Source organism: Parafrankia irregularis, assembly GCF_001536285.1.
Lineage (GTDB): Bacteria > Actinomycetota > Actinomycetes > Frankiales > Frankiaceae > Parafrankia > Parafrankia irregularis.
Genome location: NZ_FAOZ01000020.1, coordinates 1 through 57,671, shown reverse-complemented (window position 1 = coordinate 57,671; position 57,671 = coordinate 1). Strand labels below are relative to the sequence as shown.

Genomic DNA, 57,671 nt, shown 5'->3' with positions numbered 1-57,671 from the left:
GACCGCGGCGGGCGGTGGTGCCCTCGGCGCGTTGGCCGGAGGAGTGCTGACCGAGATCGCGGACTGGCGCTGGGTCTTCTTCGTCAACGTCCCGATCGGGGTGGCGCTGGTCGTCGGGGCGCGGGTGGCGCTCACCGAGTCCCGTGGCCAGGCCCGCGGGGCGAAGGATCTCGACATTCCCGGCACCGTCACCGTCACCGCGGGTCTGGTGGCGTTGGTCTACGGCATCGTGCGCACCGAGTCCAGCAGCTGGGGTTCGCCGGTCACCATCGGCTGCCTGGTCGCCGCCGCGGCCCTGCTCGCCGTCTTCGTGGCCATCGAGGCGCGGACGGCGAACCCACTGGTTCCGCTGGGGGTCTTCCGCCGGCGGGCCCTGCGCTACGCAAACCTGATCATTATGGTCATCGGGACCGTCATGTTCGGGCTGTTCTTCTTCCTCACCCTGTATCTGCAGCGGATCCAGAGTATGGGCCCGCTGGAGGCCGGCCTGGCGATGTTGCCGATGCCGATTATGATCATCTGTGGTTCGCAGCTCAGCTCACGGATCATCGGGCGGTTCGGCCCGCGGCCGCTGATCATTGCGGGTTCGGCGATCGGGGCGCTGAGCATGGGTTGGCTCGGCGGCCTGTCCGCCGGCGGCTCCTACTGGGCGGAGGTCTTCGGGCCACTCGTGCTGATCGGCCTCGGCATGGGCGTGAACATGGTCGCGGTGACCACCGCGGCGACGTCCGGCGTGCCGCCGCAGATCGCCGGCCTGGCCTCGGGGCTACTCAACACCGGCAGGCAGATCGGTGCGGCGGTCGGCCTGGCGGCGCTGACGACCATCGCCGACCATCGCACCGACGGCCGCCTTGCCGCTGGTGTGACGCCGGCCGAGGCGCTGACCTCGGGGTATGCGCTTGGTTTCTGGATCGCTGCCGGACTGCTGATCCTCGCCTGCCTGATCGCGGTGCTTCTACCGAACCACCAGGTGGCGGCCGTCCTGGCCGTCTCCGAGCAGCGCCGCGCCGAGCCCGAGCGGATGGAGGTCGCCGCCGAGGCGTGAGCCGTGCGGCCCGGCCAGGCGCTGTGCGGCCAGGTGCTGTGAGCTCGGTAATCGGGTGAGACGTGCCCGGGTAGGACTTACTGGGTCGCCTCGTCGCGCGCGAGCTTCAGCGAGACCTCCATGATTCCGTGGTCCTCGGTCGAGATGCCCGGGACGCTCGGGTTCGGGATGTCCCAGTCCGCGAAGGTCACCGGGATCTGGCCGACGATCTGGATCTGCTCGCCGGAGCGCTGGGCCTGCAGGTCCATGGTCACCTCGCGCGGCTTGCCGCGCAGCGTCAGGGTTCCGGTGGCCTTGTATGTGCGCTTCTCGCCCGCGGCCGGCAGCGAGCCGAGATCGACCGGGCTGGTCAGGGTGAACTCCGAGGTCGGGTAGGCGTCGACATCCATGATCCGGTTGCGGAACTGGTTGTCGCGGCGGTCCTCGTCGCTGCGCACCGTGGCCATCTTGACCTCGAACGCCGCCTTGGTGAGCTCGTCGTCGGCGATGGTCATCGTTCCGGAGACGTCCGAGGTGCGGCCCGCAGCCGTGGTCTTCTGGCCGAAGAGGACCTCCTCGACGCGGTAGCCGGCCTCGGATCCGTCGGTTACCTTCCAGGTGCCGTCGGCGGCGCCGGGTGCGGTCGAGACGGAGGTGCCGCCCCCGGTGGACGCCGAGCCGCTGCCGGTCGAGGTGCCGGCGGACTGGTCGTCGAGCGAGAACTCCTCCGGCGCGTCCTCCTTGATGACGTTGATGTAGAACGCGGTGCCACCAACGACCAGAACGGCCACGGCCACCACCGCGCCGACGATGAGAAGCGGCCAGCGCCGCTTTCTGTGGGGCGTACTGTCTGCCACCGAGCACCCGCCTTGTCAGGTCCGACTGTCGCTGGCGGCAATGTTGCACATACAACCTGAGTAAAACCTGATGGCGCCGCGTCGGGGGCGTGTCGGGGGTGCGGCGGTACGGGATCGGCCTACCTGCGCGCGGAGCCCGGATCTGGCCCGCCGTCCGGGATGTCCATGTTCGCGTCGGATGTCGTTTCGGTCGTGGTCGTGGTCGTGGTCGTGGCCGCTGCCGTGGAGGCGGCCTCAGCGCCCTCGGTGCGGCCGGGTGCGGTGGCGAGCACGGCGGGTTCCGTCGCCGAGAAGCGGGTGAGCATGGTCGCCGTCGCGCCGCTCGCACCCGCGAACCGGACGGTGATCCCGCGGTCGCCGAACTTCTGTCGGACGTCGTCCAGCGCGGCGACGCCGGCGGAGTCCAGGATCTGCACCTCGGACAGGTCGATGGCGACCCGCGCCGGGTCGTGGGCGTAGTCGAAGGCCGTCACCAGGTCGTTCGAGGACGCGAAGAACAGCGGGCCGCTGACGGCGTAGATCCGTTCGCCGCCCTCCGGGTCCAGGACGCTCGTGACCTTGGTGAGGTGGGCGACCCGGCGGGTGAACAACAACGCCGACAGCACCACCCCGACCAGCACGCCGTAGGCGAGGTTGTGGGTCGGTACGACCACCGCCACGGTCGCCACCATCACCAGGGTCTCGGAGCGTGGCATCCGCCGCAGGGTGGCCGGGGCCACGCTGCGCCATTCGAAGGTCATCACCGAGACCAGGATCATGACCGCGACGAGAGCCGACATCGGGATCACACCGACGATCGCCCGCAGCGGGACCACCAGCAGGAGCAGGAACGCACCGGCGGAGAACGTGGAAAGCCTGGTCCGTCCGCCGGAGGAGACGTTGACCATCGTCTGGCCGATCATGGCGCAGCCGGCCATGCCCCCGAAGAACCCGTTGACGATGTTGGCGATCCCGAGGCCCCAGGACTCCCGGTTCGCGTCGTGGGTGCTGTCGGTCATCCGGTCGACGATCTGCGCCGTGAGCAGGGTCTCCAGCAGGCCGACGGCGGTGAGCGTGACGACATACGGGCCGATGATCCGCAGCGTCTCCCAGGTCATCGGCACCGACGGGAGCCCTGGGACGGGCAGCGAGCTGGGCAGGCTGCCCTCGTCCCCGACCGTGGGCACCGAGAGGTCGAAGGCGACCGTGGCCAGCGTCAGCAGCGCCACCGCCACCAGCGGAGGCGGGACGGCGCGGGTCAGGCGGGGAACGACGAGCAGGATGGCCAGGCCCGCGGCCACCAGCGCGTACACCGCGGGGGACTCGCCGAGCACATGAGGCATCTGCGCGGTGAAGATCAGGATCGCGAGCGCGTTGACGAATCCGATCATCACGGTGCGGGGCACGAAGCGCATCAGCCGCGCGACGCCCAGGCGGCCGAGGACGAACATCGTCACACCGACACAGATCGTGGTCGCCAGCAGGTAGTCCAGGCCGTGGTCGCGCACCAGCGGCGCCGCGACCAGCGCCATCGACCCGGCCGCCGCCGAGATCATCGCGGGCCGCCCGCCGGTCACCGCGATGACCACCGAGATCGTGAAGGAGGCGAACAGGCCGACCTTGGGGTCCACCCCGGCGACGACCGAGAACGAGATCGTCTCGGGGATGAGCGCCAGCGCTGTGACCAGGCCGGCGAGCAGCTCGATCCGGATCACGCGCGGCCTGGGCCAGGCAAGCCCGGAGAACCGTGTCCGCGTGCGTGACCCTGCCCGCGACCGTGCCCGCGCGAGAAGCGGGAGACGGGTCGCCGGCGAGGGCTGGCCCAGGGACATGTCAGGCACGCTGAGGTCTCACACCGTTGGGGAGGAGGGACCGGTCGCCGGGCGTCGGTCCGTGCGGCGGCGCGCCCGGATCGGAAGCGGGTGCCCAACTCTTCCGGTAGGTCAGATATGACGATACAAAGTGCCCGCAAAACGGGTGGACGGGCCCTCCGCTCAGGCCGCTCAGGCCCGGGGCGCGCCGAGACGCTCGAGGTCAGCCTGCATCTGCGTGATCTCCCTGTCCTGGTTGCCGACCATCACCCGAGCCAGTGTGCGCACCTTGTCGCTGTCGGCGTGCAACCAGGCGTACTGGGCCATCGCGATGCCACCGCGGTGGTGGCGGATCATGAGGGTCAGGAACTGGATGTCGAGATCCCGGCCGCTCGCGCCCGCCAGCCGGGCGAGCTCGGCCTCGCTTGCCATCCCCGGCATCCGGACCGACGTGTCCGCGGAGCCGGCGTCAGCCTCGGCGCCGGCGCCCATGCCCATGCCCTCGTGCGCGCTGTGGCGGCCGTCGCCGGTGGCGCCGCTGTCACCGGCCATCCAGGCCATGGGCTCGCGGGCGGAGGTCTCGGTACGGCCCCAGCCTGACAGCCAGGTGGCCATGATGCCGATCTCCCGCTGCTGGCCCAGGGCGATGTCCTGCGCCACGCTGCGGATCGCGGCGTCGCCGCCGTGGCTGAACTCGACCATCGCCATCTGCACGGCCTGCGAGTGGTGCTCGGACATGTCCCGGGCGAAGCCGACGTCAACCGAGCTGTCGGCCGGCGGCCGGTCGATCAGCGCGCGGATGCCGGCACCGGCGGCGAGCAGACCGACGACCGCGAAGAGGACGAGCGGAGTCCACCAAAGCCGAACCCAGACGGGTGCGCGGTAGTCGGCGACCGCGGAACCAGTCGCGGTGCCGGCCGCGGGATCGGCCGGCAGGTCAGCCGCCGGCCCTTCGGCATCGGTGACCTCGGAACCCTCGGTCACTCCGTCGGTGGTGTTGCTCGCTGGTGGCATGGCGGACGCGCCTCGGTCCTCGTCGGCTCGGTTCATCGCCATCCAGTGTGACCCATGGGCGGGCATGGGTGACGGGCGAAGCGCCAGGAGCGCGGCAGGTCACCCGGCCCGTGGCGGGTGGGCCGACGACCTGCCTGCCATGGGCCGGACGGCCCTCAGATCTGCCCTCAGATCTGAATGTGCGAGTTGAAGACGAACGTCCGCTTGCCGACCTGCACCCGGGTGCCGGGCACGAGGGGCGCGGGCTGGTGCGGGCTCAGCGGAGTCCACACCGTCGCCTCCGGCGGGGCGATGTAGGTCCCGTTCGCCGATCCGCGGTCGGTGATCACGGCGTCCCACCCGTTCAGCGTGATGACGGCGTGCACCCGGGAGACCGCGCTCTCACCGTCCTCCACGGGCAGCGGCCGGGCGTTGCCCGCGCGCACCGCCTCGTCCCGGTCTGGCTGGCGCCCGATGACCAGGTCCATGTCGACGTTGACGGTCTGCCCGTCGTCGAACACCAGGACGCCGACCGGCGGGCGCGGGCCGAGGACCGTCCGGTTCGTCTGCTGGGCCAGGGAGATGCCGCATTCGGCGCAGTACGGCGCGAGCGGGTGGTTGAAATGACCGTGGGCGCACAGGATGCCCTCGACCTGCGGCTGTGCCGCGTCGGGCAGCATCGTCGCGGCGTCGTCGTCCTCGATCAGATCCGACACCGTGAAGCTCTGGTCGCCGGGCAGCTGGGTGACGGCGTCCTGGTCGTCGTCCAGGTCGTCGGTGAGATCGTCGTGCCGCTGCCGGCGCGCGAGCAGTTCGTGTTCCGCGAGCGCGGTCGGGGGATCCTCGTCGAGCTCGTCGAAGTCCGCCGCCTGCGTCGGCTCGGCCGCCGCGACGAGCCTGCGGTGGACCTCGTCGTCCTGACTGCGCAGCGGGATCAGCGGGGGCGGTGCGGTCGACAGTGGGTCGGGCAGCCGAGTGCCCGGAGTGGGAATGGGGGCGGCCCCCGTCATCGGCTCGCGCGGTGAGTCGAACCCGGCGAGGAACCCGTCGGCGCCCGCGCCCGCGGCGGCGGAGGACGCGGCCAGCGGGCTGGCATCGGCCGAGATCAGGCTCACCCCGATGCCGGGCACCGCGCCGATCCGCAGATCCAGCGGGAAGCCGAGGTCGTCGAGACCGGTGAAGCCGGAGCGGGGCGCGCCATGCAGCGTGTCGGTGGGACCGATGTCCACCCGGGAGATCTCGGCTGGCAGCAGGCGGTCGACCCAGATCGCGGAGTCCATGCCGGAGAGGGCGACCGGTGTGGGGCCGGTGGCGACGACGTCCATGGCTCCGTGGATGAGCACGAGGATGCGGTTGTTGGACGTCGTGAGCAGGCCGAAGGCGGGCACCCGCTCGGCTTCGGTGTTGAACAGCAGCGCGCCGGCCTGGCGGACGAGCGCGGTACCCGTCGCGCTGACCTCACCGGCGGCGTCCGCGCACAGGGCGAGCAGCCGCTTGGTCGTCTCGATGGTCTCGGGCCGGGCCACGGAGGCGACGACAAGCACACCGGGCAGCCTTACGACCACGCCCGGCTGCCCACTGTTGCCTGCCCCGACCACGACCCGGAAACGGTCTAGTCCCGCCATTGCCTCGCCCTTCGCCGCTTACCCGCGTGGTGCAAACGGTACCGATCTTCAGACTAGCGGCACCCGCGCGCGTCGTACGGTACTTATCCTGCCGCGTTGACCGCCGCAGGAACCCGATATGTCTCTTCTGCACGCTCGGTCGGGCCGTCTGTGCGGCCCGGTGGGCCGTCGTGGTAGCACGACCTGGCCGGGCGCGACGTAATCGCCAGAGCACCTGAAGGGCCACATTTGTGGATGTCGATGGGACGGCGGTCAGAGCAGGCGCCCGCCGTGGAAGCGCCACCGCAGGAACGGGACGCGCATCGGGCCGTTCGCACAGAGCCACACGCCGACCCAGACGACCCCGAAATGGATCACGAAGGCGCTGCCCGACAGCCCGGCCGCGCCCGGTACCGCGTCCGCCCGCACCGCCAGCCAGACCAGCAGACCCTCGTTCAGGGCTGTGAGCAGGCCGAACATCGTCGGCCAGTCCTTCTCCCACCGGAACTGCTGCAGGCCGTGGTAGGCGAGCTCCCAGCCCATCCCGAGCAGGGCGACGGCGAACAGCACACCGAAACTCGCCCGGTAGGCGGTGCCGAGCGGTGCGTCGACGGGCAGCAAAGGAGTGACCAGGACTGTCAGAACAACACCGACAGTGGCGAGCAGGAACAGCCGGGTCTGAAGTCGTCCGGCCAGTGTCGGCACCATGGTTCGATTTCTCCGATCGGGTACGACGTCAGACCGGCTGGTTGCGCATCCAGCGCGCCCATTGGGACACCGAACGTGCTACCCCCAGGTGGGGTACGAATCCCTGCGAAGCCAGGTCGTCACAGATTTCCTGGGCGGCGATCTGCAGTCCCAGGAAGGTGTCCACGCCCGGGAAGTAGCCGCCGAGGGTCGCCGCTCCCGACGCGTAGAGCCGGCCCGGGCCGCTGCGTGTGCCGCGGACCTCGAAGGTCCGTTCCACATCGAGGCGCCCGAGCGGATTGTGGCCGGCGCCCGAGTGGTCAAGCAGGTCCGCCAGGACCCGGTGCTCCCGGATGTCCGCGACGAGGCCGGTGGCGTCGATGACGTAGGCCGCCGGGATCTCCAGCATCCCGTCGGCGGTGCGGACGCGGGTGACGACCGTCCCGTCCGTTCCGGGGGCGAGCCGTTCCACCTCGCCGACCCTGGTGACGTACCAGCCCTCGTGCCGGCCGCGGGCGAGGTCTGCCTGCCAGCGGCGCCGCCGGGGGGTGTTCGTTCCGCCGATCGTGTCGTAGAGCGCCTTGCGCTCGTCGCCTTCGAGTGTTCTCATGCGGGCCTTGAGCTGGCCGCCCCAGACCGACTTGGGATAGTTGAAGCCCTGGTAGGCCCACCCGTCGCCACCGCGGCGGCGCATGAACACGCTCGGGCCGTGGGAGCCCCGGACATAGGTCCGGAACAGATGCACGATGTGCGTCCCGGCCTGGTGTCGGTCGCGGTCGGTGATCAGCCGGTCCAGAATGCGTGAGGCGACGATGCCGGCTCCGCGGACGACCACCGTCGCCGGCCGTCGGATGAGCTCGTCGTAGACATGCTCGTGGGGCTCATAGGCGTTGACGACCCGCCGGACGTCCCCGTAGCGGGACCGGTACTCCTGCAGGTCCGGAAGGAACTTCAGGCCCGGGTAGCCGACGCCCAGATGGACGTGCTGGCTGCGGAACGCCACCCGGCGGGTCGGGGCGTGGCCCTTGGGCGGTGTGATGATCGTCAGGTAGCCGCCACCGGCACGGCGGCGCACCATGCGCACCTGACCGGAGACCAGCATCTCCCGGTAGGAGATCCGGTCCGCCTCCCGCGCCATGCTTTCGAAGACCGCGCCGATTCTCGGGGTGAAGTAGTCCGAGAACACCGGCTCGGTGGCCACCTGCCACAGCGGCGCGAGAAAGCCCCGCAGGCCGCGGGCGGCGAACGCCTCGCGCACGGCGTAGGACGGGAAGGCCCAGATGTTGTCCGGGGTCGACCCCGAATCCGAACGAATCCGCTCGTGGTCGGGGATCTGGGACACCCGGGTCAGGTAACGGTAGGTCTGCCACGGGTGGTCGATGTTGGATAGCACCCGGATCGCCGAGGTCGGAGCCCCCGCGATACGCAGATAGTCCACGAGTACGAACGAGCCGATCCCGCCACCGACCGTGACCAGTGACGTGTCGTGGACGGGGATGCCCGCCTCGGCCAGCATGCGGTCCGTCCACACCGACGTCTCGAGCAGCTGGGGAGTGAGGTCACCGCGGACGGGCGGCTCGCCGACCCGCGCCGGCGCGGGCGCGGCGGGTGCCGGCGGCGCGGCCGGGCGAGGCGGCGGCGGTCCTGGCCGAGCCGGAGCCGGTGGCGGCCCGGGCCGGGCTGGGCGGGCTGAGGGTCGTGCGGCCCGGCCGGGCGGCTGGGCGGGGCGGGCATGGTCCGGCGGAGCCCCGGGCGTCGCCGAGCCGCCGAGCACGGTCGTGGGCCCGTCGACAGCTTCGTCGGAACCACCGTGGGAACCATCGGCCGGACCGCTGCCGACACCGCTGCCGCTGCCGAAACCGCCGTGGCGCGGATCCCGGTCGCCGGGAAAGTGCGCGCGGTTCACCCTTGGGCCTCCTCGGTCCGACGCATCCAGCCGGCGGACCGGCGCCTGCCGGGCATGAGCGCACTGCCCGATCGGGATGTCACGATAGGTGACCTCACCGCGGAATCCGGCGAGATGTCCGTGGCAAGACAACACGCGGGCCCAGTCACGCACGCAGGCGGCGCGGTTGAGATCGCCGCCTCCTGAAGATCATGGGATTTTCGTCGTCCTGACGGCCAGGATCCTCAGGTCTTGTCTGGTCGCAACGACTGCCCGCGGCGCGGCCCGAGGCGCGGCACCGGGGCGCGGCGCCGGGGCCGCTACCGAGGCGCAGGACCCTGGCTAGGGGAGTGCGCGGTCCAGATGGATCGCCGCGCTGATCAGCGCCAGGTGGGTGAACGCCTGCGGGAAGTTGCCCAGGGCCTCGCCGGACGGGCCGATCTCCTCGGCGTAGAGGCCCACATGGTTGGCGTAGGTGAGCATCTTCTCGAAGACCATGCGGGCCTCGGTGATGCGCCCGGCCCTGGTCAGCGCCTCCACATACCAGAACGAGCACAGGTTGAACGTGCCCTCGTCACCGGTGATGCCGTCGCTGCCGTCCGCGGCGTAGCGCCGGACCAGGCTGTCGCTGACGAGCTCGGTGCCGACCCGGTCCAGCGTCGAGAGGAACCGGGGGTCGGTGGGGCCGGAGAACTTCACCAGCGGCATGCACAGCAGCGAGGCGTCCAGCCGTGGTGAGCCCGGGAACTCCATGTAGGCGCCGTTGCGCGGGTCCCAGGCCTCGTTCTGGACGAAGCGGTAGGCCCGGCCGGCGTGCTCCTTCCAGTCGTTGGTGGGGCCGGGCAGGCCGCGCTGCCGGGAGATCCGGCATGCCCGCTCGAACGCCACCCAGGTCATGACGGCGGAGTAGGTGAACCGTTGCCGCCCGCCTCGGGTCTCCCAGATCCCCTCGTCGGGCTGCTCCCAGTGCCGGCCGAGCCAGTCGAGCTGGCGCCCGAGCGCCTCCCAGAGCTGGAAGGAGATCGGGACCCGCTTGTTGTACAGGTAGACCGAGTCCATCAGCTCGCCGTAGATGTCCAGCTGGAGCTGGTCGGCGGCGCCGTTGCCGATCCGGACCGGCTTGGAGCCGCGGTAGCCCGCGAGGTGGTCGAGCACGATCTCGTCCAGGTCGGCGTTGCCGTCGACGCTGTAGAGCACGCGCAGCCCGCGGCCCGGCGGTGCCTCCTTGCAGCGTTGTTCCAGCCAGTCCATGAAGGCCGCGGCCTCGTCGGTGAAACCGAGGGCCATCAGCGCGTAGGTCGTGAACGCGGCGTCGCGGATCCAGGTGTAGCGGTAGTCCCAGTTGCGCACCCCGCCGAGCTCCTCCGGCAGGGAGGTGGTCGGGGCCGCGATGAGTGCCCCGGTCGGGCGGTACACGAGCAGCTTCAGGACCAGGGCGGACCGCAGCACCATCTCCCGCCAGCGGCCCTGGTAGCGGCCCCTGCGCAGCCAGGTCTGCCAGTACGACAGCGTCCGGGCGAACATCTCGTCCGCCTCGCCGGGCGCGAGCGGCCGGATCCGCGAGTTCCACTCCAGCACGATTTCGGACGTCTCACCCATGGCCAGCTCGAACGCGCAGGTGACCGCGGTGCCCTCCACCCGCAGCGGCAGAGCCGTGCGCAGGACGAGGGTGCCGGCGGCCGACTCGAAGACCGCCCCGGCCCCGGGAACCAGGGTCACCGTGTGCGACGCCCGTCCATAGTCGAAACGGGGGTCGCAACGCAGGTTGAACCCGGCGGTGCCGCGCACGGCGCGTGCCTGCCGGACGATCACGTGTGGCGTCTCGGTGAGGTCGTTGTCGACCGGGACCATGAAGTCCACCACCTCGCCCACCGAATGGGGGGTGAGGAAGCGGGTCATCAGGATGTTGGAGTCGGGCAGGTAGAGCTGCTTGGCCTTGGACCGGGAGCAGTGGATGCGGAAGGATCCGCCGCGGTCGGCGTCGAGCAGGCTCGCGAAGACGGAGGCACCGTCGAAACGCTGCGGGCAGTACCAGTCGATCGTGCCGTCCGTGGCGACGAGGGCCACGGTGCGCAGGTCGCCGATGACCGCGTGTTCCTCGATCGGTGGGTAGCTGCTCGGTGGATGGTCGGATCCGGGCATGCAGTTCTCCGCGCGTGGGAGGTCCGGGCGTGGCCGGAGCGGCGGGCGGGTGCGGGGGGTCCTCGGTCCACATCGGCGGGGTCAGCCGAAGGTACCTCGCCCGGGCGGCCGAACCACCCCGCATGCCGGGACGGATGGGGGCGCCGAAGGTGCCGCCGACTACCCGATGGGGTTGTCGGTCGTGCCGGCCCGCGGCCGGATCGCGCAACGGCGCGGAATCACCTGAAATACCTGTTCTGACAGTGAAGTCGCCCTTGGTCGATCTTGGTGCGGTGTGGTGTCACGCCGGCGTGGCGGCGTTGCCCGGGGTCTCGGGTATCCAGGCTCGGAGCGCGCGCCCTACGATCGCCGCATGACCAAGCAGTGGCCGACCATCGAGGACGGTCGAGCCGGCCTTGTCATGTTCGCTCGCGGCGACCGGGTCTTCCCGGTGGATGACCTTGGCGGTGGAGTGTGGTCCCGGCGTGGGACCGTGCTGTCGGTTCATCCGGTGCAGTGGCAGGAGGCGCCGGCGGCCCAGGACGGCGTTCGTGTCGACGCCATGCCGGTGGCCACGTCGCCGTGTGCCCGCGCGACCGTGCTGTGGGACGACGGGTCCGCGGAGGTGCTGGCGGAGGACAAGCTCTGCCTGGTCTATGACCAGGAGGCGCCGATGGGCCTGCGTGTCGTCACGATGCAGATGAGCCAGCCCTGCGACGTCGTCGATCACGGCGGGCAGGTGGTGCTGGTGCTGCGGGAGGGGCTGCTCGCCCCCGAGGCGCTGGGGGCGCTGCGCAGCGCGCTCAGCAGGGTGCGGGCCGCTCTCACGCCAGGCCACTCCGACGCGGCCTCGCTGGCCGAGCTGCGCCGCCGAGATCTCCAGCTGCTCAACGCGCTGATCGCGGAGCTCACCGGGCCCGACCATGCGAAGGCATCGCCGTCTGCGCAGCCCGGGCCGTCGGCGCAGCCCGGCCAGACCCAGCCCGGCCAGACCCAGCCCGGCCAGGTACAGCCAGGCCAGGTGAGGCCGAATCAGAGTTCGCCGATCCAGAGCCCGCCTGTACCGGCCCGCCCCGGCCGACCGGCCGGCGCACCGGCGGCCGGAAACGGGATAGCGGTCGTCGGCTCCGACTTCACGGTCGGGTCAGCGGCCCGGCACACGATGCCGGGCCCGCCAGGCTCCGACGTCGTCGTCGTGGCGTCGGCGGGCGGGCCAGGTGTGCCGGAGCATCGCCCGGAGCTGCGACCGGACGCGGTTTTCGGGCGCCCCGACGGCGCCAGGAGAAATCAGGACGTCGAGTACGGCCCCGGGCGCACTCCCGGGCCGTAGGCGTTGCCGTTCATGCCCGCGCGCGGCTGCTCGGTCATGGCCTGGCTGACCTTCGACGCGATGGCTTCGGTGAGCCGGATCGCCTGGGTGAGCGAGAGGTTCAGGACGATCTCGCTGTCATCGGTCATTGCGAAGCGTACCGACACATCCGCCATGGTCTTTCCTCCCAGTTCGGGTCCCCCGGACACCCGTGGCCGGTGGCCGATCGTGCCGCGGGGACCCGTCTGGGCATCCCCGTCCTTGCGGCCAAGGGACGTGGTGACCGATCCACGATCCCTGATCGGGTTGTCGGCTCGTTCGTGACCCCCCTCTTTCTCGGGTGAGGCGATGCTGCTAGTCGCGGACGGCATGGACTTTCGGTGACTTCCCATGGTTGAAAGCGTCTCCCCCGTGTCGACCCGATTCAGCCGGTGTCATCTCTGGGTGATGCTCCCACTTCGGGGCGTTGTCAGCACGGCGGCGAGTTTTCGGTAAAGGTGACATGGGACACGGCTGTGGTCTGTTCCGGTCGATCTGGCGCGTAATGCGGCCGGGCGACGCCGCCCCTGCGGGGGCGTCCGGGGCGCTGCGTGCCGGCCCTGGAACGCAACGCTGCCGAAACCGGGTCAGATCCACCCCGGGAACCACATGCGCATTCGCCAGGATGAATAAGGAATCACCTCTGCCGCCAGGATCGGGTAGAAGTAGGCGAACAACAGGACCACGATCACCGTGTACACGCCGACCGAGAGCGCGCCGCCGAGCCGCCTGGCCTCGGAGGCGTCCCGCGGCCCGAGGGCCAGGCCTGCCATCGCGGTGAGCCCCAGCACCAGGAACGGAAGGCTCGGCAGCGCGTAGAAGAAGAACATCGTCCGGCTGGGGAGCAGCAGCCAGGGCAGGAAGGCCGAACCGAAGCCGACGAGCACCAGCGCCGCCCGCCAGTCGCGGCGACGCACCCACAGCGCCAGCGAGCCGACCAGGGCCGCGGTGCCGCCCCACCAGATCGCCGGGTTCCCCAGGGCGATGACCTCACGCGAGCAGCCGCCGGGCGCTGTGCAGCCCTCGGCCCCGAACGCGGGGGAGCTGTAGAAGTAGGCGATCGGGCGGCCGAGCACGAGCCAGCTCATCGGCGTCGAGCGGAACGGGTGGCTGTCCGACAGCCCCTCGTGGAACCTGAGCACCTCCCGCTGGTAGTCCCACCAGCTCCACCAGGCGTTGACGAAGCCGTCACCGTGCTCGTGGCGGTTCCAGCCGCCGTCGGTGACGAACCAGCCCGTCCAGGTTGCCAGGAAGGTCACTATCGGCAGGATCACGAAGCCCACCAGCCAGCCGGGCAGGTCGCGGCGCAGCGCGCCCAGAACGGGTGAGCGCACCCCGGCCGTGCGTCGGGCACCGATGTCCCACGCCAGGGCGAGCGCGGCGAAACCGATCACGGTGTAGAGGGCACTCCACTTGACCCCGAGCGAGGCCCCGAGTGCCACCCCCATGGCCACTCGCCAGGGGCGCAGGCCGAGTCTGGGCCCGTACCGGGCATCGGCCGCCGAGCCCGTGCCGGCCGCGCCGGCCGCCACCCGGTCGAGCCGGTCGGCCAGCCGCCGGCGGCCGTGGTCGCGATCGAGGACCAGACACGCCAGGGCCACGACGATGCCCGTCATCAGGAAGATGTCGAGGATGCCGATGCGGCTCTGGACGAACTCGAGCCCGTCCAGCGCCAGCAGCAGTCCCGCGAAGCACCCGAGCACCGTCGAGCGGAACATCCGGCGGGCGGTGCGGGCGAGCACCAGGACGGCCAGCGTCCCGGCGAGCGCGGACGAGAAGCGCCAGCCCAGCTCGGGGCTGCCGTGCGCGGCGCCGCCGCAGTCGACGTAGCCGAACAGCCACTGCGACGCGGCCATCAGCCACTTGCCGAACGGTGGATGGACGACGTACGCGGGCCCGTTGCAGGTGTTTGAGTCGATCTCGTAGCCGGCGGTCATGAGACCCCAGGCGTCCTTGACGTAGTAGATCTCGTCGAAGTACATCCCGCGGGGCTCGGTAAGGCGCCAGAAGCGCAGGACGCCGGCGGCCACCGCGAGCAGCACCGGCGCGAGCCAGCCGACGAACCGGTCGGTCGGCATCGGTCGGTACAGCCGCTCGCGCGCGGTGACGGGCGTCGCGGAGCCATCCGGTGTGACCCGCGCGCGCCCGGCCGGTCCCGCCGGGCCGGGCGACCCGGACGGCCCGGTCTCGGGTCGGGGAAGCTGCGCCGTCGTCGCCGTCACGCGATCAGCCTAGGTCCTGGGCCCTGGCAGACTGGTCGGGTGTCCGGGACCCTGGTGCTGTGCGGTGCCCCGATCGGCGACCCTCGGGATGCCAGTCCGCGCCTCGGCGAGGTGCTCGCGAGCGCGGACATCGTCGCCGCCGAGGACACGCGGCGGCTGCGCCGCCTCGCGCACGCGCTCGGGATCACCATCGGGGGGCGGGTGGTCTCCTGCTATGACGCGGTCGAGGGCGCACGCGCCGAGATGCTCACCGAGCAACTGCTCGCCGGCCGCACCGTCGCGCTGATCACCGACGCGGGCATGCCGGGTGTCTCGGACCCCGGGTACCGCCTGGTGGCCGCGGCGGCGCGGGCCGGGGTCGCGGTCACGGTCGTCGCCGGCCCGTCCGCGGTGACGGCGGCGCTGGCGGTCAGCGGGCTGCCCTCGGACCGGTGGACGTTCGAGGGATTCCTGCCCCGCAAGGCCGGTGAGCGCCGTGCCCGGCTGCGTGGACTGGCCGCGGAACCCCGGACGATGGTCTTCCTCGAGTCCCCGCACCGCCTGCTGGCGGCGCTGCGCGACCTTGCGGACGTCCTCGGTAGTGGCCGGCGTGCGGCGCTGTGCCGGGAGCTGACCAAGACCTGGGAGGAGATCGTCCGGACCGATCTGGCCGGCCTGGTGGAGTGGGCGACCGACGGCCGGGTGATCCGCGGTGAGTTCACTCTGGTGATCGCAGGTGCCGGCGCAGGCGGCAGTGGCGGTGGACGTGGCGCCGGCGGAGCGGCCGCGGGTGCGGTGGAGGAAGGCGCGGCCGGGGGTGCGGTGGGGCCCGCGGCCCTGGCCGCCGCCGTCGCGCGTCTCATCGCCGGTGGCATGGCGCCGAAGGAGGCGCGCAAGGCCGTCGCCGCCGAGAACGGCGTCACACCCCGCCACGTCTACGACGCGGTCATCGCGACGCGTGACTCCGAGGCCGATGCCGAGGCGGCTGTCGAGAGCTGAGCGGTAACCGGTGGCCAGACGCGCCAGGGCGAAACGCCCGGCGGCGGCGGCCCCGCACGGGACACTGGAGCGGTGGGCACCGAGGTCCGTCCCACCAGGCTCGGTCCCATCAGGTACGTCCGAACAAAGGAGCGGTCCCGGAAGAACCGATGGTCCCACCGGTGCGTCGTCCCGCCGGCATCCGGCTGGCGAGCCGGTTTATGATTCGCCAGGCAAGCGTCAGGGGGACGGTTCGCACGCGGAGAGTCTCGGCCAGGCAGGCTGCTCTCGTGGTGCGACCGACGACGCGAGGGGGAGTTTCGCATGGCCGTGGCAACAACCGAGTTCACCGCCCGGGAGACGGAGATTCCGGGGCTGCTCGTCTTCGATATCACGAGCATCGGTGACGAGCGTGGCTGGTTTCAGGAGAAGTTCCATCGGGCCAAACTCGTCGCCGCCGGGCTGCCGGAATCCTTCGAGGTGGTCCAGACCAGCGTCTCGTACAACCGGCAGGCCGGGGTTACCCGAGGCTTTCACGCCGAGCCGTGGGACAAATATATCTCGGTGGTCGCCGGCCAGGTCTTCTGCGCCTTTCTCGACCTGCGGAGGGGCGAGAACTTCGGGCGGGTCGTCACGGTGGAGATCGATAACGGCCGTGCGGTCTTCCTGCCGCGGGGGGTGGCCAACTCGTTCCAGACACTGGTCGACGACACCTACTACCTCTACAGTGTGAACCGCCACTGGAGTGCCGATCAGTACGACGAGTACGTGTTTGTCAACCTGGCGGACCCGGAGGTTGGCGTGCACTGGCCGATCCCGCTGGACAAGGCCGTGATCTCGGAGCGGGACCGCGGGCACGTGCCGCTGGCGGACGCCCGTCCGTTCGAGGCGTCGGCGTGACGGTGCGGGTAATGCGCGTAGGACCTCGCGCCGATCAGTGGGGATCGGCGCCGAAAGGCGGGCGGCGGCTGGTATGAAGGGAATAATTCTCGCGGGCGGCACCGGATCCCGGCTGTATCCCATCACCCACGCGGTCAGCAAGCAGCTCATGCCGGTGTACGACAAGCCCATGATCTACTATCCGCTCTCGACCCTGATGGCCGCGGGGATCCGTGAGATCCTCGTCATAACCACTCCGCAGGACCAGGCTCAGTTCCAGCGCCTGCTCGGCGACGGATCGAGGATCGGCTGCCAGTTCGAGTACGCGATCCAGGACGAACCGAGAGGCCTGGCCGAGGCCTTCATTATCGGTGCGGATTTCGTGGGCCGCGACAAGGTCGCCCTCGTTCTCGGCGACAACATCTTCTACGGGGTCGGCCTCGGTGACCAGCTGAAGCGCTACACCGATCCGGACGGCGGCGTGGTCTTCGCGTATCACGTCTCGGATCCAGAGCGTTATGGCGTCGTCGAGTTCGATGGCCGGCGGCGTGCGATCTCCATCGAGGAGAAGCCGGTGGCACCGAAGTCCAGGTACGCCGTCACCGGTCTCTATTTCTATGACAACTCGGTGCTGGAGATCGCCGAGGAGACGAAGCCGAGCGAGCGGGGCGAGCTGGAGATCACCGCGGTCAACCAGGAGTACCTGCGCCGCGGCAAGCTCAACGTGCACCTGCTCGACCGGGGTACCGCCTGGCTCGACACCGGCACGTTCAACTCCCTGATGCAGGCCGCCCAGTTCGTCCAGGTCATCGAGGAACGGCAGGGGCTGAAGATCGGCTGCGTCGAGGAGGTCGCCTGGCGTGAGGGGTTCATCACCGACGAGGAGCTGCGGGCGCTGACGGCGCCGCTGGCGAAGAGCGGCTACGGCGTCTATCTGCAGGGCCTGCTGGAGGGCTAGGAGGGGCTGGTCGCCGAGGGCTGGTCGCCCGGGAGCGCCGCCCGCCGCAGGAAGCGGGCCGGATTCCCCACCCAGACCTCGCCATCCGGAACATCCCGCAGGGCGACGGCGCCCATGCCCAGCGTCGACCAGGCCCCGATGGCGACGCCCTCCCGTACCAGCGCCCCGGCCCCGACATAGGCGCCTGATCCCACTCGCGCCGACCCGGCCAGCGAGACCGAGGCGCACAGCGTGGCGTAGTCGTCGACGACGTCGTCGTGGGTGAGAACGGTGTTCGGCATGATCACCACGTGCCGGCCCAGCCGCACGGACGCCGTCAGCACGACCCCGGCGAGCAGGACACATCCGGGGCTGATCTCCGAGGATCTCGCCACGGCCGCCGTCGGATGGATGATCGTCGCGTAGCGCTCCTCGGGGACGCCCGCCGCGGCGAGCCGGTGCGCCAGCCGCCGGCGAGCCCACCCGGGCCCGGGGCAGAGCACTATTCGGGCCGACGACCGCGCCGAGATGGCCTCCAGGCCGCCGAGCACCGGCAGCCCGTCGACCTCGGTGCCCCACCGCTGCGGATTGTCGTCGACGAACCCGGCGAGCTCGTAGCCGCCCGCCGCGTGGACGGCCTCGGCGGTCTCCCTGGCCAGCCCGGAGGCCGCGACCAGAATGACTGATTCCCTGCCGCTGGTCATCTGGCGATCAACCAGTCTGGACGTGTTTGTCGAGATAGCTCTCGATGGCGCGGGCGCGACCGTCGGGTGCCGCGCTCACCTGCTGCTGAAGCTCCAGCAGGTTCGCGGTGGTGAGGGTCTGGGTGACCTGGTACAGCAGGCCCTGGAGCTCGAGGTTGGCGACGTCCATGCGCACCAGCGGCAGCAGGTTGTTGGCGGGGAGCAGGTGCCGGTCGTCCTGCAGCAGGACCAGCTTGTTCGCGGCGACCGCGGGATCCGAGCCGTAGACGAGTGCCACCTGCACGGTTCCGTCCAGCAGGGCGCGGATCGTGCCGGGCCCACCGTCGTCAAGCTCCTTCGCCTGCCCGAAGCCGACGCCGTAGGAGTCCCGCAGCGCCGGCAGGCATCCCGCCCAGGTCTGGCAGGCTGCCGGCGCGCCGAGGGTCAGCCCGCTCGCCACGCCCGGTGCGGCCAGGTCCGACAGGGTGCTCAGGTGGGCCTGCTCGGCGGTCGCCGCGGTTACCGCGAACGCCGGCGTACGCCCGCCGGGGGCGGTGGGGTAGGCGATCAGCTTCCGCTGGGTCAGGGCCTGCATCAGGCCGGTGACCTCGGCGACGTTCGAGCCGAGGGCGGGGGTCGTCTGCACCCCGCTGCCGGCCTGTTCGGCGAGGCTGTCGCGCAGCTCGTCGAGGTAGGTCGGCGCGAGGTCGACGGTGCCCTCCTCCAAGGCCCACATCAGCTGGTCACGGCTCTCGAAGGTGCGGACGACCGCGTTGTGCCCGTGGTCGCTGAGCTCCCGCGCGTACAGGTCGGCGACCAGCGCGTCGTCGGGCGCGCCGGTCGAGCCGACCACCAGCTGTGGTCGGCTCGAGGCGCCCTCGCCGCTGTCATCGCCCGTTCCGACGCCCGCGAGACGCGCGCCGACCAGGACACCCACGAGCACGACGCAGAGCACGGCGCCGATGGCGGCACCACGCCGAGCTCGCCCTTCCGGCAGTCTCACCGCGCTGGGCCTCCACCAGGATCTGCCGTCGGGAGTGCGGCGCTGAAGGCCCCGGAGACCTCCGGGCGGACCGCGATGATCGATTTCGTGAGTGGCCCCGTCCGCTCCTCGACGATGTCGGAGTCGGGGAAGTACGCCTTCAGCTCGGTCCGGCCGATCAGCTCGGTCGACATGGTCGCGCGCAGCGCGTCCTGCCTGGTCGCCGACTTCGTGTGCGCGAGCGGCCAGTGCTGCGCGACAGAGGCCCGCGCCGCCACGGGCAGGAACTGGAAGCCCGGGAAGAGCCAGTGCGGCTCAAGCGGGAAGTAGCGGTTCGGTGTCTGCACCCAGTGCAGCGGCGCGACCCGCCGAGCCACCTCCGCGAAGGCGAGCCGGTTGGCATGCCCGCCCACGTGCTCGATCACCGAGTTCGAGAAGACCAGGTCGAAGTCCCCGACGAGGGCTTCCGGCGGCGGGTTGCACGCGTCGCCGACGATCACCGTGATGTCGGGCGGCGCGGGCTCGGCGGGCTTGTCGAGGTTGATCACCACGACGTGCGCCGGCCGGCGGTCGAGCCGCAGCCAGAAGTCGACGGTCCCACCGAGATCGATGACCCGCATGTCATCGATGCTCGGGAAGAACTCACGCACTCGCTCCCAGCGGCGGCCGCGACTGCGCGCGCCGAGCGAGTTCGGCGACTCCACCATGAGACGGCGGACGTTCCTCGCCATGCTCATGGGCGCAGCGCCTGCCCGGCGGAGCTTCCGGCCGCCTCGACCTCGGAGCCCTTCGACGCGAGGGCCGGGGTGGGAACCCGCACGGACGGCGCCGGCGCGGCGGACGTCCCGTCGGAGCGGGTGATGCCGTGCAGCCGGTCGTACACGCTGACGTAGGCCCGGGCCTGGGCGGCCCAGTCCAGCACTTCGACTGCCCGGCGGCGGCCGCGTTCGCCCAGCTCGCTGCGCCGGTCCGCGTCGTCGAGGAGCTCACAGACGGCGGTGGCGAACGCGGTGATGTCACCCGGTTCGACGTACACGGCGGAGTCCGCCGCGGAGACCCGGGTCTCCGCGAGATCAAAGGTCACGACCGGGAGCTGGTGCGCCATGTATTCCATGGTCTTGTTCATCGTGGAAATGTCGTTCAGCTCGTTGTATGGATCAGGGCTGAGGCCGACCGCGGCGGTGGACAGATAGTCCCGAATCATGTTTGCGTCAGCCCTGCCGGTGAACGTGACGTAGTCGTCGAGATCGAGCTCGGTGCACAACCTGCGCAGCTCCTCAAGACAGTCGCCGAAGCCGAGCAGGGCGGCACTCACGTCCTTGCGGCCGAATTTGTGAACGATGACGTCCATCGCCCGTAGAACGATGTCCACGCCGTCCTGAGGGCCCATGATGCCCAGATAGCAGACGAGGTGTTCCCGACCCAGGCGGAGCTCGGGCTGCGCCGGCCCGGGCTTCATCCTGGTCGTGTCGGGACCACTGCGCACGACGGTGGTGTTCTCGAGGGTGCGGTGGCCGCGCCGCATCGCGATCGCGCGATAGGACTCGTTTGTGGAGATCACATGGTCCGCGACCCGGTAGGTCGCGCGCTCCAGGCCGAGCAGCGCCTTGAAGATTTTCTTGGACGGCTTCTCGAAGCGGGCCAGGTAGATCTCCGGGCAGAGGTCGTGCTGGTCGTAGACGAACCGGACCCCGAGAAGCCTGGCGATCAGCCCCAGCGGGGCATAGGTGTCCGGCGGGTTGCAGGCCTGCACCACGGAGAACGGGCGGGTGAGGAAGATCCGCGCGAACAGCAGCGCCGTCCGCAGCCAGCAGTAGACGAACTCGTTGATGTAGCTGGCGAAGCCGTTCGCCTGCGCCGGCGGACGGTACTTGTAGAGCCACACACCGTCGAGGAGTTCGCGGGACGGATCCCCGGGGCCCTTGGGGCAGATGACGGAAACCTGGTACCCGGACCTCACCAGCGCCTGGCATTCCAGCCAGACCCTGCGGTCCAGCGGAACCGGAAGATTCTGGACGATTATCAGGACATGTTTACGTGCTAACGTTCCCAAAGCCACTGCTCCCCCCAACGCGGCGGCACCGTGGAACTCGGCTGCTGAACATTCGTGTATCTGAGGTTCGGGTGGTGTGTTGTACTGCAACCGTGTAGATGCCTCTACATGAACTGACCGACTGCGACAAGTGACCGGTTATCGCAGGCAGTAGTAGTTGTCTGGTAGCTAGTATGGTCCAGCGGCTACCTGGTCTACTGACCTACCTGGTCTAGTCGGTACATGATGCCGAGCCGTACGTGAGCCTAGCTGGTACGTGATCTGGGCTGGTATGAGATCTGGCCAGCCTGCCGGATCACCCACTTCAGGGCATCCGGCGGATGACGATAGCGGACGGCCCCCGTGGGGGCAAGGGCGGTCATACCCGTACTATGACCCGGGCGCTGCTCGCGACTGGCAGCGTTCGGCTATGGGGGGATGGCCATGGATGTTTGCGAGGTAGGTCCGACCGCCGATGGCGGCGCGGCCGCCGGATCCGACCTGCCGCTCGTCTCGGTGGTCATCGTTACCTTCAACAGCGCACCCGTCCTGGCTGAATGCCTGGCGGCCCTGCCCGCGGCGTGCGGTCGGGTCCCGGTCGAGACTCTCGTTGTCGACAACGCCTCCAGCGACGCGACGCTTGAGGTTGCCCGGGCGGCCGGCGATGGCATCAGGATCGTCCCCACCGGGGGGAACGTCGGCTATGCGGCGGCGATCAACCGGGGGATCCGGGCGGCCTCCTCGCCGGCCTCCGCGGTGCTCGTCCTGAATCCCGACATCAGGCTCCGTCCAGGGGCCGTGCCCGCGATGCTGGAACTGCTGGAGCGACCCGGTACGGGCGTCGTCGCGCCCAGACTGCTCGGGGCCGACGGCACGCTCGCGTTCTCGTTGCGCAGGGAGCCCTCCGTCGGCCGGGCCTGGGGCGAGGCGTTGTTCGGTGGCCGTGCCGGCCGGTGGCCGGCGCTGGGTGAGGTGGTTGTCGCGCCGGGGGCCTATGAGGCGCCGAGCGAGGCGGACTGGGCCACCGGTGCCGCGCTGCTGGTCTCGCGGCAATGCCTGGAAGCCGTCGGGGACTGGGACGAGGCGTACTTTCTTTACTCCGAGGAGACCGATTTCCTCCTGCGGGTTCGGGAGGCCGGTTTCCGGCTGCGCCTCGCGCCGGCCGCGGTGGGCGTGCATCTCGGCGGGGAGTCGGGCACCTCGCCCGCGCTGTGGACATTGCTCACAGCCAACCGGTTGCGGCTGTTCAGGTCCCGGCACGGCCTCGCGGCGAGTGCCGCGTTCACCGCGGCGGTTCTCACGGGCGAGCTTCTCCGGGCCGCGTCCGGCCGGGCCATCAGCAAGGCAGCGGTGAAAGGGCTGCTGACGGCGAGCCAGCCGCGGCTGGTGGAACGCGCGGGCGGCAGGCAGCCGGGGGCGGCGGCCACCGGAAGCCGCCGCAGCCGCGGCGGTCGTGGTGGTCGTGGTGGTCGTGGTGGGCGAGCTGGTGCCCGAGGGTCGCGCCTCGCGAACCGGATCCCGGCCGTGATTCCGCTCCCGGTCCGTTCCGCCGGCTCTCCCGGGGTCTCCGGCGCGCCGACCCGGGCCGTGTCGGCGACGCACGCGCTGCCCGCCGACGTCGCCGGTGCGCCGCCGATCGTGTGCTTCTCCGGCCAGGACTGGTGGTATCACAACCGGGCCCACTCGGATTTCCAGCTCATGACCCGGATAGCCGCACACCGGCCGGTGCTGTTCGTCAACAGCCTGGCGGTGCGGATGCCCTTGCCGGGCCGGAGCACCCAGCCGCTGCGGCGGATAGCGCGGAAGGCGAAGAGTATTTCGCGCGGGGTCAGAACACCGCGTGCGGACCTTCCGGACTTCCATGTCCTCTCGCCGGTCCTCCTGCCCCTGTACGGCAGCCGCGCGGGTCGTGTGGTGAACGCCTGGCTGGTGCGTTTTCAGGTGGCCCGGGTGGCGAAGCGCCTGGGGCTGGGTGCGCCCGCCTATTTCGTGACGATGCCCACGGCCTGGGACACGGTTCGCCCGCTCGCGCGGTCGGGCCTCCTTTACAACCGGTCCGACAAGCACTCCGAATTCACCGAGAGCAACGGCGCGGTGGTGGCCGCGCTGGAGGACGAGCTGCTGCGGCACAGCGATCGGGTTCTCTACGTCAGTCACGAGCTCATGAGCCGGGACGGCGCGGCGGTGGCGGACCGGGCGCACTTTCTCGGGCACGGCGTCGACCTGGGCCACTTCAACGCGGCAACGGCCGGTCCGGCCCCCGCCGACATCGCCCGCATCCCGGGGCCGCGGATCGGTTTCTTCGGCGGGCTCGACGACTACACGGTCGATTTCGACCTGCTGGAACAGGTCGCGGCCCAGATCCCGAGCGCGAGCCTGGTCCTCATCGGTGACGCGACCTGTTCGATGCGCCGCTTCGAGGCCTACTCGAACGTGCACTGGCTCGGATTCCGCCCCTACGAGCAGATCCCGGCCTACGGTGCCGCGTTCGACGTGGCGATCATGCCATGGCTGCGCAACGAGTGGATCCGGTTCTGCAACCCCATCAAGCTGAAGGAATATCTGGCTCTGGGGCTGCCCGTCGTGACCACGGACTACCCGCAGATCGCCAGTGACCGCGATGTGGTGCGGGTGGCGGGGAGTCCGGAGGACTTCGTCCAGCTCATCCGGGACACCATCGCCGACGGTGGGCCCGGCGACCCGGCCGGCCGGCGCCGCCATGTCGAGCGCGACTCCTGGGACGCCCGCACCGAGGAGCTTCTCGAGCTCATCGACAGGATTGCCAGAGAGACCTCGGCGCTCGGCCACGCCGGGCGGGCGGGCCGGCGGGCGATCGCCGGCGGTAAGCCGCACCGGGCCGGCTGATGTGCGGCATCGCGGGTATCGCCCGTTTCGACGGCCAGCCGGTTGATCCGGCGATGTTGTCGACGATGACCGGGTTATTGGCTCATCGTGGCCCCGATGCCGAGGGCTTCTGGGCGCAGGGGCCGGTGGGCTTCGGGCATCGCCGCCTGTCGATCATCGATCTCGGCGGCAGCGCGCAGCCGATGGCCTCGGCCGGCGGCCGGCACCACATCTGCTTCAACGGCGAGATCTTCAACTACCGGCAGCTGCGCGAGCAGATGTCCTATCCGTTCCAGACCGGTGGCGACACCGAGGTCGCGCTCGCCATGTTCGCGGAGAAGGGCATCGACGGGCTGAGCCGTCTCGTCGGCCAGTTCGCGTTCGCCGTCCATGACGCGGACAGCGGTGGCCTGACCCTCGTCCGGGACCGGGTGGGCGTGCTACCGCTCTACTACTGCCTGGACGACTCGCAGCTGGTGTTCGCCTCTGAGATCAAGGCGATCCTGCCGGCGCTGCCGAAGCCGCCAGCCGTGGACCATGCCTCGGTCGCCGACTACCTGGCGGGCCGGTCCGTCCCGGCGCCGGCGACCCTGTTCGAGGGGGTCCGCAAGCTGCTGCCCGGCCACGCGCTCAGCGTGGCCCGGGATGGCCGTTCCACGATCAGGCGTTACTGGTCGCCGCCCCTGGCCACGGAGGAACTGCCCGTGGACCCCCGGCAGGCGGTCGACCTGGTCGACGCCGCCCTGCGGCGGGCCGTGGAACGGGCGACTGTCGCGGACACCCCGGTAGGTGCCTACCTGTCCGGCGGTGTCGACTCCAGCCTGGTGACGGCGCTGATGAGCCAGCGGACCGACGAGCCGGTCCACACCTTCTCCGTGGGCTTCGGGCCCGGCCAGCACGACGAGCGGCCGATGGCTCGCCTGGTCAGCGAGCAGTTCGCCACCCGCCATCACGAGATCGTGGTGAAGCCGAGTGACTTCGCCGACCTGTGGTCGACCCTGACCTGGCACCGGGACGCTCCGGTGTCGGAGCCGGCGGACATCGCCGTGCACCGGCTCGCCCAGCTCGCCAGGGAGCATGTGCGGGTGGTGCTGTCCGGCGAGGGCGCGGACGAACTGTTCGGCGGCTATCCGAAGTACCGGCTGGCCGCGCTGACATCCCGGATCGGGATCGTTCCCTCCGGCCTGCGCGGGCCACTGTTCGACGGAGTCCAGCGGTCGCTTCCGGCGAGCGCCAACCGGCTGCGCATCGCGCTGCGGGCGTTGGGGGAGAGGGACGAGCGGGCCCGTCGTGACGGCTGGTTCGCGCCCTTCACCGAACGGGAGCGCAACCGGCTGCTCGGCATCGCCCGTGGGGAGCCGGGCCGGCTGTTACCGGCTACCGGCAACGACCCGCTGCGAGGCATGCTCGAGGCGGACCTGCTCGGCTGGCTGCCCGACAACCTGCTCGAGCGCGGCGACCGGATGACGATGGCCGCCTCGGTCGAGATGCGACCGCCCCTGTTGGACCACGAGCTCGTCGAGCTGGCATTTCGGCTTCCCTCGTCGGTGAAGGTGCGGGACGGCCGCGGCAAGTGGGTGCTCAAGGAAGTGGCGCGCCGCTACCTGCCGACGCTGATCGTGGACCGGCCCAAGGTCGGCTTCCGGGTCCCGTTGGCCGACTGGTTCCGTGGCGATCTCTCCGACCTCGCCGCGGACATGCTGACCAGCAACGGGTCCTTCGTCGGTGGCCTTCTCGGCACGGCACCCGTGCGGCAGCTGCTCGCCACGCACCAGCAGGGCCGGCGCAACGAAGAGATCAGGATCTGGACATTGCTGTGTCTCGAGGTCTGGCATGAGGTCTTCTTCCGCCGACCGGATCGAATCGGATCGGATCGGACTGGATCGGCAGCGCCGGGGGGCGGGGCATGAGTGAGCCACGAACGGGCACCGGACGGGTGTCGGCGAGCGTGGTGGTACCAGCCCACAACGAGGAACGGGTGATCGGCCGACTCCTGTCGAGGATCGTCAGCTCTGGCCCGGACGACACGGGCGCCGTCTTCGATGTGGTCGTGGTCTGCAACGGGTGCAAGGACCGCACCGCCGAGGTCGCCTCCTCGTTCGGGCCGGGCGTACGCGTGCTGTCCACCGACATCCCATCGAAGATCAATGCCCTGCGGATGGGGAACGCCGTCACGGACGTCTTCCCGCGGATCTATGTGGACGCGGATGTGGAGATCGACCGGGCCGGGCTGCTGGCGTTGGCCGAGGCCGTCGACGGCGGCGGCTACCTGGCGGCCGGGCCGGAACGGGTCCTGGACCTCGCTGGCTCGCCCTGGCTGGTGCGTGCCTACTACTCGGTGTGGTCGCAGCTGCCGGTGGTGTCGAACGGGCTGATCGGCCGCGGGGTGGTCGCGGTGAGCGAACGAGGCCACCAGCGCATCGCCGCACTGCCCGACGTCGTCAACGACGATCTCTACCTGCATCGCGCCTTCGGGCCGTCCGAACGCACGGTCGTGCGCTCGGCACGGTCGATGGTCCATCCTCCGCGTAAGGTCGCTGACCTGCTACGCCGCCGTGCCCGGGCCTCCATGGGCAACGCGGAGCAGTCCGGTTCGCGCGCCCGCGAGGAGAGCACCGCCAGCGCCCGGGCGGTCGCCGGGATCCTCCGGCGGGAGCCGGCCCAGGCACCGGCGATCGCCGCCTTCGTCGCCATCACGCTGGGCGGGCGTCTGTGGGGCCAGGCGCGGGCCCGCCGCGGCGGCACCCCTGTCTGGCTGCGGGACAACAGCAGCCGGGCATGATCACAAGTGATGGCAGCGGGGGGACGGTAGTGGCGCGATGACGACCCATCGGGAAGGCTTCGAGTCACCCGCCGCAGTGCCCGATCTCGGGGCCGGCCCCGCTTCCGTCGACCAGGCCACGGTGTGGGTGCCCAGACGAGCCCTCCCGGGCTCGGAGGCCGCCGAACGGACGGTGACGATTCCGCGGTTCGCCCGCGCCACCCGTGCGGTTGTGGATGCGGATCAGGCCCGTCCGGCAGCCGGAAAGGCACCCGAGAAGATACATGGAGCCACCGCGTGGCTGGACGGAGTGCGCGGTCTGGCGGCGATGTTCGTGGTTCTCCATCACTGCTGGCTGATTGTCTTTCCGGGATTCCCGCGAAACAGCGGCCCGTGGTATGTCGGGTGGCTTCTCTACGGCCACCTGGCGGTGGTGGTCTTCATCGTGCTATCGGGCTACTCGCTCGCTCTCGCACCGGCGGCCAACGGCCACCGGCTCAAGGGCGGCTGGCGCACCTTCGCCCGGCGCCGGGCCTGGCGGATCCTCCCGCCCTACTGGGCCGCACTGGCGATCTCCGTGCCCGTCGCGATCTGGGTCACCCACAGCGTCAGCGGCACCGGCGCCGGAATCCGCGCGTTCTTCGTGCACTTCTCGATGCTGCAGATCGTGGTGGACACCGAGCGGCCGAACGGCACGTTCTGGTCGATCGCGGTCGAGGTCTGGATCTATTTTCTGTTTCCGCTGCTGTTGCTGCTCCGCCGACGGCTGGGCCCGGTGGCCATGGCGGGCGTCACCGTCGTCGTCGTGTGTGGCCTGAAGGTCGCCCTTGCGCACACCCCGATGCTCGCCACAAAGTACGGGCAGCTCAGCCCGCAGATGCTGGCCTGCTTCGCGCTCGGCGTGCTCGCGGCCGACTCCGCGCGGGCACCGCGGATCGCGGGACGCCGGGTACCTCTGCTCGGGCTCGCCGGCCTGCTGATCGCCGCCTGCGTGGCGGGCTTCACGGTCGTCGGGTCCGAGGACATCGTGAACAACTACTTCTGGGTCGACGTCCTCGTGGGCGTCGTCACGGCTGTGGCCTTCCGTGGCCTCGCCGCCGCGCCGACATCCCGGCTGCGTGGGGTGCTGGCGGCCCGCCCGCTCACCACCCTCGGCATGTTCGCCTTCTCCATCTACCTGATCCACGTGCTGATTCTGGAAACCCTCTGGTTCCACCTGGTTCAGGACCTGGCCTCGGGAATGGCGGCGCTGGCCGTCATCATGGCCCTGACGATTCCGACGGTCCTGGTCGTGTCCTATGGGTTCTTCAAGCTGTTCGAGGCGCCGTTCCTGCGCGCCCGCTCCTGGGCTGACGTTCGTGCGCTGCGCGGCCGGGCCGGCGGCGGGCAGCCCGTTCCGCACCGGGTCGCCTGAACTGTCTGCCGGCCCGAGGCTCGTCGTTCGTCCGGTCGGCTCGTCGTTCGTCCAGCCAGGTCAGCTCGTGGCTTGTCAGGTCAGCTCGTGGCGCGCGGCGGCAGATCCCGGACCCGGCGGGCCGGAATCCCGGCGTAGAGCCCGTCAGCCTCGCAGTCCGCGGTCACGACGGCACCCGCGGCGATGACGCATCCGTCTCCCACCGTGACACCCGGCATGATCGTCACACGGGCGCCGAGCCAGCAGCCGTCGCCGATCACGATCGGGCGCCCGGCCAGCGCCCCCGCGCGTGACCGTCCGGTACCGGGTTCGTGGGTGCTGGTGCACAGGAGCACCTGCATGCCGAGATGGCAGTCGGCACCGACCGTGATGTCCGCGAACGAGTCGAAGAAACAGCCGCGGTTGACGTACGTCCGGGGCCCGATCGAGACGTTCCGGCCGCCGAACCAGCAGCCGGGGGAGATCGCGGCTCCGGTCACCCGCATGCCGGTGCGGTGCAGCAGCTGTGCGCGCAACGGGCGCGGGGTCACCGGGGCGGCGAGCGCGCCGTTCAGGACGACGTCGCGGACCATGTCCCTGGCCACCTGACGGGCTCGGGCGGCCGGTCCCGGTGCGGTCATCGGGCGTTGTTCCTCTCGCGGGGGGCCGGCTGCCGGGTGAGCCGCCAGGCGGCGCCGCAACAACCGAGCAGAAGAAAGGTCAGGCTGGCGATCAGTGAGAAGCTCAGCGCGTCGAAGGTGGCGTAGCTGAGCATCACCGCGAACACGCTGGCGGCCAGCGCCCGGATGAGGTCCTTCGTCCGCTGGTCGGGGGCGCGGCGCAGGGCGATCACCGCGCAGGCCAGCGGGATTCCGAACAGCAGGATGAGCACGACCATGCCGACCGCGCCGATCTCCACCAGGCTGCCCAGGTACTGGTTGTCCAGGGTGCGGTAGATGTTCGGCAGAAACGTGCGGAATCCTCGGCCGAACAGCGGGGACTGGTCGAAGTAGTGGCCGACCGTCGCGTAGTCACTGGTCCGGCCCGAGGTGCTCGGATCCTCGGAGATGCCGGCGAACATGCTGCGCACGGTGCCGAGCAGGCCGGGCACGGCCAGTCGCATGATGACCAGGAAGACCGGCGTGATGATCAGTGCCCGCACGCGGATCCGGGACGGCCAGCCGGTGAACAGGACGATGAAGGTGACCGTGGCGGCGAGCAGGCCGCCGCGGGACAGGGTCATCGGCAGCGCGACCAGGAGCATGACCACGCCCACCCAGCGGAGCCGACCACGCAGGCGGGTGGCAGCGGGCTGCAGGGCGAAGTGGAGGGCGAACGGCAGGATCGCGGCGAACACGACGCCGGCCTCGATCGGGTGGCTCGCGGTCGCCTTGATCCGGACGAAGTCCGACCGGGTGCTCAGCTCGTCGAACGCCGCGATCGGCTGCAGGCCGGGCGGCTTGACCGCGGCGAGCGGATTGAACCCGGTGTAGAACTGCACCAGCCCCAGCAGGCCGAGCAGCCCGCCGCCGATGGCCAGGCGCCGCAGCAGGGTCTCCATCCGATCGAGGCTGCTCACCCCGTCGCAGGCGATCAGCATGATCCCCAGCCAGCACAGGGTCGCGATGAGGCCCCGGTCAGCCGCGCGGATCTCGACCGCGGACGTGACCCGGCCATTGGACGCGGTGTAACTGAGCAGGACCACGACCATGAACATCAACGCGGCGACGCGCACCGGGTTCGCCGCCTGGTCCAGGCCCAGAGCCGGATGCAGCCGCCCGCCGAGCCAGCACAGCAGGCCGGCGAGACCGATCAGGTTGGCCGGTGTCGCGGCCGAACCGAGCGAACCGATCACCAACTGCGCGGACAGGCCCAGCAGCAGGAACAGGAAGAGCGTGAGCAGGCTGACCGTGTCCAGGTGCGAGGTCGACCGGAGCCACGACGGGACCGACGCCGCGGCCGACGCCGGGGGCGCGGCCAAAGGGGTGGACGGGGCCGGAGCCAGGGCCGCGCCGGGGCCGCTGGCGCGAGATGTGGTGGCCGGGGGGTTGGTAGCGGACCGCGACGTTCCGCTGATCATGACTTTCGGTCGCTGCCAAGCGGTCGGCGGTCGTAGCCCGACTGCGGGTCGTCGTCCAGTGACATGGGACGCCGCAGCGGAATGCGGTAGGTGCGTTCGGTGTCGTGGTCCGAGCGACCCTGCGGTGCCCCGTCGAAGGTGCTCGGCTCGTCGTACCGCTGGCGCTCGCGGTGTTCCTGCGGCCCCGCGGCCGGGCGCCGGGGGCGCCCGATCTCCCCGTAGCCGTCATTGTCGGTCGGCGCGGACGGCCCGGTGGGTGACATCGGGGCACCGCCGTCACCGGCAGGCCGCGGCGAACGCAACCGGTCGAACAGCAGAACGCCCAGGAAGGTGAGCAGGCAGCAGACCGCGAAAGCCATCGCCGCCTGCGTGTAGCGGGCCTTCTTGGCGACCGTGACCACCGGCTCCTCGGTGATCTTGTTCAGGACGAACCACGACGACCGGGGCGCGCCGCCCTTCTCCTGCTCCTGGTCCAGCACCTCGCCGAGCTTGGTGACGACGTAGTTGACGGTGGTCACGACCGCGGCCCGGTCAGGTCCCTCGGCCTGCACGTTGAGTACCGGGCCGGCGGCGTCGGTGGGAATACCGATCATGTACCCCGCGGTGGCCCCGTGCTTCACGGCTTCGTCAACGGCTTCGGCGGTGCTGGTCAGGCGGCTGATCACCTCCGCCGTAATGCGCAACGACTGCCCGAATCCCAGATACGGATTGTCAACCTTGCCGGTCTCCGCGGAGACGGCCGACGGCAGAAGGAAGACCTGGGACGATCCCTGATAGCTGACGGGGGTCATCACGAAGGCGCCGATCGCGGCGACCACGGTCAGAGCAACTCCGGCGGCGGTGAGTCGCCACCGCCGGAGCAGAATCGTGAGCGGTCCGTTCAGTTGCATTACGTGTTCCCCCCGGTGCCGATCCGGAAGACCTGACTTCCTGAACGCGGCGGAAGCTGTGGACGGGTAGGCGCCGTCACCGACGGCCTCGGGTGCAACCTTTGCCGTTCCCATGGTCGCAGCAACGGCAAAGATGTGGTTTGAGCTGGTGCTTGCCGCGGGGGAGCGCTCATCGCGGCCGCGCTCGCAGGAGGCTGGTGCCCACGGCCGCGGTGACGAGAACGGAGACGAGGAGAACTCCCAGGGCTGCCCGCGGGCGACTGCCGCCGGCATAGGACGCCGGGCCTGCCGGGCCACTGGAATCCTTGCCGGCTCGCGGCAGCGGCACCAGGACGATGCGCTTGGCGTCGGGAATTCCGTCCTGCCAGATCTCGAGCCGCTTCGACAGCTGGCTGACGACCGCGTTGACCGTGTCACGGGCCACCGCGCCGTCGCTGTCCGCGGAGACAATGTTGATGATCGTGCTGCGGCCGACGATGTCCGCGAACGGCTCGGTGCTGTTGCGGGAGAAGGCGAGCTGAAAGTCGGTGACCTGCTCGGGGCCGAGCGCTCCGGGCCGGGAGAGCTCCGAACGGGCGTAATAGATCAGCAGCTCGCCCGCGAACTGGGCGTTCAGCGCGTCGTCGCGGCCCTTGTCCACACGGAGCACGACGGCCACGCTCGCCGACTGGGGTGCCGGACGCATGAATAACGTGACGGCACCCAGCACCGCCCCCACCGCCAGCACGGCGGCCAGCGCAACCCGGGCCCGCCCCATTCCGTCCCCCCAAGGCGCCCTCGCCGGTCCGGCGGCGTCAGGCGGAAGTATCCGTTCCCGCGAGCTTCGCATGGCAGAGTGGATCTCGCCCCCTGCTGCGGAGATCCAGTCCGTGAAGGTGACGGGCCGGCGTCATCTGTTCGGCTACCACCATAGGGCAGGTACTCAGGAGGCCGCACGGCCGGTGCTCCCTGACGGGATAGCGGTCGGTTACCATCGGCCACGCATTCATTGGCGTGGATGCGCAATCGGAGGGGGGACCGATGAGCCGCGCTGTGCGTGCGCCCGACCTGGCAGGGGCTGCTCAGTGGCGTCAATGCGTCACCGTGTGTGCGACCAACCGCTGGGATGGCGTCAAACTACACGACCGCTCACTCGCGGAACAGCTGGCCCGCCACGTACCTGTTCTGTATGTGGACCCGCCGATCTCACCGGCGACGCCGCGGCGCCGGGCGGACATCGCCGCCCCTGCCTCGCCCAGGGTACGCATGGTGGCGGACAACCTGGCACAGCTGGCGCCGGTGGTGCTGCCCGGGCTGCGCCGGCGCGGAGTCGCCACGGCGAACTCGGAGATCGTCCGGCGCCAGATCAGACGCGCCGTTCGTGACCTCGGCGTACCCGTCGCGGCGCTGGTGGAGGCGGACGTGCTGCTCCCGGCCTTCGGGGCAGCCCGGGAACGGCTGCGCGTCTACTGGGCACAGGACGACTACGCCGGCGGTGCGGCGTTGCTCGGGCTCGACCCGGTGCGGGTGCAGGTCGCCGAGGTGCGGGTGGCGGCGAAGGCGGATGTGGTTATTACCGCGAGTCCCGTTGTTCATGACAAACTGGCCGCATTGGGTGCGAGCCCGATCCTCATTCCGTATGGCTGCGATCCCGAGGCGTTCGCCGGCGTGGAGACCGCGGCGGATCCGGAAGACGTGGACCTTCCCGGCCCGGTTGCCGGTCTGGTCGGGCATATCAATGCGCGAATAGATCTCGGTCTGCTGGAAGCGGTTGCCGAGGCCGGTCATTCGCTGCTTCTGGTCGGCCCGATCGATCCAACGTTCGAGCCGGATCGGATGCGGGCGCTGCTCGGCCGCAAGAACGTCGTATCGGTGGGGCGGAAGCCCGCCGAGTCGCTCCCGAGCTATCTGAAGGCCATCGACGTCGGCCTCGTGCCCTATGTCGACACCGCCTTCAACCGTGGTAGTTTTCCACTGAAGACCCTCGAGTACCTCGCAGCGGGGCGGGCGGCTGTGTCGACGGATCTGCCGGCTACCCGTTGGTTGGATTCATCGTTGATAGTCACTGCTACCACTCCGCCAGAGTTCGAGGCAGCTGTAGCCGCCGAGCTGCAACGCGAGCGGTCCGGCCAGCTGGCCGCCGCTCGTCGCGCGTTCGCGGAAAGCCACAGTTGGGCTCGTCGGGCCGCTGATTTCGCCGCAGCGATCCGGGTCACACGACCTGACGGTTCCGTGTCCATCTCCGGGGGGGACCGACCGGGAGGCACGCAATGACCGCGAGTAATACGTGGAGCGAATTTCACGTTTCAGCAGAGATGGCCGACCGGGCGGAGGCCGGTCCGGTCACCGGCATACCGGTGCCAGACGGCACCGCGACCGGCGCTGACCTGGCCGGATTCAATCCGGCTGGTCATGATCTGACGGGTGCCGGTGTGGCGGGCTTCGGTACGGCTGGTCATGATCTGGCGGGCGCCGACCTGACGGGCGCTGAGATGGCTGCTTTCGGCACGGCTGGTCATGATCTGGCAGGTGCTGATCTGGCGGGTTTCGATCCGACTGGTTTCGGTACGGCCGGTCATGAGCTTGCGGATCACGGTCTGGCGGGCGCTGACGTGGCCGGTTTCTATCCGGATGGCTATGAGCTGGCCGACTATGAGGCGGCCGGTTTCGATCCGGCCGGCTATGACCTGGCGGACCATGACCTGGCGGAGCACGATCTCACGGGCGCCGACCTGGCTGGTCCCGATCCGGCCGACTTCGATCCCGCCGACTTCGATCCCGCCGACCTTGAACCCGCCGGCCCCGCATCGACCGCCTCCGGCCGGCAGGGCGGCGCGCGGCCACCAGGCAGAGGCGGGCGCCGACGAAGGCAGCGGGGCGCCGCTCAGCCGCGCCCGGCCCGCAGGCCGAGCCGTCGCTTGTCGATCATGCTGGTCGTGGCCCTGGCGGGCGGTCTCGTCGGCCTGGTGGTAGGGCTGCGGACGGCGTCGGACAACCTGACCGTGGCGGAGGCCGGCCGGTCGGGCAGGGGTTCGTCCGGTCCGGTCAGCCTGTGGAACGGGCGTGGGGCGCTGACGGTCGAGACCAGCCCCGACACCCGCCAGGTGGTGCTCGGGCTGCGGTTCCGCCCAGAGGTGTCCGGGCGGATCTCCGCGCTGCGGGTCTACCGCCCGACTGCGGGCGGCGGCCCGAACACGGGTGCGCTCTGGTCCGGTGACGGGCGGCAGCTCAGCACGCTGACGATTCCCAACAGCGACCAGGCCGGCTGGCGCCGCGGGGCCTTCGAGCGTCCGGTCGCCGTGCAGGCCGGGCAGACCTACGTCGCCGCCTACCAGGTCGATTCCGGCGGCTATGTCGATCAGGTCGACTACTTCGGCGCCGGAAAGGTCCGCAAGGTCGGGCCGCTCATCGCGCTCGCCGGGGTGTACACCTACCGCGCCGCGGCCTTCCCCGACGAGACCTGGCGCGACAGCAACTACTACGTGGACGTCGAGTTCCAGCCGGTTACCTCGGGGGCGGGAGCCCCGGTCACCGTGCCGCCCTCGCCGGGCCCGAACGCGACCGCGCCCGCGTCACCGGGCGTGTCCGCCGGCCCGTCCGCCGGCGCCACGCCGGGGGCGACCACCACCGCGTCGGCGACACCCACCGGTCAGGCGCCCACGCCGGCGGGCGGTGGTGCGACGGTCCCGCAGGCCACGCCGCAGACCTCAGGTGTCTCCGCGCCGCCCAGCGCGTGGCCTGGCCCGGACAGCACCGGGGTCAAGCCGGGGGTGGCCCTGACCCCGTCCGGATCCATCACGGTCACCAAGGACAACACCGTGATCAGTGGGCTGGACATCACCGGCACCATCACCGTGCGGGCCAAGAACGTGACCATTCGGAATGTCCGGGTGCATGGCTGTGGTGACCGCGGCGCGATCGACGCCGGCTACGTGGAGGACAGGGTCGGCCCGACCCTGGTCGAGGACGTCGAGGTCAGCGGCGACGGGCTGGCCTGTGACCGGACCGGCGTCGGCAACTCGAACATGACCATCCGGCGCGCGGACATCCACGGTTTCCGGGCGGGTATCTATTCGGACGGAAACACGGTCGTCGAGAACAGCTGGGTGCACGACCTGTACTCCAACCACTCGTCCCACATGGACGGGTTCCTCTCGAACGGCGGTTCGAACTTCACGCTCGTCGGCAACAACATCGAATGCGCGGTTCCGGACGGTAATGACATGTGCTCGGGTTCGGTCGGCCTGTTCGGAGACTTCGCGCCCATTCAGAACGTGCTGATCCGGTACAACCTCTTCAACACCCAGGGGGCCTACTGCGTGTACGGGGGCTCCGGGGCGCAGAAGGCGTTCCCGCTCGCCAGCAACGTCCGCATCCTCGACAACACGTTCGGTCGGCGGTACCACCCGACGTGTGGAACCTACGGAACGATCGCGGGCTTCGAGTCCGTCAACGGGAACCAGGTCTCGGGCAACGTCTGGGTTGACACGGGAGCGGCGGTCACTCCCTGAGTACTGCGCCGTCACCGACTGATGCGGTGGCGGCGGACCGGCTGGTATCGCGAGGTGGGTGGCGCTCGGGCCACCCACCTCGCTGCGTTTCCGGCCAATATCGGCAACAATCGACAACAGATGAACTGCGTTCGAGCGATGGTATGTGGTGGTTTGCTCGCCGACGGTTGGTGCGCTACCGTGTCGGATCGCCGCAGCGGCACCCAAAAGGGGGGGTGTGCCGCGTGGCCTCGGGGGGGTCCGAATGAGTGTCAGCCAGCTGTCGCGGCAGATGTCCGCGCGTAGTGGTCGGCTGTGCGCGTTCCGGCGCCGTGTCGCACCTACATGACTTCCCCTGAACCGTCCACGATCTGAGATCGACGTGCGCGTGCCGGGGGCTGACGGCTTCGACGACCCCTCCCACCCGCATCCGACAAGGCTCCAACCCGAATCTGTCGCCTAGGCCGGACCTGACCCGGCGGCCGGGGCAAGGGCGCGGTACCCGTCCCGGAAAAGTGGGAGATCGTCATGCAGTCTCGTCGGCGCGTTGCCAGTTCGTGGTGCCGTGGATCGACCGGTCCGTCGCCGCGCCGTCGGCCTGGTGTGATGGCCCTGGCGGCGGCGGTGCAGCTGGCGCCCCGTCGGGTGGCGGTTCTCGCCCTGCTGGTGGCGGCCTCGCTGGTCGGCTTCACCGTGATGCCGGGCGCCCAGACGCTCCCGGCTGCCGAGGCCACCACCGCAGGTCCCTGCGACGCCCCCGTGAACCCGATTGTCTGTGAGAACAGCCTGCCCGGCACGGCGCCGTCCGAGTGGAAGCTTTCCGGGGCCGGCGACCCGACAATTCAGGGCTTCGGGACGCAGATCAGCGTCAACAAGGGCGAGACGATTCACTTCAAGGTGAAGACCGACGCCTCCGCGTACCGCATCGACATCTACCGGATGGGTTATTACCAGGGCAACGGTGCGCGCAAGCTCGACACGATCACGCCGAGCGCCGCCCTGCCGCAGGCTCAGCCGGCCTGCTACACCGACAACACCACCCATTTGGTGGACTGCGGCAACTGGGCCGAGTCGGCGTCCTGGGCGGTGCCCTCGACCGCTGTCTCCGGTATCTACTTCGCGATCCTCCACCGGGAGGACACCGGCGGCGAGGGCCAGATCACCTGGGTCGTCCGGGACGACTCCAGCCACAGCGACGTCCTGGTGCAGGCCTCGGACACGACCTGGCAGGCGTACAACTGCTACGGCGGGTACAGCCTCTACGAGCTCGGCGACGACTGCCACCAGGCGAAGAAGGTCAGCTACAACCGGCCGTTCGCCACGCCGCAGAACAAGTTCCAGGACTGGGTGCTCAGCGCGGAATACCCGATGATCCGGTTCCTGGAGGCGAACGGATACGACCTGAGCTACACGAGTGGCATCGACGCCGACAAGTCCGGTGCGCTGCTGCAGAACCACAGGACGTTCATCTCCTCCGGGCACGACGAGTACTGGTCGGGCGCACAGCGGGAAAACGTCGAGGCGGCTCGCGACGCGGGAGTGAACCTCGCCTTCTTCTCCGGTAACGAGGTCTACTGGAAGGTCCGCTGGGAACAGAGCATCGACGGTTCGGGCCAGGCCTACCGGACGATGGTCTGCTACAAGGAGTCCCGGGACAACGCGAAGATCGACCCGTCCAGCGAGTGGACCGGCACCTGGCGTGACACCCGTTTCTCCCCGCCGTCGGACGGCGGTGAGCCCGAGAACGCGCTGACCGGCACGTACTGGGTCGTCCAGAGCGACTACCACGACATCCAGGTGCCGGCGGACGACGGCAAGATGCGGTTCTGGCGCGACACCGGTGTCGACGAGCTCGGTGAAGGCCAGGTGGCCACCCTCGCGCCGAGCACCCTCGCCTACGAGTGGGACACCGACATCGACAACGGGTACCGGCCCGCCGGCCTGTTCCAGGTCGCCCACTCGGACGTGGCGAACGCGACGTCGGTGGTGAAGGACGCCTACGGCAACGTCGTCTCGCCGGGGTCGGCGTCGCATGCGATGACCATGTACCGCGCCGCGAGCGGCGCGCTGGTCTTCGGTGCCGGCACCATCCAGTGGTCCTGGGGCCTGGACCAGGCCAACCCGAACAACACCGCGCCCGACCAGCGGATGCAGCAGGCCACGGTCAACGTGCTCGCCGACATGGACGCCCAGCCCGACACGCTGATCAGCGGGCTGACGGCGGCGACCAAGTCGACGGACCACACCGGGCCGACCGTCACCATCACCTCACCCACCAGCGGCGTCGCGCACGCGAACGGAGCCACGGTGACCGTCTCCGGGACGGCCGCCGACTCCGGTGGCGGTGTTGTCGGCGGTGTCGAGGTGTCCATGGACGGCGGTGCCACGTGGCACCCCGCCAAGGGGCGTGAGTCCTGGTCGTACACCGGCACGGTCGTCGGCGTCGGGGCGGTGGCCATCCAGGTCCGCGCCTCGGACGACAGCGGCAACATCGGCACGGTCGCCCAGGTCGCGACCACGGTGTCCTGCCCCTGCACGATCTTCCCGACCGACGCCGTCCCGGTGAACCCGGCGACGAGCGACGGCTCGGCCATCACCCTGGGCGTGAAGTTCACGTCGACCATGGACGGCTCGATCACCGGCGCCCGCTTCTACAAGGGCGCCGGCAACACCGGCACCCACACGGCGACCCTGTGGACGGCCGACGGCACCCTGCTGGCGAGCGGCACCTTCGCCGACGAGACCGCGAGCGGCTGGCAGACGGTCCTCTTCCCACAGGCCGTGGGCGTGTCGAAGGACCTCACCTATGTGATCGCGTACCACGCTCCGTCCGGCCACTACGCGGCCGATGCCGGTGTCTTCACGAACGCGGGCACCACGGGCGTGCCGCTGAAGGCCCTGCCCGGCGGTCCCACCGCGTCGAACGGGGTGTATCGCTACGGAGCGGCGGGGCAGTTCCCGAACCAGTCGGTCGCCGCGGTGTCCGGCCAGATCAACTCCGCCTGGAACTACTGGGTCGACGCGATCTTCTCCGACGCCTCGGCGGCGGATGTCACGCCACCGTCGGTGACGGCGCGCACTCCGGCCTCCGCCGCCACGAACGTGGACCCGGCCACCGCCGTGACCGCCACACTCTCTGAGGACATCACCAGCGGGAGCGCCTCGCTCGTCCTCCGGGACGCGGCCAACGCCGTGGTTCCGTCGACGGTCGCCTTCAACGCGCAGGACCGCAAGCTCACCCTCACCCCGAACGCGACCCTGGCCAGCGGCAGCACCTACACCGCGGTTTTGTCGGGCGCCGCGGACGCGGCGGGCAACGTCATGAACCCGGTGTCGTGGTCGTTCACCACGGCCGGCCCACGCACCTGCCCCTGCACCATCTGGGACGCCTCCGCCGCACCGGCGGTGCCGGCGAGCTCCGACCAGGCCGCGATCGAGCTCGGGGTGAAGTTCCAGGCGACGAGCGACGGCTGGATCTACGGGCTGCGCTTCTACAAGGGAGCCGGCAACACGGGCACCCACGTCGGATCGCTGTGGGACGCGGCGGGCAACAAGCTGGCCTCGGTGACCTTCACCGGTGAGTCGGCGACCGGCTGGCAGCAGGCCTCGATCTGGCCGCCGATCGCCGTCACGAGCGGAACGACCTACACGGCCTCCTACTACGCACCGGCCGGGCATTACTCGTACACGACAGCGGCGTTCGCGACGACCGGTGCCGGCACCGCCCCGATCCGGGCGCTGTCGAACACCGACGCCGGCGGTAACGGTGTGTACAAGTACGGTGCGAGCGGCCTGCCCACGAACACCGCCCAGGCGGCGAACTACTGGGTGGACGTCGTCTTCGACACCACCGCCCCGAGCGACTCGGTGCCGCCCGTGGTGGCCGGTGTGACCCCGGCGCCCGGTGCGACGAACGTCGCGGCGGGTACGCCGATCACCGCGACGTTCAGCGAGGCCGTGCAGCCGAGCACCATCTCGATGGTGGTGAAGGACGCCGCCAACAACACCGTCGCGGGCACCGTCAGCTACGACGCGCCGACCCAGACCGCGAAGTTCACCCCGACCGCGTCGCTCGTCACCAGCGCCAGCTACACGGCGACGGTCTCGGGCGCGAAGGACCTGTTCGACAACCCGCTGGACGGGCCGCAGACGTGGAGCTTCACGATGGCTCCGCCGTCCTGCCCCTGCACCATGTTCGGTTCCACCACTCCGGCCCAGATCGCGGGTGACTCGCAGGCCATCGAGGTCGGCATGAAGTTCCGGGTGGACCAGCCCGGCTACATCAGCGGCGTCCGGTTCTACAAGTCCACCGGCAACACCGGCACCCACCTGGGCAGCCTCTGGTCGGCGACGGGCACCCGGCTGGCGACCGCGGTCTTCACGGGCGAGACCGCCTCCGGCTGGCAGACCGTCACCTTCGCCTCCCCGGTGGCGGTCACGCCGGGCACGACGTATGTCGTCTCGTACCACTCCAACACCGGCTACTACGCGGCCACGGCCAACTACTTCACCAACCCGCCGGCGAGCGCCTCGCCGATGGTGGTGATGGCCAACGGGGCCGACGGCCCCAACGGTGTCTACTCCTACGGCGGCACGGCGTTCCCGACCAACACCTACCTGAGCGCCAACTACTGGGTGGACGCGGTCTTCGTCCTGAGCGGGTCACCGGACACCACCGCGCCGCAGATCGCGAACCGCAACCCGGCGCCCGGCGCGACGAGCGACGCGTCGGCTCCGATCACCGTCACCTTCGACGAGCCGATCAACCCGTCGACGCTCAGCCTGACGTTGAAGAACGCGGCGAACAACACTGTCACCGCGACGGTCAGCTACAACTGGGAGACCTCGACCGCGACGCTGGTGCCCAGCGGGGCGGTGTACTCGGGGCAGCTGCACACGGTGACGGTCTCGGCCAAGGACCTGGCCGGCAACACGATGGCGGCGACCTCGTGGCAGTTCACCCCGGTGGTGACCTGCCCCTGCTCGATCTTCCCCGCGACGGCCACCCCGGCGGTCGCGGCCGCCTCTGACACCGCCGCGGTCGAGGTAGGGGTCAAGTTCCGCCCGGATCAGAACGGCTACATCACTGGTTTGCGCTTCTACAAGGGCGCGGCCAACACAGGTACCCACATCGGTCACCTGTGGGATGCAAGCGGTAACCTTCTTGCGACCGCGACCTTCTCTAACGAGTCGGCCTCGGGCTGGCAGCAGGTATCGCTCAGCACCCCGATACAGGTGACGGCGGGCACCACCTACGTCGCGTCGTACAACTCCTCGGCGGGCCGGTACTCCTACACGACGAACTACTTCGAGTCGACGACGACCAGGGCGCCCGTACGCGCGCTCGGCAACGGCGTCGACGGCCCCAACGGCGTGTACAAGTACGGCGCTTCGAGCTTCCCGACCGGTAACGGGGGCAAGAGCAACTACTGGGTTGACGTCGTGTTCACCACCAGCCTGTCCTAGTGCCGCTCCTGACCTGACCCGAGCGGAGAGCACTGTGAAGATCCTGGTCTACCCTCACCACCTGGAGATCGGCGGAAGTCAGACCAACGCCATCGACCTGGCCACCCAGCTGCGTGACGCTCATGGCCACGAGGTGGTCTTCTTCGGAACTCCTGGGCCGGCGGCGGCACTGCTGCACGAACGGAAGATCCGCCTGCTCCCGGCCCCCGCGGCCTTCGGGGCCCCGTCGGCCCGGATGATCGCGGCGCTGGCCCGGGTGGTCCGGGAGCAGCGGCCCGACGTCGTCCACGCGTGGGACTGGCCGCAGTGCGTCAACGCGCTGCTGGCGCTGGGTTCGATGGGGGCGCTGGGGCCGCTGGGGGTGCCCTTCGCCGGCAGTGACATGAACAACCTCTCGGTGTCCGCGCACCTGCCGAAGTCGGTGCCGATGACGTTCGGGACCGAGGAGACGGTCGACGTGGCCCGCTCGCTGGGGCACCGCCGGCTGCTGCTGCTGGAGCCACCGGTGGACACCGGCCGGGACGACCCGGACGCGGTGGACGGCACCGTCGTCCGCAAGGAGCACGGTGTCGGCGCCGACGAGCTGCTCGTCGTCGCCGTTTCCCGGCTGGTCGGCTGGCTGAAGCTGGAAGGGCTGATCGGGGGCATCGAGGCCGTCGGCGAGCTGGCGGCCCGGTACCCGGTGCGCTTCCTCGTCGTCGGCTCGGGCACCGCCGAGGATGACCTGCGGCGCCGTGCGGCCGTCGTGAACGAGGCGGCGGGCCGTGAGGTCGTCACCGTGCCGGGCCCGATGCTCGATCCGCGCGGTGCCTACGCCGCCGCCGACATCGTGCTCGGCATGGGCGGCTCCGCGCTGCGAGGCCTGGCCTTCGGTAAGCCCGTCCTGCTCACGGGGGAGCGCGGGTTCTCCACCGTGGTCAGCGAGGACACCGTGACCCCGCTGTTCTGGCGGGGCTACTACGGCGTCGGCGACGGCACCCCGTCCGACCTCGCCGGGCAGCTGGAGACCCTGCTGGTCGACGCCGAGCTGCGCGCGCGCCTCGGCGGCTGGGCCCGCGATCTCGTCCTGCGTCGCTACTCGCTGGAGGTCGGCGGGCGCAACCTGGACGGATTCCTGCGCGAGGCGGTGAGCCGGCCCCCGGCCCGGCTGGACATCCTGCGGGATCTGGCCGCGATCGCGCCGCGGGCCACCGCCAGCCGAGTGATACCGCCCTCGGTACGCAGCCGGCTCCGTGGCGGCCCCGCACCGTCGAGCTGGGCGGACGTGGCGGTGGCCCGGGGCACCCAGGACCGCTCCACCCCGGCTGGCGGCGCCCCGGCCGGCGGCCCGCGCTAGCGGAGCACCGGCCGGCCCGCGGACGGCTCACCAGGACCTGTGGGAGTCGCCCGCGGCGGAGCCGCCGGAGGCCTGCCGGATCAGCCCGCGCATCGGGGCGACGATGGCCAGGTAGACCAGGGTGCCCGCGGCCCCTCCGATCAGGACCTGCAGCACCGGTACGGTCGTCACCAGCGGGCCGAGCTGGGCGACGGCCGCGAAGGCGATACCCCCGAGCACCGGCCTGACCAGGAGCCGGGCGACCTTCGACAGGCGAAAGCCGAGCCCGCGCAGCGCCAGGGTGAAAACCGGCAGCACGATCACCACGGCGACCCCGAGATGCCCGATGGCGACCCCGCGCACGCCGTCCAGATGGGCACCGACGGACAGCGCGGGTACCAGGGCGACCAGCCAGATCACCTGGAGTCGCACCATCGTCCGGGCCTTGCCGACGGCGACCAGCAGGTCGTCGGTGATCTCGACGGCGACCCGGATGATGGACAGCAGCGCCAGCAGGCGCAGCGCCTCCGCCGCCGGTACCCACTCCTCGCCGTAGACGGCCTCGATGGCCGCCTTTCCCAGTACGACGAGCAGGACGCACACCGGAACGGTGGCGGCGACCAGCAACGCCAGCGACCGGGCGTAGACGTACCGCAGCCGGGAGGGCTCGGCGACGAGCTGGGAGAACCCGACCAGGCTGACCCGCCGGACGGCGAACGAGAACATGTTGACCGGCCAGCTCGAGAGGTTGAAGGCCTGCGCGTAGAAGCTGACCAGAACCGGGCCCAGTATGCGGGCGGCGATCATCGTGTCGACGTTCAGCATGCAGACGGTCAGGATGGCGGAGCCGCTCAGGGGTACGCCGTCGGCCGCCAGCCGCCTGGCCATGTCACGGCGGAACCCTGGGCCCGGCCGGCGCGGCGCGAGTATGAAGATCACGGCGGCGCCGAGCAGGTTGCCGCTCAGTCGTCCGATCACCAGCGCCCAGACGCCCATCCCGCTCGCGACGAGCCCGATGGACAGCCCGGCCCAGGCGAGCAGGTTCGCGGTGTCGGCGATGGTGCGCCGGCCCTGCGCGTAGGAACGGGTCAGCAGGGCGGTCGGCACCGCCGCGGTGGCGTCGATGAGAATCGTCAGCGCGAGGGCGCGCAGAACCCAGGACGCGTCGGGAATGTTCGCCAGCTCGGCGATCAGGGGCGCGGTCACGAAGAAGACCGAGTAGAGGCCGGCGCTGAAAATCATGATCAAGGTGACGCCGGTGCGTTCGACCTCGCGGATGTCACCTTCCCAGCGGATCAGGGCGGTGGTCATCCCGGCGTCGTTGAGGCTCATGAGCAGCTGCATCGAGGCCAGTGCGATCGTGAAGATGCCGAACTGCTCGGGTACCAGCATCCGGGCCAGCGCGATCCCGATGATCAGCACGCCGGCCCGGGAGATGACGTTGTTGAGGAAGCTCCAGCCCAGGCCCTTGCGGACCTTGCTGCTCAGCTCGGCGTCCGGGGTCTCGGCGGCCCGGCGCCGGTTGACGACGGGGCCGAGATCCGCCGGCCGCAGGGCGAGTGCGCCCGTGCTCGACCGCTGGTGGGAAGCGAAATTATTGATCATCATCGTTGGCTCGGCGTCCTGCCGGACCAACGCGTCCCTCCCGCGCCCATGCGCCGCGGGTTCCCCGGGACCCACCTGCAGCAGTGCGTCCGGGCCGGTGCTCGGCCCGGACGTCGCTGGCTGGCGGATCACCAGGACAGTGCGTTCGATGTCCTCTTCCGGTGGCTCTCGGTTGGGAGGGAGTCCCGGTCGGGTCACCAGGACGGTGCGTTCGATGTCCTCCTGCGGTGGCTCTCGGTTGGGAGGGAGTCCCGGTCGGGTCACCAGGACGGTGCGTTCGATGTCCTCCTCCGCCGGTTCCCGGCCCGCCGCGGTGTCGAGCTGGGCCGGATCCCAGGCGAGGGTGACTGTTCTTTCCTGATCTTCCGCGGAAGGCCGACGGCCGCGGGGTGACGGCGGACCCGACGTGCTGTTCTCGTCGGACGGATCAGGCATGATCCGTGACGACGCCGCCGCTGGCGGAGTCCATGCGGTGGCGGGTGCCGCAGGAGCAGGCCAGGTCGTCGCCCAGGCGCTCGCCGCAGGCACACATCCAGCCGATGTGCCGGGCCGGGTTGCCGACGACCATGGCACCCGGAGGCACGTCCCGGATCACCACGGTGCCAGCGCCGATGAAGGCGTTCTCGCCGATGGTGACGCCGCAGACGATGGTGGCGTTCGCCCCGATCGTGGCCCCGGATCGGATGACGGTGGGGAGCAGGTCGTCGCTGGTCTTCTTGACGGTGGCCCGCGGGTTGTAGTCGTTGGTGAAGACGGCGTTCGGGCCGAGGAACACGTCGTTCTCGACGGTCAGGCCGTTGAACAGCGCCACGTTGTTCTTGACCGTCACCCGGTCGCCGAGGCGCACCTCGGACTCGACGAACGCGTGGTCGCAGATGTTGCAGTCGGCGCCGATCACCGCCCCCGGCAGGACGTGCGCGAACGCCCACACCCGGGTGCCGGGCCCGACCTGGTCGCTCTCGCACAGCGCCGCCGGGTGGACGAACGGTGCCCGCACCCCGCCGGCAGTGGTTGCCGCGCCGTCAACCGCGCTGCCAACCACACCGTCAACCGCGCCGTGAACCGCCACGTCAGCTGTCATTGTCGACCAACGCCTTCATCAGGGTTTCCACGACGCGCTGCTGCTGGGCGTCAGTGATCTCAGGATAGATCGGCAGGGAGAGGATCTGCCCCGCAAGCAGATCCGTGACCGGGCACGGCCGGGGAGCATGGTCGGCGAAGGGCACGGTGCGGTGGATCGGCTGCGGGTAGTGGACGCCGGCGCCGATCCCGGCGGCCTGCAGCCGTCCCAGCACGCGGTCGCGTTCCGGAACCCGGATGACGTACAGGTGCCAGACGTGCACGTTTCCTGGCGCGACCTGCGGCCGGCCGAGGTCGATGCCGAGGGATTTCTCCGCGTCCGAGAGCAGCAGGTCGTAGCGGGCCGCCGCGGTGCGGCGTGCCTCGTTCGCCTCCGCGAGCCGGCGGAGCTTGGCCCGCAGGACCACGGCCTGCAGGGTGTCCAGGCGCGAGTTGAAACCAAGGTGGGTGTGCTCGTACTTGGTCAGGCTGCCGTGGCAGGAGATCGCCCGCATGGTCGTGGCGAGGTCGGCGTCGTCGGTGAGGGCCGCGCCGGCGTCCCCGTAGGCACCGAGGTTCTTGCCCGGGTAGAAGCTGGTCGCGGCCGGCCCGGCGGAGCCGATGCCGGCGCCGTCGCGGGTGGCGCCCTGGGCCTGGGCCGCGTCCTCGACGATCGCGATCTCCCGCCCGCCGATGACCTCCTGGACCTGCTCCAGCGCGGCCAGCTGCCCGAACAGGTGGACGGGAATCACGGCGCGGGTGCGGGCGGTGATGGCCTCGGCGACCCGGGCCGGGTCCACCAGCTGGTAGGTCTCGTCGGCATCGACCAGGACCGGCCGGGCCCCGGCGCGCGAGACCGCCTCAGCGGTGGCGATGAAGGAGTTCGCGGGCAGGATCACCTCGTCGTCGGGGCGAGTGCCGACGCCGAGGGCGCGCAGCGCGAGCTCGATCGCGTCGGTGCCGTTGCCGACCCCGACACAGTGCTGGCGACCGCTGAAGGCGGCGAACTCCCGCTCGAACTCGGTGACCGGGGCGCCGCCGATGAAGGATGTGGTGGCGAGCACCTGGGCGAAGCCCGCCGCGACCTCGTCCGCAACCGCGTGGTGCGCGGCCGCGAGGTCCACGAAGGGAATTCTGTCGACCGTGGTCATCTGGCTGCCGTCCTTCCAACCGTCCGGGCCGTTCGGGCGGTCATGGCCGTCCGGACGGCTGCCGCAGTCGCTTCAGTCATCGCCCTGGCCGTTGCTCGGGCTCGCGGCGGAGCCGTGTGCCGCCGCGCGCAGGGACGCCACCACCCTCGCCACGTCGTCCTGGGTCATCTCGTGGAAGAGCGGCAGGATGACCGTCCGGTCGGTGAGCCGCTCCGTCACGGGAAGGTCGACCTCACCCTGCTGGGCGTAGGCCGGCTCCCGGTGCGCGGCCATGATGCCCCGCCGGGCCGAGATTCCGTCCCGCAGCAGATGCTCGAGCAGCCCGTTGCGGGTGCAGGGGAAGCCGTCGGCCAGCTCGACCCAGAAGGACTGGTAGTTGGCCGTGCCGTAGGCCGGGTCCGCGCACACCCGAAGGCCGGGCACGTCGGCGAGGGCCTGCTGGTAGTCGGCGGCCAGCTCCCGGCGCCGTGCGATCAGCTCGTCCAGGCGGCGCATCTGCACGAGCCCGATCGCGGCCTGGACGTCGGTCATCCGGTAGTTGTAGCCGGTCTCGGCGTAGTCCTCGATCACGATGCGGCTGCTGCTGTGCCGGTCCGCGGCGCTCACGGTCATGCCGTGCTCGCGCAGCCGCCGCGCCCGTGCCGCCCACTCGGGACGGTCGGTGACCAGCGCGCCACCCTCCCCGGTCGTGAGCAGCTTGCGGGGGTGGAAGGAGTACGCGGCAAGTGTGGCGTCGCCGCCGACGGGCCGGCCCAGGTATGTCGAGCCGATCGCGCACGCCGAGTCCTGCACGAGCTCGAGACCACGGCGAAGGCACAGGGCGCGGATCGGTTCGACGTCCAGGGGCATGCCGCCCTGGTCGACAGCGATCACCGCGCGGGTCGCGGGGGTCAGCGCCGCCTCGACCGTCGCCGCCGTGACGTTCTGCGTGATGGGATCCACGTCGGCGAACACCGGACGGGCTCCCACGTAACGGACCACATTGGCCGTGGCGATGAACGACAGCGACGGCACGACGACGTCGTCGCCGGGCCCGGCACCCGTGAGCACCATCGCCAGGTGCAGGGCGGTGGTGCAGCTGGAGACGACGACGGCCTCGTCCGCGCCGAGACGCGCGGCCAGCGCTCGCTCGAACTCCGCGACGCGCGGGCCCTGGGCCACCCAGCCCGAACGGACCGCGGCGGCGGCGGCCTCGGCCTCCTCCTCACCCAGCCACGGCCGCATGACCGGGAGCATGGCTGGCGCCGCTGGTCTGGCTGGCGCGGCGGCGGTCGGTATCGCCGAATCCGGGCTCATCGGGCGGATCCCGCGGTGGCGGTGTTGGCGGTGCTGTCGCCGGCGCTGCCGCTGGTGGTGGTACCGCTGGCGGTGGTGCCGAGCCCGCGCCACCAGCTCACCAGCTCACGCAGGCCGTCCTGCAGGCCGATGGAGGCGACGAAGCCGAGGTCGTCCCGGGCCCGGGAGATGTCGGCGAGGCGACGGGGCACCGGGTTGGTCTTGCGCTCCGGCCCGAACTCGGGCTCGAGGTCGCTGCCCATCGCCTCGCAGAGCGCACGCGCGAGCTCCAGCAGGCTCGTCTCCTGCCCGCTCGCGATGTTGTACACCTGGTCCGACACGTCGGAGCGGGCGGCGGCGATATTGGCCCGGGCGATGTCGACCGCGTGGACGAAGTCCATCGTCTGGCTGCCGTCACCGAAGATCAGTGGTCGTTCACCGCGCTCGATGCGCTCCATCCAGCGGATCAGGACCTCGGTGTAGGCGCCGTGGGCGTCCATGCGCTGCCCGTAGACGTTGAAATAGCGCAGGACCACGTAGTCGAGGCCGAACATGTCGTTGAAGCTGCGCAGCAGGGACTCGTTGAACAGCTTCGCCGCCCCGTAGATGGTGCGGTTGTCGTACGGGTGGTGGTTCTCCGCGGTGGGGAACTGCTCGGCCAGCCCGTAGATGGAGGCCGAGGAAGCAGCCACCACCCGGCTCACACCCGCCTCGACCGCGGCCTCCAGGACGTTGAAGGTTCCGGTGGCGAGGACGTCGTAGGCCAGCCGCGGTTCCTGGGCGCACTGGGTGATGCGAATCGCGGCCTGGTGAAAGAGGAGGTCGACCCCCGCCATGGCCTTGGCGACGGTGTCGGCGTCGCGCACATCACCTTCGATGACGGTGACCAGGCCCGATTCCAGCGCAGCGGCGATGTTCTCGTGCCGGCCGCGGGTGAAGTTGTCGAGGAGGACAATCTCGGCGGGCTCGTGCGGAATCAGCTGGTCGGTGATGTGTGACCCGATGAGACCGGCGCCGCCGGTGATGAGAACACGACGACCGGCGATCTCGGTCATGCGGGGAGACCTTTCCCTTCGGTTGGCAGCGGGACCGCCTGGCCGCCCTTTGCGGCACTTTCGGCGGCGGCTTCGAGCATTCTCAGGACCCGGAGCCCCGAGGAGCCGTCGGTTCGCGCCGGGCGCCCCTCGCGGATCGCGTCGGCGAACTCGGTGACCACACCGCGCAGTGCCTCCGTCTCGGCGAGGGCGGGGGCCACCATGTCGCCGACCCGGTAGGAGACGAGCCGGCGGGCCCGGTCGTCCAGCGGGCGTTCGCTGATCTCGACGCCCTTGTCGTAGATGCTGAGCCGCTGGGACGGCTCCAGGTCATCCCACACGATCATCTTGCGGGAGCCGCCGACCACGGTTTTCCGGATCTTAGTGGGGCTCAGCCAGTTGACGTGGATGTGCGCGATCCCGCCGCCCCGCAGAGGCATCGTGAGATACCCGACGCAGCTGCGGCCGGCGTTCACGGGATCCGCGCCGAGGGCTGTCACGGACAGCGGCGCGAATTCCGCCGGCAGTACGAAGTCGAGGATGGACAGGTCGTGCGGTGCGAGATCCCAGAACACGTCGACGTCCGGCTGAATGAGGCCGAGATTGATGCGTACCGAGTCGATGTACTGGATGTCGCCGATCTCGCCGCTGTGGGTGAGCTCCCGAATCCTCATGACCGACGGCGTGTAGCAGTACGTGTGGTCGCACATCAGCACGACCCCGGCGGCCTGCGCGGCCGCGACGAGTTTCGCGCCGTCCGCGGCGGTCGCCGCCAATGGCTTTTCGACCAGGACATGGCGCCCGGCGTCAATGGCGGCGAGAGTCAGCTCCGTGTGGCTGGCGGCCGGCGTCGCGATGGCGACCGCGGCGACCTCCGGATCGGACAGCACCTCGCCGAGATCCGCGGTCACCCGCACGTCGCCGAGGTGCCCGGCCACCGCCCGGGCCCGATCGGTGTCGAAGTCACAGACCCAGCGCAGACGCCATGATCCCGAGCTCGCGAAGTTGCGAACCAGATTCGGGCCCCAGTAGCCGGCGCCGATCACGGCAACCCCTAACGGTTGCACAGAAAATCTCCTTCACGTGGATTCAGGTGTCACTGAGCCTTTTCCGTCTCACGGGTGAACCGCCGGCCACGGCGCAGGTCCGAAGCCGACGGCGAAAAAGGCTCACCGCTCATGTGGGCACCACAGCATTCACGGACGGGAGTGGAAAACATGCGGTTTCGCATGGAAACTATTTAAAAAAGGGTGACCAATGGTCTGTTGTGGGCCACGGTCTCCCGTCAGGTCTCGCCGTGCCGCGCAAAATCATTTCCATGCGCGACCGGCCGGCGGCGCAGAAGGGCGCCGCGCCTCGTTGCACATCCCCCCATGTGGCATCCCCCCATCCCGGGGTACTGTAGCATTCGTCCACGAAGATCGTGATGGGGACGGAATCCTGACCCGGTCAATCCGTTTCTCCCCATGGTGGCGCGGCGGCCCGGCTTGGCGCGGGTGTCCGGCGGCGTGGCAATGGGTGGCCCGGGCGCTCGTCGGAGCGAGCTGTGCACCGGGCAGGGGGGCAGCATTGTGTACACGGTTTCGCCGTCGCCGGTAGGCAAGGACGCCGACGATGTCGCCGCCGATGCCGACGAGGAGCCCGGCGGCACCCCTGCGATCCGCAACCCGGCTACGGATGGCGAACCCGCCGCCGCGCGGCGTGGCCGGCTGCGCGGAGTCGGCCCGACGGTCGTGCTCCTGGGGCTGACCAGCCTTCTCACCGACCTGTCCACGGAGATGGTCACCGCCGTTCTTCCGCTCTACCTTGTCGAGCGACTGGGCTTCACTCCGTTTCAGTACGGCCTCGCCAACGGCCTTTACCAGGGAGCCAGTGCGGTCAGCCGGCTGGTCAGCGGTTTCGTCTCCGACCGGTTCCACCGGCACCGCGATGTCGCCGCGACCGGCTACGCGATGTCGGCCGCCGCGAAGGTCGTCCTGGCGGCGGGCGGGGTGAGCCCGGGGACGCTGTCCGGCGCGTTGGCCGCGGACCAGATCGGCAAGGGCCTGCGCACCGCTCCCCGCGACGCGATGCTGTCGCTGTCGGCCCCCGCTTCCAGACTGGGGTTCGCCTTCGGCCTGCACCGCGCGATGGACACCGTCGGTGCGATGCTCGGGCCGTTCGTCGCGTTCGCGTTGCTCGCGGTGTCTCCGGGTTCCTATGACCTGGTGTTCGTGCTCAGCGCGTGCATCGGGCTGGTCGGCGTCGCCGTGATCGTCCTGCTCGTCCGCCCGCCGTCCGCCCGCCCGTCCGCCCGCCCGGCCCGGCCGACGGCGCCCGGACGGGGTGCCGGCCGGGCGCCGTCGGCCGGTGCGACGTTCGGGCTGCTGCGGGCCCCGGGCTACCGGCGGCTGGCCTGTGTCGGAGTCGGGCTGGCGCTGTGCACGATCGGCGACGGGTTCGTCTACCTTCGGCTGGAGCAGCGGCTCGATTTCGCCATGGCCTACTTCCCGCTGCTGGCCGCCGGGGTCTACTGCGTCTACCTGGTCCTGGCGCTTCCCCTGGGACTGCTGGCCGACGCTGTGGGCCGGGGAAGGGTCTTCGTCGGTGGCTACCTCGCGCTCAGCGGTGTCTACCTTGTGCTCTGTTTCGCCCAGCCGGGGATGCTCGGGCTGATCGCGGTGCTGGTCATGATGGGCGCCTACTACGCGGCGACCGACGGTGTCCTCGCCGCGGCGGCGAGTGCGCTGATCCCCGCGGAGCTTCGCACCGGTGGGCTCGCGCTCGTCCAGACCGGGGTCGCGCTCGCCCAGCTCGCAGGCTCCGTCGCCTTTGGTGCGTTGTGGACGTGGCGTGGGCCGGACACGGCCTTTCGCTGGGCGGTGCTGGCGGGCCTGATCGCGATCGTGCTGGCCGTTGTGGCGTTGCGTGGTGCGGGTGGGGGCCGGCGCACGGCCGGGCCTGCGAGAGTCAGAACCGGGTGAAGGAGCGAGGTCACCGTGGGTGAGAAGGCCGTGGGTGAGAAGGAGGCCGCAGGGGTGGTCAGCGCCGACCCGTCGGACGAGCCGGACGAGCCGGACGAACCGGACGTGCCTGATGCGCCGGACGCACCGTCGTCGCGGTCGCGTGGGGCCGTCGCGGCGTTCCTGATCATCCTGATCGGCTGCCTGCTGGTGGGCACCGGCTACATCGTCCATGTGCTGCGCCGGGACGCCGATCTCAAGGCGGACCGAGCGGAGGCGGTGCGCAACCCGGCCGCGGAGCTTGATCCGTCCAACCTGCGCGGTGATCCCCGTGTGATCTTCCGGTCCACCGCGCGGGACAGTACCTACGGCCTGGTGTCGATGGTTCCGCTGGACGATCCTGGCGGGGTGCCGGCCGTGACCCGGCTGTCCTGCGACCGCGTCGACGTCCGCGGTGAGATCGGCCTGTGCCTGAGCTCGGACCGGGGCTTCGTCACGACCTACCAGGCCTTCCTGTTCGACGCCGACTTCCACGTGCTCCACTCCTTCCGGCTGACCGGCGTGCCCAGCCGGGCCCGGCTGTCGGCGGACGCGCGGCTGGCCGCGGTCACCGTGTTCGAGACCGGTCACTCGTACGCCGGCCCCGCCTTCTCCACCGCCACCACGCTGTACGACGTGGTGAACCGCAAGGAGCTGGGCAACCTCGAGCAGTTCGCGATCTACCGGGATGACAGGCGCATCAACCCGGTGGACCAGAACTTCTGGGGAGTGACCTTCGCCGCGGACGACGACACGTTCTATGCCACGCTGTCCACGGAGGGGACGACCTACCTGGTGCGGGGGTCGTTGCGGGCCCGCGAGGTGCACACCCTGACCACCAACGTGGAGTGCCCCTCCCTGTCGCCCGATGGCACCCGGGTGGCCTTCAAGGAACGGGTCGCCGGTGACGGGCCGGTCCGATGGGTCGCGACCGTGCTGGATCTGCGGACGATGCGCCGGACGCACCTGAGCGACACCCGGTCGGTCGACGACCAGATCGCCTGGTATGACAACGAGACCATCGCCTATGGCCTTCCACGCGACGGTGCCGACGCCGCGATCACCGACACCTGGGTCGAGCCGGCCGACGGCTCCGGTAAGGCCCGCATCCTGGTGGCCAAGGCGTGGTCCCCGGCCTTCCGCGGCTGACGGCGCGGCCGGGCGCTGACGGCGCGGGCAGCGGCGTGGCCGGGGCCGACGGTGGCGCGGGCAGCGGCGCGGCTGGCGGCGTCCCGGATCGTGGGGGTTCGGCGGCGGCGCGTGGCAACAGTCGGCAGACGTGAAAGAGAGCACTCCGCACCGTGGCTCGGGCGCCCTGGGCGGCGTCTAACGTCACGGTGGTGATCGTGGACGCACAGCAGCAGCGAAGATCGCGGCGGCGGCTGGCGATTCGCTACGGGGTGCTCGGTGTCGCGCTCCTGTTCGTCCTGACGACGGTGCGGATGATCGTGTTCCCGAAGATCGACGACCCCCGCCCGGTGGACGCGATCTTCATGCTCGGGGGCCCCGGGAAGCGCCTGGACAGGACGATCGAACTCGCGCGCTCGGGAATCGCTCCGGTTGTCGTCATCTCCCTGCCGGGTACCAACCGGTGCCCGGACACGGCTCGGATCGGGCGCGAGCTGGAGATCATCTGCTTCTGGCCCGACCCCAGGACGACCCAGGGTGAGGCTCAGGAAGCCGGCCGGCTGGCGCGGGAGCGCGGCTGGAACTCGATCCTGTTCGTCACCGACCGTTCCCAGGACAGCCGGGCCCGGCTGCGCATCGGCCGCTGCTACGACGGCGAGGTGCTCGTGGACGTCGTCGAGACCCCGCTGCGTGACTGGCCGTACCTTTTCGCCTACCAGGTGGCGGCGACCGTCAAGGCCGTCGTCTGGCAGCGCGACTGCTGAGGGCATCCCGCAGCGCGGGCGGGCCGGCGGGCCGGCGGCTCCGGCGGCTCCGGCGTCAGCAGTCGCGCTGCAGAACCAGCGCCTTGACCATCGCGGCCCACTCGTAGGCGATCATGTACGGCCACATCAGGTGGGGCGGCGACACCGGGCTCATGAGGATCTGCCCGGAATAGCAGCGCTCGAGCCGCAGCCGTGCCCGGGTCACCTGGGTCGTCGACGTGACCACGAGGATCGACCGCCAGCCGTACCGGGCGGCCGCGTCGGCCGTCCAGCGGGATTCGCCCTGGGTGGTGAGCGGATCCGGCGCGAAGCAGATGACTTCGACGTTCGGGATCGGCGGCGGGCAGGGGTCCTCCGCGGTGGGCACCGAGACGGCGAGGGTGGGCGCGTACCCGGCCCGGGCCAGGCTGACCGCGTACTCGAACCGGCCAGAGCTGCCGGCGAACATGACGATGGCATCGACCGAGGCTGGATCGTCGCGACGGGGGAGGACGAACAGCCGGACCGTCGAGCCGAGGAACAGCAGACTGACGACCCCGAGCGTGACGATCGTGGCGGCGCGACGCCGCCCGCGAGCCCGGCCCGGAGCGGAACGGCCCGGGGCGGAACGGCCCGGGGCCGACTGGTCCGGGGCCGACTGGTCCGAGGCGGACTGGCCGGGAGCAACTGCGCCCTCGGTGGCCTGGCCCTGGGGTGGAACCTGCGGGCCGGGCGGTGCCGACGGGGAGGGCGGTACCGACATCCGGGCCCCTCTCTCAGCTCGGCCGCTGCGTGGTGCCGAAGCCACCGGTTCCCAGACCGGGACGCGGCCGGCCGAGGCCGAACGGCCGGGTCTGCGTGCCCTGCGTGGGCAGGGGAAGTGTCCGCTCAGGAACCCCGCCGGCCGGCGCATCTGCCCCCGGCGCGCCGCCCGTGTCGCCCACGGGGCCGGACGCCCCCCGTGCGCCCAGGGTGTCGTGCCCGCCGGGGAGGCCACCCGGGGGTGGTGCGTTCCAGCGCGGATGATGGAACGGCGCACGGGCCGCGTCCCGGGGCCAGACCGTCCAGGACGCACCGGACTGCCACTGGACGATCGGCACCTGGTGACCGACCTGCAGCCCGGTCGCCTCGTCGAGCCGGAAACGGCCCAGCAGGGTCGTCGTGTCCAGCCCGCGCGCGGCGGCGAGCAGCGCGGTGTCGCCGACGCCGCCGCAGCGGCGGATGCAGCGGCCGAGAATGAGCCCGGCGACGTACGCCCAGGCCGCGGTCTCCGTCGGAGCGGCGTGATGCAGCGCGGTGAAGTCCGCGGAGAACTGGCGCGCGGTCGGCCCGGTTCCGGCCTCGGCGATGTCGTCCGGGGCCCAGCTCGCCGGGGCCAGCAGGCCCTCCCGCAGCGCGCCCAGCGTCGCGGTCGCCTCGGCGCTCACCGCGGTGGAGAACGCCGCGGCTCGCCACGAGCGACGCAGCAGGACGTTGGCGATCTCCAGCTCGTCCTCGGCGCCCGCGTGGACGATGAGGACGTCCGCCGGTGGCAGCGGCCGGGCGGCGGTGGCGCCCCGCCCGGCGGGGAAGACGTTGGAGGTGACCTCGAAGCGCTGGGCGCGTGCCGCGGCCTTGCACACCGAGGTCAGCTCGACGGCCATCTCGCCGGAGGCCAGCAGCGCGACCCGGCGGGCCTGCCGGTCGACCGAGCGGATCGCCGCCAGCACTCCGCGTGGCCAGGTTGAGGCCGGTGCCGCGACGTTCACCACGTGGGGGAACGACTGGCGGACGAAGCGGGTGGACGCGGCGCCGGCGTTGAACACGAGCCGGCCGGTGGCGCCGAACGCCGCCGCGGCTGCCCGGGAGCCGACCGGGCCGAAGATCGCCGCCGGCTCGGCGGCCGCCGCCGAGCGCATCGCGCGGACCGGGTCAGGGTAGGCGTCGTAGGCCGTGACGGCGATCTCATCCCAGGGCGGTGGTAGCCGTTCGTCACGTGCCCAGAGCGTCATTCCCCGCAGCGTTGCCAGGCCACCGGCCGCGTCAGGGCCGGTCAGCGGCGTGACCAGCGCTACGGGAAGTGTTGTCGTCATTGGAAAAAGCCCGTGAGGTCAAGCACTCCTTCAGAATCGCACGGCCGCGGGCACCGCCGGGCCGGCGGTGCCCGCATAGCCTTCTCGATCTCACGGGCCACGGTCTCCGGATGCCGCGAGTCCGAGTCGACGGTGGAGAAGGCTCTAAGATCTGGTCCGGGGGTGGTGACGTCCGCCCTGGCATCGACGACTGATTCGATGGGTGAATCGACCGGTGAGGAGCGGCCTGGTGGCGAGGAACTCCGGCCGGGTCGGCGACCTTCCGCCGCCGCCTGAGCCGCTGGCCGTGCCCGCGGTCGACGCGCACTGCCATCTCGATCTGATGGACGCGTCGGTCGACGAGGCCATCGCCGCGGCACTCGCGGTCGGCATCACCCGGATGGTCACCGTCGGCATCGACCTGCCGACCAGCCGGTGGCAGGCCGAGATCGCGGCCGCCCATCCCGAGGTGCGCGCGGCCGTCGCGATCCATCCGAACGAGGCCGCGGCCGGAGTCGACGAGGCCACGTTCGAGGCACTCACCGCGCTTGCCCGCGCGGACGGCGTCGTCGCGGTCGGGGAGACCGGCCTGGACTACTACCGCACCCCGCCGGAGCAGCACGCGGCCCAGCAGGAGAGCTTCCGGCGGCACATCGCGATCGCCAAGGACACCGGCCGGGCACTGATGATCCACGATCGCGAGGCGCACGAGGACACACTGCGCATCCTGGCGGAGGAAGGCGCGCCGGAGCGGGTCGTGTTCCACGCCTTCTCCGGCGACGCGGAGATGGCCAAGGTCTGCGCCGACGCCGGCTATGTGATGTCCTTCGCGGGCAACGTCACGTTCAAGAACGCCGAGGCGTTGCGCGAGGCCGCCGCGGTCGCCCCGCAGGATCTGCTGCTGGTGGAGACGGACGCGCCCTACCTCACCCCGGTCCCGTGGCGGGGCCGGCCGGGCGGGCCGTACCTCGTCCCGCTGACCCTGCGGCTGCTCGCGCAGACGCGCGGCACGGCGGTGGACGAGTTCGCCGCCGCGATCGCGGCCAACGCGGAACGGACCTTCGGACCCTGGTAGAGATCGAGGCGCTGCTCTCGCCGGCCGACATCCGGGAGCTCGCGCAGTCACTGGACCTGCGTCCGACGAAGAAGCGCGGCCAGAACTTCCTGGTCGACCCGAACACCGTCCGCAGGCTTGTCCGCCTGGCCGAGATCGGCCCGGACGACGTGGCGCTGGAGGTCGGGCCCGGGCTCGGCTCGCTCACGCTCGGCCTGGTCGCGCAGGCCGGCGCGGTGGTTGCGGTCGAGGTCGACCCGCTGCTCGCCGCGGCCCTGCCCGAGACGGCGGCGGCCCGGCTGCCGGCCGCGCTCGCACAGCGGCTGCACGTCGTCGAGGCCGACGGTCTGCGGGTGCGGCCCGCGGACCTGCCCGCGGAGCTCGCCGCACCGACGGTGCTGGCGGCGAACCTGCCCTACAACGTCGCGGTGCCGCTGCTGCTCGGCCTGCTCGAACGGTTCCCGACGATCCGCCGGGGCCTGGTCATGGTGCAGGCGGAGGTCGCGGACCGGCTCACCGCGTCACCGGGTGGGCGGATCTACGGGGTGCCGAGCGTGAAGCTCGCCTGGTACGCCCACGCGCGCCCGGCCGGTGCGGTGCCCCGGCCGGTCTTCTGGCCGCAGCCGAACGTCGACTCGGGCCTGGTGGCCTTCACCCGACGTCCCGCCCCGGCGGGAGACGCCTCCGCCCGGGCAGAGGTCTTTGCGCTGGTGGACGCGGCTTTCGCTCAGCGCCGCAAGATGCTGCGCACGGCGCTGGCGTCGTGGGCGGGCTCCGCGCAGCGGGCCGAACAGATCATCCGTGCTGCTGGTGTCGACCCGGGTGCCCGCGGCGAAACCCTCGACGTCGAGGCCTACGTGCGGATCGCGTACCAGGCCGCCGTGGCGGGCCGAAGCGTGGCCCGAAACGTTGAGGATTCTGGTCCTTCTCGAGCGTAGCGCCGCCGCGCAGCGCGAGAAATTCACCCCAAAGGGAACAAGGGGGTCATCGGGCCGCTCGGCGATCCGCAAGAAGTGAGGATTTCGGTCGCTGCACCAGCCAAAATCCTCAAATCTGACACGAAAAACTGACGTGAGCCGCGGGTCGGGGCTTGATCGGCTGGTTGTGGCGGGTTGGGTGGGCTGGGTCCGGTCAGGCGGGGTCGAAGCGGATGGTGAGGCCGAGGGCGTTCGCTTCGCGGATCATGCGTCGCATCGCGCGTTGCGGGTTCTTCCTCGTGTGGTAGTCGGCGCCGAGGTCCTTGTGTCCGGTCCTGTCGTGCAGGACATGCCAGATCGCGACGGTGAGCTTGTGCATGACAGCGACCAGGGCCCGCTGCTTCCCCCGGCGGGTGGCGATCCGCCGGTAGAACGCCCCGTAGTAGGAGTTCTT

The 57,671-nt window shown here is 70.6% G+C and carries 43 protein-coding genes and 1 pseudogene (1 of these 44 running past the window's edge); 18 read left to right on the top strand and 26 right to left on the bottom strand.

All coding sequences use genetic code 11. The features are described from left to right. Positions 1 to 1,045: the 3' portion of an MFS transporter gene (locus AWX74_RS25190; RefSeq protein WP_226931234.1), read on the top strand. 887 nt of this gene lie to the left of the window's left edge; only the last 1,045 of its 1,932 coding nucleotides appear in the window; its start codon lies off the left edge, out of view; its stop codon occupies positions 1,043 to 1,045. Positions 1,046 to 1,122: 77 nt separating this feature from the next. Here the strand turns inward: AWX74_RS25190 and AWX74_RS25185 are convergent, their stop codons facing one another. From AWX74_RS25185 to AWX74_RS25155, 7 genes are all read right to left on the bottom strand, one after another. Continuing rightward, positions 1,123 to 1,815, bottom strand: coding sequence for a YceI family protein (locus AWX74_RS25185; protein WP_423212975.1), 693 nt, complete (start codon positions 1,813 to 1,815; stop codon positions 1,123 to 1,125). A 185-nt stretch (positions 1,816 to 2,000) separates the two neighbouring features. Continuing rightward, entirely contained in the window at positions 2,001 to 3,701 is a 1,701-nt protein-coding gene (locus AWX74_RS25180; protein WP_242666407.1) for a SulP family inorganic anion transporter, read from the bottom strand. A gap of 162 nt (positions 3,702 to 3,863) precedes the next feature. Beyond that, complete coding sequence (locus AWX74_RS25175) at positions 3,864 to 4,721, bottom strand: DUF305 domain-containing protein (protein ID WP_226931236.1); 858 nt, start codon at positions 4,719 to 4,721, stop codon at positions 3,864 to 3,866. A 131-nt stretch (positions 4,722 to 4,852) separates the two neighbouring features. Then, the gene (locus AWX74_RS25170) at positions 4,853 to 6,289 is read right to left on the bottom strand and encodes an FHA domain-containing protein (RefSeq protein WP_091281813.1); all 1,437 of its coding nucleotides are present in this window, start codon (positions 6,287 to 6,289) and stop codon (positions 4,853 to 4,855) included. Between the two features lie 252 nt (positions 6,290 to 6,541). Beyond that, positions 6,542 to 6,976: a hypothetical protein gene (locus AWX74_RS40185; protein WP_091281808.1), complete on the bottom strand. Its 435-nt coding sequence runs from the start codon at positions 6,974 to 6,976 to the stop codon at positions 6,542 to 6,544. A gap of 28 nt (positions 6,977 to 7,004) precedes the next feature. Next, positions 7,005 to 8,861: an FAD/NAD(P)-binding protein gene (locus AWX74_RS25160; protein ID WP_226931237.1), complete on the bottom strand. Its 1,857-nt coding sequence runs from the start codon at positions 8,859 to 8,861 to the stop codon at positions 7,005 to 7,007. A gap of 321 nt (positions 8,862 to 9,182) precedes the next feature. Beyond that, positions 9,183 to 10,982: a glycoside hydrolase family 15 protein gene (locus AWX74_RS25155; protein WP_091281805.1), complete on the bottom strand. Its 1,800-nt coding sequence runs from the start codon at positions 10,980 to 10,982 to the stop codon at positions 9,183 to 9,185. A 352-nt stretch (positions 10,983 to 11,334) separates the two neighbouring features. On the opposite strand from AWX74_RS25155, the gene AWX74_RS25150 reads away from it, so the two are divergent. After that, complete coding sequence (locus AWX74_RS25150) at positions 11,335 to 12,291, top strand: hypothetical protein (protein WP_091281802.1); 957 nt, start codon at positions 11,335 to 11,337, stop codon at positions 12,289 to 12,291. Here AWX74_RS25150 and AWX74_RS25145 read toward each other — a convergent pair. Then, on the bottom strand, positions 12,249 to 12,446 hold the full coding sequence (locus AWX74_RS25145; protein WP_006541195.1) for a hypothetical protein: 198 nt from the start codon (positions 12,444 to 12,446) through the stop codon (positions 12,249 to 12,251). The genes AWX74_RS25150 and AWX74_RS25145 overlap by 43 nt on opposite strands. A 450-nt stretch (positions 12,447 to 12,896) precedes the next feature. Then, complete coding sequence (locus AWX74_RS25140) at positions 12,897 to 14,531, bottom strand: dolichyl-phosphate-mannose--protein mannosyltransferase (protein WP_091281798.1); 1,635 nt, start codon at positions 14,529 to 14,531, stop codon at positions 12,897 to 12,899. 39 nt (positions 14,532 to 14,570) lie between these two features. On the opposite strand from AWX74_RS25140, the gene rsmI reads away from it, so the two are divergent. From rsmI to rfbA, 3 genes are all read left to right on the top strand, one after another. Continuing rightward, positions 14,571 to 15,509, top strand: a complete 939-nt coding sequence (gene rsmI / locus AWX74_RS25135; protein WP_091281794.1) for a 16S rRNA (cytidine(1402)-2'-O)-methyltransferase — start codon at positions 14,571 to 14,573, stop codon at positions 15,507 to 15,509. Between the two features lie 303 nt (positions 15,510 to 15,812). Further along, the gene (locus tag AWX74_RS25130; protein ID WP_054571370.1) at positions 15,813 to 16,388 is read left to right on the top strand and encodes a dTDP-4-dehydrorhamnose 3,5-epimerase family protein; all 576 of its coding nucleotides are present in this window, start codon (positions 15,813 to 15,815) and stop codon (positions 16,386 to 16,388) included. Between the two features lie 73 nt (positions 16,389 to 16,461). Beyond that, on the top strand, positions 16,462 to 17,325 hold the full coding sequence (rfbA, locus tag AWX74_RS25125; RefSeq protein WP_054571369.1) for a glucose-1-phosphate thymidylyltransferase RfbA: 864 nt from the start codon (positions 16,462 to 16,464) through the stop codon (positions 17,323 to 17,325). On the opposite strand, the gene AWX74_RS25120 is transcribed toward rfbA, so the two are convergent. From AWX74_RS25120 to AWX74_RS25105, 4 genes are read right to left on the bottom strand one after another with little or no spacing between them, the layout of a single operon-like run. Beyond that, a complete protein-coding gene (locus AWX74_RS25120) occupies positions 17,322 to 18,008 on the bottom strand; it encodes an acetyltransferase (RefSeq protein WP_091281790.1) in 687 nt (228 codons plus the stop codon). The two genes, rfbA and AWX74_RS25120, sit on opposite strands and share 4 nt — an antisense overlap. Before the next feature lie 7 nt (positions 18,009 to 18,015). After that, the gene (locus tag AWX74_RS25115; protein WP_165615780.1) at positions 18,016 to 18,990 is read right to left on the bottom strand and encodes a glycine betaine ABC transporter substrate-binding protein; all 975 of its coding nucleotides are present in this window, start codon (positions 18,988 to 18,990) and stop codon (positions 18,016 to 18,018) included. Then, positions 18,987 to 19,706: a class I SAM-dependent methyltransferase gene (locus AWX74_RS25110; RefSeq protein WP_193209805.1), complete on the bottom strand. Its 720-nt coding sequence runs from the start codon at positions 19,704 to 19,706 to the stop codon at positions 18,987 to 18,989. The genes AWX74_RS25115 and AWX74_RS25110 overlap by 4 nt, the downstream gene beginning before the upstream one ends. Continuing rightward, on the bottom strand, positions 19,703 to 21,028 hold the full coding sequence (locus tag AWX74_RS25105) for a glycosyltransferase family 4 protein (RefSeq protein ID WP_242666406.1): 1,326 nt from the start codon (positions 21,026 to 21,028) through the stop codon (positions 19,703 to 19,705). Before AWX74_RS25105 ends, AWX74_RS25110 begins: the two co-directional genes overlap by 4 nt. Positions 21,029 to 21,445: 417 nt before the next feature. On the opposite strand from AWX74_RS25105, the gene AWX74_RS25100 reads away from it, so the two are divergent. The 4 genes from AWX74_RS25100 to AWX74_RS25085 are packed head-to-tail and all read left to right on the top strand — an operon-like array spanning position 21,446 to position 28,020. Next, complete coding sequence (locus AWX74_RS25100; protein WP_091281782.1) at positions 21,446 to 23,866, top strand: glycosyltransferase; 2,421 nt, start codon at positions 21,446 to 21,448, stop codon at positions 23,864 to 23,866. After that, positions 23,866 to 25,755, top strand: coding sequence for an asparagine synthase (glutamine-hydrolyzing) (gene asnB, locus AWX74_RS25095; RefSeq protein WP_091281780.1), 1,890 nt, complete (start codon positions 23,866 to 23,868; stop codon positions 25,753 to 25,755). The genes AWX74_RS25100 and asnB overlap by 1 nt, the downstream gene beginning before the upstream one ends. After that, entirely contained in the window at positions 25,752 to 26,627 is an 876-nt protein-coding gene (locus AWX74_RS25090; RefSeq protein ID WP_091281777.1) for a glycosyltransferase, read from the top strand. The genes asnB and AWX74_RS25090 overlap by 4 nt, the downstream gene beginning before the upstream one ends. Positions 26,628 to 26,664: 37 nt before the next feature. Beyond that, positions 26,665 to 28,020 (top strand): acyltransferase family protein, encoded by a 1,356-nt coding sequence (locus AWX74_RS25085; protein WP_091281771.1) that lies wholly within the window; start codon positions 26,665 to 26,667, stop codon positions 28,018 to 28,020. Between the two features lie 80 nt (positions 28,021 to 28,100). Here the strand turns inward: AWX74_RS25085 and AWX74_RS25080 are convergent, their stop codons facing one another. The 4 genes from AWX74_RS25080 to AWX74_RS25065 form a co-directional block, all read right to left on the bottom strand. Continuing rightward, a complete protein-coding gene (locus tag AWX74_RS25080; RefSeq protein ID WP_091281767.1) occupies positions 28,101 to 28,640 on the bottom strand; it encodes an acyltransferase in 540 nt (179 codons plus the stop codon). After that, positions 28,637 to 30,079 (bottom strand): O-antigen ligase family protein, encoded by a 1,443-nt coding sequence (locus AWX74_RS25075; protein ID WP_091281763.1) that lies wholly within the window; start codon positions 30,077 to 30,079, stop codon positions 28,637 to 28,639. The genes AWX74_RS25080 and AWX74_RS25075 overlap by 4 nt, the downstream gene beginning before the upstream one ends. Next, a complete protein-coding gene (locus tag AWX74_RS25070) occupies positions 30,076 to 30,969 on the bottom strand; it encodes a YveK family protein (protein WP_091281759.1) in 894 nt (297 codons plus the stop codon). Before AWX74_RS25070 ends, AWX74_RS25075 begins: the two co-directional genes overlap by 4 nt. 169 nt (positions 30,970 to 31,138) lie before the next feature. Beyond that, positions 31,139 to 31,726 carry a hypothetical protein gene (locus tag AWX74_RS25065; RefSeq protein ID WP_091281757.1) on the bottom strand — a complete coding sequence of 196 codons (588 nt, stop codon included), beginning with the start codon at positions 31,724 to 31,726 and terminating at the stop codon, positions 31,139 to 31,141. Positions 31,727 to 31,989: 263 nt separating this feature from the next. Here AWX74_RS25065 and AWX74_RS25060 point away from each other — a divergent pair, with 263 nt between their 5' ends. From AWX74_RS25060 to AWX74_RS25045, 4 genes are all read left to right on the top strand, one after another. After that, complete coding sequence (locus tag AWX74_RS25060) at positions 31,990 to 33,222, top strand: glycosyltransferase (protein WP_091281754.1); 1,233 nt, start codon at positions 31,990 to 31,992, stop codon at positions 33,220 to 33,222. A 41-nt stretch (positions 33,223 to 33,263) separates the two neighbouring features. Continuing rightward, positions 33,264 to 35,459, top strand: a complete 2,196-nt coding sequence (locus AWX74_RS25055) for a DUF4082 domain-containing protein (protein WP_131799532.1) — start codon at positions 33,264 to 33,266, stop codon at positions 35,457 to 35,459. Positions 35,460 to 36,044: 585 nt separating this feature from the next. Continuing rightward, complete coding sequence (locus AWX74_RS25050; RefSeq protein ID WP_165615779.1) at positions 36,045 to 40,904, top strand: DUF4082 domain-containing protein; 4,860 nt, start codon at positions 36,045 to 36,047, stop codon at positions 40,902 to 40,904. Between the two features lie 34 nt (positions 40,905 to 40,938). After that, positions 40,939 to 42,240 carry a glycosyltransferase family 4 protein gene (locus AWX74_RS25045; protein WP_165615778.1) on the top strand — a complete coding sequence of 434 codons (1,302 nt, stop codon included), beginning with the start codon at positions 40,939 to 40,941 and terminating at the stop codon, positions 42,238 to 42,240. A gap of 27 nt (positions 42,241 to 42,267) precedes the next feature. Here AWX74_RS25045 and AWX74_RS25040 read toward each other — a convergent pair whose 3' ends face one another. The 6 genes from AWX74_RS25040 to AWX74_RS25015 all read right to left on the bottom strand — a co-directional run bounded on the left by AWX74_RS25040 (position 42,268) and on the right by AWX74_RS25015 (position 49,410). Continuing rightward, on the bottom strand, positions 42,268 to 44,259 hold the full coding sequence (locus AWX74_RS25040; RefSeq protein ID WP_091281740.1) for a lipopolysaccharide biosynthesis protein: 1,992 nt from the start codon (positions 44,257 to 44,259) through the stop codon (positions 42,268 to 42,270). Then, positions 44,252 to 44,905 (bottom strand): acyltransferase, encoded by a 654-nt coding sequence (locus AWX74_RS42135; RefSeq protein ID WP_091281737.1) that lies wholly within the window; start codon positions 44,903 to 44,905, stop codon positions 44,252 to 44,254. The genes AWX74_RS25040 and AWX74_RS42135 overlap by 8 nt, the downstream gene beginning before the upstream one ends. Further along, positions 44,895 to 46,034: a DegT/DnrJ/EryC1/StrS family aminotransferase gene (locus AWX74_RS25030; protein ID WP_091281733.1), complete on the bottom strand. Its 1,140-nt coding sequence runs from the start codon at positions 46,032 to 46,034 to the stop codon at positions 44,895 to 44,897. The genes AWX74_RS42135 and AWX74_RS25030 overlap by 11 nt, the downstream gene beginning before the upstream one ends. A 72-nt stretch (positions 46,035 to 46,106) precedes the next feature. Beyond that, on the bottom strand, positions 46,107 to 47,330 hold the full coding sequence (locus AWX74_RS25025) for a DegT/DnrJ/EryC1/StrS family aminotransferase (protein ID WP_091281730.1): 1,224 nt from the start codon (positions 47,328 to 47,330) through the stop codon (positions 46,107 to 46,109). After that, positions 47,327 to 48,364, bottom strand: coding sequence for an NAD-dependent epimerase/dehydratase family protein (locus AWX74_RS25020; RefSeq protein WP_091281727.1), 1,038 nt, complete (start codon positions 48,362 to 48,364; stop codon positions 47,327 to 47,329). The genes AWX74_RS25025 and AWX74_RS25020 overlap by 4 nt, the downstream gene beginning before the upstream one ends. After that, the gene (locus AWX74_RS25015; protein ID WP_091281724.1) at positions 48,361 to 49,410 is read right to left on the bottom strand and encodes a Gfo/Idh/MocA family protein; all 1,050 of its coding nucleotides are present in this window, start codon (positions 49,408 to 49,410) and stop codon (positions 48,361 to 48,363) included. The genes AWX74_RS25020 and AWX74_RS25015 overlap by 4 nt, the downstream gene beginning before the upstream one ends. Positions 49,411 to 49,914: 504 nt before the next feature. On the opposite strand from AWX74_RS25015, the gene AWX74_RS25010 reads away from it, so the two are divergent. From AWX74_RS25010 to AWX74_RS25000, 3 genes are all read left to right on the top strand, one after another. Beyond that, on the top strand, positions 49,915 to 51,306 hold the full coding sequence (locus AWX74_RS25010; RefSeq protein ID WP_207550412.1) for an MFS transporter: 1,392 nt from the start codon (positions 49,915 to 49,917) through the stop codon (positions 51,304 to 51,306). A gap of 15 nt (positions 51,307 to 51,321) precedes the next feature. Continuing rightward, on the top strand, positions 51,322 to 52,473 hold the full coding sequence (locus AWX74_RS25005; RefSeq protein WP_091281720.1) for a TolB-like translocation protein: 1,152 nt from the start codon (positions 51,322 to 51,324) through the stop codon (positions 52,471 to 52,473). 197 nt (positions 52,474 to 52,670) lie between these two features. Further along, the gene (locus tag AWX74_RS25000) at positions 52,671 to 53,216 is read left to right on the top strand and encodes a YdcF family protein (RefSeq protein ID WP_242666405.1); all 546 of its coding nucleotides are present in this window, start codon (positions 52,671 to 52,673) and stop codon (positions 53,214 to 53,216) included. A gap of 55 nt (positions 53,217 to 53,271) precedes the next feature. Here the strand turns inward: AWX74_RS25000 and AWX74_RS24995 are convergent, their stop codons facing one another. Then, entirely contained in the window at positions 53,272 to 53,958 is a 687-nt protein-coding gene (locus tag AWX74_RS24995) for a YdcF family protein (protein WP_091281716.1), read from the bottom strand. 13 nt (positions 53,959 to 53,971) lie between these two features. Next, on the bottom strand, positions 53,972 to 55,267 hold the full coding sequence (locus AWX74_RS24990) for an ABC transporter substrate-binding protein (protein ID WP_091281712.1): 1,296 nt from the start codon (positions 55,265 to 55,267) through the stop codon (positions 53,972 to 53,974). 229 nt (positions 55,268 to 55,496) lie between these two features. Between AWX74_RS24990 and AWX74_RS24985 the strand changes: the two genes are divergently transcribed. Both AWX74_RS24985 and rsmA read left to right on the top strand, forming a co-directional pair. Next, the gene (locus tag AWX74_RS24985; protein WP_091281710.1) at positions 55,497 to 56,321 is read left to right on the top strand and encodes a TatD family hydrolase; all 825 of its coding nucleotides are present in this window, start codon (positions 55,497 to 55,499) and stop codon (positions 56,319 to 56,321) included. Further along, the gene (gene rsmA / locus AWX74_RS24980) at positions 56,315 to 57,238 is read left to right on the top strand and encodes a 16S rRNA (adenine(1518)-N(6)/adenine(1519)-N(6))-dimethyltransferase RsmA (RefSeq protein WP_397313114.1); all 924 of its coding nucleotides are present in this window, start codon (positions 56,315 to 56,317) and stop codon (positions 57,236 to 57,238) included. Before AWX74_RS24985 ends, rsmA begins: the two co-directional genes overlap by 7 nt. A 193-nt stretch (positions 57,239 to 57,431) precedes the next feature. Here the strand turns inward: rsmA and AWX74_RS40180 are convergent. Next, positions 57,432 to 57,671, bottom strand: a pseudogene (locus tag AWX74_RS40180) (IS110 family transposase); the annotation flags it as partial.

Bases quoted from the DNA above. Each gene is read 5' to 3' on its own strand.
- AWX74_RS25085 (WP_091281771.1), top strand. From the start codon at position 26,665: ATGACGACCCATCGGGAAGGCTTCGAGTCACCCGCCGCAGTGCCCGAT.
- AWX74_RS25060 (WP_091281754.1), top strand. From the start codon at position 31,990: ATGAGCCGCGCTGTGCGTGCGCCCGACCTGGCAGGGGCTGCTCAGTGG.
- AWX74_RS25050 (WP_165615779.1), top strand. From the start codon at position 36,045: ATGGCCCTGGCGGCGGCGGTGCAGCTGGCGCCCCGTCGGGTGGCGGTT.
- AWX74_RS25030 (WP_091281733.1), bottom strand. From the start codon at position 46,034: ATGACCACGGTCGACAGAATTCCCTTCGTGGACCTCGCGGCCGCGCAC.
- AWX74_RS25100 (WP_091281782.1), top strand. From the start codon at position 21,446: ATGGATGTTTGCGAGGTAGGTCCGACCGCCGATGGCGGCGCGGCCGCC.
- AWX74_RS25020 (WP_091281727.1), bottom strand. From the start codon at position 48,364: ATGACCGAGATCGCCGGTCGTCGTGTTCTCATCACCGGCGGCGCCGGT.
- AWX74_RS25170 (WP_091281813.1), bottom strand. From the start codon at position 6,289: ATGGCGGGACTAGACCGTTTCCGGGTCGTGGTCGGGGCAGGCAACAGT.
- AWX74_RS40185 (WP_091281808.1), bottom strand. From the start codon at position 6,976: ATGGTGCCGACACTGGCCGGACGACTTCAGACCCGGCTGTTCCTGCTC.
- AWX74_RS25150 (WP_091281802.1), top strand. From the start codon at position 11,335: ATGACCAAGCAGTGGCCGACCATCGAGGACGGTCGAGCCGGCCTTGTC.
- AWX74_RS25025 (WP_091281730.1), bottom strand. From the start codon at position 47,330: ATGAGCCCGGATTCGGCGATACCGACCGCCGCCGCGCCAGCCAGACCA.
- AWX74_RS25055 (WP_131799532.1), top strand. From the start codon at position 33,264: ATGGCCGACCGGGCGGAGGCCGGTCCGGTCACCGGCATACCGGTGCCA.
- AWX74_RS24995 (WP_091281716.1), bottom strand. From the start codon at position 53,958: ATGTCGGTACCGCCCTCCCCGTCGGCACCGCCCGGCCCGCAGGTTCCA.
- AWX74_RS25065 (WP_091281757.1), bottom strand. From the start codon at position 31,726: ATGGGGCGGGCCCGGGTTGCGCTGGCCGCCGTGCTGGCGGTGGGGGCG.
- AWX74_RS25090 (WP_091281777.1), top strand. From the start codon at position 25,752: ATGAGTGAGCCACGAACGGGCACCGGACGGGTGTCGGCGAGCGTGGTG.
- asnB (WP_091281780.1), top strand. From the start codon at position 23,866: ATGTGCGGCATCGCGGGTATCGCCCGTTTCGACGGCCAGCCGGTTGAT.
- AWX74_RS25120 (WP_091281790.1), bottom strand. From the start codon at position 18,008: ATGACCAGCGGCAGGGAATCAGTCATTCTGGTCGCGGCCTCCGGGCTG.
- AWX74_RS25145 (WP_006541195.1), bottom strand. From the start codon at position 12,446: ATGGCGGATGTGTCGGTACGCTTCGCAATGACCGATGACAGCGAGATC.
- AWX74_RS25070 (WP_091281759.1), bottom strand. From the start codon at position 30,969: ATGCAACTGAACGGACCGCTCACGATTCTGCTCCGGCGGTGGCGACTC.
- AWX74_RS25130 (WP_054571370.1), top strand. From the start codon at position 15,813: ATGGCCGTGGCAACAACCGAGTTCACCGCCCGGGAGACGGAGATTCCG.
- AWX74_RS25110 (WP_193209805.1), bottom strand. From the start codon at position 19,706: ATGAGCATGGCGAGGAACGTCCGCCGTCTCATGGTGGAGTCGCCGAAC.
- AWX74_RS25155 (WP_091281805.1), bottom strand. From the start codon at position 10,982: ATGCCCGGATCCGACCATCCACCGAGCAGCTACCCACCGATCGAGGAA.
- AWX74_RS25080 (WP_091281767.1), bottom strand. From the start codon at position 28,640: ATGACCGCACCGGGACCGGCCGCCCGAGCCCGTCAGGTGGCCAGGGAC.
- AWX74_RS42135 (WP_091281737.1), bottom strand. From the start codon at position 44,905: ATGACAGCTGACGTGGCGGTTCACGGCGCGGTTGACGGTGTGGTTGGC.
- AWX74_RS24990 (WP_091281712.1), bottom strand. From the start codon at position 55,267: ATGACGACAACACTTCCCGTAGCGCTGGTCACGCCGCTGACCGGCCCT.
- rfbA (WP_054571369.1), top strand. From the start codon at position 16,462: ATGAAGGGAATAATTCTCGCGGGCGGCACCGGATCCCGGCTGTATCCC.
- AWX74_RS25175 (WP_226931236.1), bottom strand. From the start codon at position 4,721: ATGAACCGAGCCGACGAGGACCGAGGCGCGTCCGCCATGCCACCAGCG.
- AWX74_RS25075 (WP_091281763.1), bottom strand. From the start codon at position 30,079: ATGATCAGCGGAACGTCGCGGTCCGCTACCAACCCCCCGGCCACCACA.
- AWX74_RS25040 (WP_091281740.1), bottom strand. From the start codon at position 44,259: ATGCCTGATCCGTCCGACGAGAACAGCACGTCGGGTCCGCCGTCACCC.